Here is a 56,408-nt window from a genome sequence, read left to right on the forward strand (position 1 = left end):
GGTTGCCGTGCAGGTAGAAGACGTTGCCGGGGTGCGGGTCGGCGTGGAAGAAGCCGTCTTCCAGCATCATCTTCAGCACCGCTGACGCGCCGCGGCGGGCGAGGAGCTTGCGTTCGAGTCCCGCTGCATCGACGGCGGCCAGGTCGCGCCCGGCGATGCCGTCGATGTAGTCCTGCACGTTCAGGCGTTCGCCGCACCACTGCCAATGTACGCGCGGGATGACGATCTCGGGGCGGCCGATGAAGCTCGCCGCGATACGTTCGGCGTAGCGGCACTCGGCGGCGAAGTCGATCTCCCGGCGCAGCGACAGCGTGAATTCGCGCACGACCTCGCAGGGGCGGTAGCGGCGCAGGTCCGGCGCTTCGGCCTCGATGATCTCGGCGAGGCGGGCGAGCAGCCGGAGGTCCGCCTCGATGGTCGGGCGGATGCCGGGCCGGCGCACTTTCAGGATCACCGGGCGGCCGTCGTGCAGCCGGGCACGGTATACCTGCGCGAGCGAGGCCGCCGCGAGCGGCTGGGTGTCGAGTTCGGCGAATGCGGTTTCGGGCGTTTCGCCGAGATCCTCGGTGAGCTGTTCGCGCACCTGTTCGAAGGGCACGGCTGGGGCCGAATCCTGCAGGCGACCGAATTCGGCGATCCATTCCGGCGGAAACAGGTCGACGCGCGTGGCGAGGATCTGGCCGAGTTTGATGAAGGTCGGTCCGAGCTCTTCGAAGGCGCGGCGCACGCGCGCAGGCGGTTCGAGGCGGGCGAGTTCCTCGGGTTCGTTCCAGTGCAGCGCCTTGCCGGCGCGCTCGAGCGTGTCGGCAAGGCCTATGCGGCGTACGAGATCGCCGAAGCCGTAACGGATGAGGACGGCGGCGATGTCGTGGGCGCGCGTCAGCTCACGCGCCGCGCCGATCGCTTTCCACAGCATCAGGTCTGCGGATCGCGCGGTCCGCCCTTCCCGTTATCCGAACCCGCCGGGTGCAGGCGGTCGGCGATGCCCCTGAGCATCCCCGAGGCGAGTGCGGCGAGCAGGCCCGCCTCGTTGCGTAGCGTCTGGGCGCCGCTTTGCACCTGCTCGCGCGTGAGGTCCGCGACGGCACGCGCGAGGTCGGCTCCGGCGTTGGCGACGCGGCCGCCGACTGCGGTGCCGCTGTTGCGGGCGTGCTCGGCGAGTTCGTGCAGCGTCGCGCGCGCGAGGCCGGTTGCACCGCGTCCCGCGTCGGACAGCGTGCGCAGGAAGTTCGACTCCATGGCGCCCAACTGGTCGAGCGTGCCGCGAATTTCCTGGCGCGAGTACTCGCTGCCGCGCCCGACCGCCTCCTTCACTGCGAGCAGCGTGGCCTGGGCGGCGGTCGCAAGGGCCTCGTCCAGCCCGCGCACCGCTTCGCGGATGGCTTCGGTGCGTTCGCGATCGGGACGTTCGATGCCTTGCTGTGCCCCCTTGAGCACGGCGTCGGTGACCTGTTTGAGCGCGTCGGTGTCCAGCTTGCCGTGCGACAGCGCCCCCAGCGTGATCGTCCGCACACGTTCGGCGACCGCAGCCGGATCGCCATCGACTGCCGCACCCACGTCGCGTTCAATGCTTTCGAAGTCCTGACTCATGAGCGTTCCCCTGTTCGTCCGGCGTCCGGCGGGGCGCCGATGCTGTTGCCACACGTTTGAAGTATGGCCTCCGGAAAGGTGGATGGCGATGGAATTTTTGACGCTATCCAGCCTGCAACGATCCATTGCCGAGCGTGTCCTGCGCCCGGCGTGGCTTACCATTGCGCACTCGACTGTTCGACCGCATGTCCCCGCTCCCTGCCATGTCCGATTCCGTTTCGCCTGTCTTCGCCGGCCTCGAACCTGCCCCCGTGTGGGCGCATTTCTCCACGCTTTGCGGCATCCCGCGCCAGTCCAAGGCAGAGGGCGCACTGCGCGACCTGCTGCGTGACCGGGCACTGGCGCGCGGACTTACCGTATCGGTCGATGCTGCCGGAAACCTGCTGATCTGCAAACCCGCAAGCCCGGGCTGCGAGGGTGCACCGGGTGTCGTGCTGCAGGCGCATCTGGACATGGTGTGCCAGAAAACGGCCGGTTCGGCGCACGACTTTTCCCGCGACGCCATCTGCGTGGAGCGGGACGGCGACTGGCTCGCCGCCACGGAGACGACGCTCGGCGCTGACAACGGCATCGGCGTGGCGCTGATCCTCGCGGTGCTGGAAGACGATTCGCTCGCTCACGGGCCGGTCGAGGCCTTGCTGACCGTCGATGAGGAAGTCGGCATGGGCGGCGCGCAGGGGCTCGCTGCCGATGCGCTGCAAGGGCGGCTGATGCTGAACCTCGACACCGAGGAATGGGGCGAGTTCTTCATCGGCTGCGCCGGCGGGCTGGACGTGAACGTGCGGCGCGAGGGGCGGGCGGAGCCGCCCCCCGTCGGAACGCAACAGTGGCAGATCGAGCTGCACGGCCTGCGGGGCGGGCATTCGGGCGTGGATATCCACGAGGAGCGGGGCAACGCGATCAAGCTGCTGGTGCGCGTGCTGCGCGATCTGGAGCGCCGGTTCGACCTGCGCCTCGGCTCGCTCGAAGGCGGCTCGGCGCGCAATGCGCTGCCGCGCGACGCGCGGGCACGGGTGGCGCTGCGGGCTGGATGCGGCGACGAATTGACGCTTTTTCTCGCCGACTGGCAGGCGCAGCTGCGCGAGGAGTTGAAGGGCGTGGACGAGGGTGTGAGCCTGCGGGTGGCGCCCGTGACGGCCGCGGAAGTGGTGATGTCCGCGCCGGAGCAGGCAGTGTGGCTCGCGTCGCTGCACGCGGCGCCGCACGGGGTGCATCGCCGCAGCCTGAGCGTGCCGGGCGTCGTCGAAACGTCGAACAACCTCGGGATCGTCGCGCTGGGGCCGGAGGGCGGCTCGTGCAGCTTCATGGTGCGTTCGCTTCTCGACGGGGCGGCCCGCGCCCTCGGCGAGGAGATCGTCAGCCTCTTCGGGTTATCGGGAACGGCGGCCGAGGCGTCCGGTCATTACCCCGGCTGGGCGCCGAAGGCCGACTCGCCATTGCTGGCGCTGTGCCGCGACGTGTATCGGCGCGAGTACGGTGCCGAGTCGCGCGTGCAGGTCATCCATGCCGGGCTCGAATGCGGGCTCATCGCGGCGAAGTACCCCGATATGCAGATCGTGTCCTTCGGGCCGACGATACGCGGCGCCCACGCGCCGGGCGAGCGCGTCGAGATCGCGTCGGTGGGCCGTGTGTGGCACCTGCTGGGCGCGATCCTCGCGGCGATCGCCGAACGGCATGTGGAGGAAGCATGAATCCCGAGCACCTCGAAGCGCTCGTCACCACCGCGATGCCTTTCGGCAAGTACAAGGGGCGGCTGATCGCCGATCTTCCGGGGAACTACCTGAACTGGTTCGCCCGCGAAGGCTTTCCTCCGGGCACGTTGGGGCAGCTGCTCGCGCTGATGCACGAACTCGATCACAACGGCCTCTCCGGGCTGCTGACGCCGCTGCGGAAGTGATCGCGGCGTTGTCGAATTCGAAAGCAAGGACCGGAGTGTGTTCGGCGCCACGGATGCCTACAGTGAGGTTCACCGGATTCTGACGGGGCGATGAAGATGTCGAGGCGAATCGAGGTACGGGCCGCCGTGACGGCGGCCGATCCGCGCTGGGCGGCGGTGCAGGCGCGCGATGCGACGGCGGACGGGGCGTTCTGCTACGCGGTGCGGACCACCGGCGTGTATTGCCGGCCGTCGTGTGCGGCGCGTACGCCGCGGCCCGAGAACGTGGAGTTCTTCGCGACGGGCGAGGAGGCGGTCCGAGCCGGATATCGCGCATGCCGGCGCTGCTCGCCGGACGGGCCTTCACTCGCGCAGCAGCATGCGGAAGCGGTGGCCGCGCTGTGCCGGCAGATCGAGCAGGCGGAGACGCCGCCGATGCTGGAGGAACTGGCACATTCGGCGAACATGAGCCCCTTCCACCTGCACCGCGTCTTCAAGGCCGTCACGGGGACCACGCCGCGCGCGTATGCAAAGGCGTGCCGGGCGGAGCGGATGCGGACGAAGCTCGATCGCGGCGCAACCGTGACCGATGCACTCTACGCGGCGGGATACGGGTCGAGCGGGCGCTTCTATGCGGATGCAGGGCGGACATTGGGCATGACCGCCGGCAGCTACCGCGCGGGCGGCGTACGGCAGCAGATCCGCTTCGCGGTCGGCCAGTGTTCGCTCGGCGCGATCCTCGTCGCGAGCACTGCCCTGGGCGTATGCGCGATCCTCATCGGCGACGATCCCGACGCGCTCGTGCGCGACCTTCAGGACCGCTTCCCGCGAGCCGAACTGATCGGTGGCGACGCTGATTACGAGCGTGTCGTGGCGACCGTGGTCGGCTTCGTCGAGGTGCCGAAACTGGGCCTGGACCTGCCGCTGGACGTGCGCGGCACGGCTTTCCAGATGCGCGTGTGGCAGGCGTTGCAGGAAATTCCCGCGGGCGCGACCGCGAGCTATACGGAGATCGCACGGCGCATCGGCGCACCCGCGGCGGTGCGTGCGGTCGCCGGCGCCTGCGCGGCGAACCCGCTCGCGGTGGCGATTCCGTGCCATCGCGTGGTGCGCAGCGACGGCGGCATGTCCGGCTATCGCTGGGGCGTCGAGCGCAAGCGCCTCCTGCTCGCGCGCGAAGCGGCACAATGACGCGACAGGCGGCTGTTTCGCTCGCGTTGCCGGCCGGATTCCGCGCGGGCGACATCCTCGCGTTCCATCGGCGCGACGCGCACGAGCTGGCCGAACGCGTCACAGGGGATTCGCTCCACAAGGGCCTGTTGTGGGACGGGATTCCGGCCTGCCTGAACGTGCGCTTCGCGGCAGGGATGGCGTCCGCCGAAATCGCCCTCGACGCGGAGCCGGCGCGGGACATCGAGCCGCGCTTCGGGACGATGGTGCGGCGCATGCTGGGGCTGGAGCAGGCGGTCGAGGCATTCGAGGACCGCTTCCGCGACGATCCGGGCATCGGCCCGCTGATCGCGGCACAGAAGGGCCTGCGCGTTCCGGTCACGGCAATGCCTTTCGAGGCGCTGAGCTGGGCGGTGACCGGCCAGCAGATCAGCGTCGCGGCCGCGGTGTCGTTGCGGCGACGCTTGATCGCTGCCGCCGCTATCCGCCACACGTCCGGGCTGCTGTGCTATCCCGACGCGGCACGGCTCGCACACTTCGCCGAGGACGATCTCCGCGCCGCCGGCTTCTCGACCGCGAAGGCGCGCACGCTGCTGGCGCTGGCGCGGCAGGTGGCCGCCGGGGAGCTGCCGCTCGACGCCTGGGCCGAAACGGCATCCGTCGACGAGATCCGTTCCAGCCTGCTCGCGGTGCGCGGTGTCGGGCCGTGGACCGTCGATTACGTGCTGCTGCGGGGCTTCGGCTGGCTCGACGGCTCGCTGCACGGCGACGTCGCGGTGCGTCGGGGGGTGCAGGCGCTGCTGGGAGCGGAGGACAGGGTGGGCGAGGCCGAGGCGGAGGAGTGGCTCGCCCGCTATGCGCCGTGGCGTGCGCTGGTGGCGGCACACCTCTGGGCTGCGGGGACGACTGTGGCGTATTGAGCAGCGGCGTTCCCGGATTTGTCCGCAAGGACGGAAGCCGGCGGGCCGAGGTCCCGCGTGCACATCGCTGGTCGCCCGGCGACGCTCCGTGCGCGCGGAAGGCGCCTTTCGCATGCAAGCTCGATTAGGATGGTATGGCCCTGTACCTGGATATGGTGAAATTCTTGATTCGCGAGCACTTGGGCGGAGGAGCGCACGGCCGATGACGGAAGCGGCATTCATCGACATCGATGGCGGGCAGGTACGCCTGCGCGGCGACTGGACGATTGCGAACTACGCGGCGCTCGCGCCCGACGTCGCGCGTCAGCGGTCCCGCATCGCCGATGTCGCGGATGTCGACCTCGGCGCAGTCGGCGCACTCGACACCGCCGGCGTCAGCCTGCTGCATGACTTGCTGGGCAGGGACCGGCTGGCGGCGCTGGCCTCGGACGCGAGCGCGCTGCCGCCCGAACGCCGCGCGCTGCTGCAGGCCGTGGCCGGCGTGATCGACGCCGCCGCGCCCGCGCCGCGCGCCGCGGGCTATGCCTTCGGCGACATCATGGAGCGCGCGGGCATCGCCATGCTCGCCTTCTGGCGTCACGTGATCGACATCGCCGGCTTCATCGGCATCACGCTGGAGACGTCGTTCCACGTGCTGCTCCGCCCGCGGCGCTGGCGCATCACCTCGCTTGTCGCGAACCTCGAACGCACGGGCCTCGACGCCGTGCCCATCGTCGCGCTGCTGACCTTCCTCGTCGGCGCGGTGGTCGCCTTCCTCGGCGCCACGGTGCTGACCGGCTTCGGCGCCAGCATCTTCACGGTCGACCTCGTCGCGTTCTCCTTCCTGCGCGAATTCGGACCGATGCTCACCGCGATCATCGTCGCCGGCCGCACGGCGAGCGCCTTCACCGCGCAGATCGGGTCGATGCGCGCGAACGAGGAAATCGACGCGATCCGCGTGGGCGGGCTGAATCCCGTCGAGCTGCTCGTCGTGCCGCGCGTGGCCGCGCTGCTGCTGGCCCTGCCGATGCTGAGCTTCGTCGCGATGATCTCGGGCATCGTCGGCGGCATGCTGGTGTGCGCGCTGACGCTCGAGATCTCGCCGACGATGTTCGTGTCGGTGCTGGAAAGCCACGTCGGCCTGCGGCATTTCATCGTCGGCATCGCCAAGGCGCCGATCTTCGCCTTCCTGATCGCCGTCATCGGCTGCCTGGAAGGCTTCAGGGTGGAGGGCAGCGCGCAATCCGTCGGCGAGCACACGACCTCGTCCGTCGTGCAGTCGATCTTCATCGTGATCGTCGTCGACGCGGTGGCGGCGCTGTTCTGCATGGAGATGGGCTGGTGACGAACGTCATCGAAGTGCGCGGCGTACGCAACCAGTTCGGCCGACAGGTGGTGCACGACGGCCTCGATCTCGACGTGCGCCGCGGCGAGATCCTGAGCGTGGTCGGCGGCTCGGGCACCGGCAAGTCCGTCCTGCTGCGCACCATCGTCGGCCTCAACCGGCCCGCGGCGGGCAGCGTCAGCGTGTTCGGCGAGGATCTGCTCGGCCTGCCCGCGGCGCGGCGGGCCGCCATCGAACAGCGCTTCGGCGTGCTGTTCCAGAAGGGGGCGCTGTTCTCGTCGCTGACCGTCGCCGAGAACGTCGCGCTGCCGCTCGTCGAGCACGCCGGGCTCAAGGCCGCCGAGGCGGCGCGGCTCGCCGCGCTCAAGATCGCGCTCGCCGGGCTGCCGGCCAACGCGGGCGAAAAGTATCCAGCAGACCTCTCCGGCGGGATGATCAAGCGCGCGGCCCTGGCGCGCGCGCTTGCGCTCGACCCCGACATCCTGTTCCTCGACGAACCGACCGCAGGGCTCGACCCGATCGGCGCCGCCGCGTTCGACGAGCTGATCCTGACCCTGCGCGACGCGCTCGGCCTCACCGTCTTCATGGTCACGCACGATCTCGACACGATCTACACCATCACCGACCGGGTGGCCGTGCTCGCGCAGAAGCGCGTGCTCGTCAATGACCGTCTTGCCGTCGTCGCGGACTTCGACGACGCGTGGATCCGCGAATACTTCCACGGTCCGCGCGGCCGCGCCGCCGCGCAGGCCGTCCCGCCGGCGCAGCGCGCGCCGCATAATCTTTCCCACGGGGGACAAGCCTGAATGGAAACACGTGCCCATCACGTGCTGATCGGATTCTTCACCCTGCTGGTGGTCGGGGCGGCGCTGATGTTCGCGCTGTGGCTCGGCAAGACTGACAGCGACAAGCAGTTCCGCACCTACGACGTCGTTTTCCAGGAGGCAGTCACCGGCCTCTCCAAGGGCAGCACGGTCGAGTTCAACGGCATCAAGATCGGCGACGTGTCGAGCCTGCGCCTCGATCCGCAGGACCCCCGCCGCGTGTTCGCACGGGTGCGCGTCGACGCCGAGGCCCCGGTGCGCAGCGACACCCGGGCGCGCCTCGTGCCCGCCGGGATCACCGGCATCTCGATCATCCGCCTGAGCAGCGGCGACGATCCGGCGAGCACGCCGCTTGAGGGCGAAGCCGGACAGGTGCCGGTCATCGTCGCCACGCCGTCGCCGCTCAGCAAGCTGCTGGCCGACGGCGAGGATGCGATGCTCAACGCGAACCAGGTGCTGCTGCAGGCGCGCGAGCTCTTTTCCGCGGAAAACGTCGCAAGCGTCGGTCGTATGCTGCACAACCTCGAGCAGGCCACCGGCGCGATCGCGGCCCAGCGCAAGGATCTCGCCCGCGCGCTGAAGGAACTGGCCGGGGCGAGCGAGCAGGCCAACGCGACGCTGGCCGAGGCCGCGAAGCTGGCGAAGGCGACCAACCGGCTCGTCGACGAGCGCGGTGTGCAGACGCTGCAGAGCGCCGAGAACGCCATGGCCGCCTTCGAACGCGCGATGGCGAAAGTCGACACGCTGCTCGCCGAAAACCGCGCGCAGCTCGCCACCGGGGTGCGCGGCGCGGCCGAGATCGGACCGGCACTCACAGAATTGCAGGACACGCTCGTATCGGTGCGTACGATCGCCCGGCAGCTCGAAACCCGGCCCGCGGACTACCTGCTGGGCAATGAATCGATGAAGGAGTTCAAGCCATGACCATCGTTTGCCGGAGAGCCCGGCGCGGCATGGCCGGGTCGCGCTGCGCGGTCGCGCTGGCCGCGACGCTGCTCCTTTCCGCGTGTTCCGTGCTGCCCAAGGCGGCGCCGGTCGACACCTACCTCCTCCCCGGAGCGCCCGAGCGCACGACGACCGCCGGCACGCCGCTTGCCGTATCGCTACGGGTGGCCAAACCCGCAAGCGGCGTCCATCTCGCCGGACAGCGCATCGTGGTCATGCCGCAGAACAACCAGGTGAGCGTGTATCAAGGCGCAAGCTGGAGCGAGCCCGCGCCGGTGCTGGTGCGCGACCGCCTGATCGATGCCCTGCGGGCCGACGGCCGGATCGCGGCGCTGAGCAGCGACGAAGCCCGACTGCAGGCGGACTACGAAATCGTCAGCGATCTGCGCGCCTTCCAGAGCGAATATCGCGGAGGCGTCGCGCAGGCGGTCGTGCGGCTCGACGCCCGCCTGGTCGAGCGCGATGGGCGGCGCATCCTCGCCAGCCGGACCTTCGAGTCCGAAGCGCATGCATCGTCTGCCGACATTCCGGCCGTGGTGAATGCCTTCGGTGCGGCGTCGACGCGCCTGGCCTCCGAGCTTGCAACGTGGACAGTGGAGGAAATCCGGCGGGGCCCGCCGAGGCAATGATGCCGCCCGCGGGCGGGACAGCAATGCGAGGTGGCAGGCCGGCGCCCTACTTGCGGTGCGACTCCTGCCACTTGTCGAGCGAAACCAGCACCCTGTCCAGCAGGGTGTGAAGGTGCTCCCAGTCCTCGCCGCTGAGATCCGCGAACATCTCGCGTTCGAGCCCCCGGCCGATCAGTTCGCCCTCGCGCCACACGCGCATGCCGACATCGGTCAGCGCGAGGTGCTGCTGGCGATTGTCGTTGACGTTGGGGCTGCGCGTGATGAGGCCGCGTTCCTCGAGAAAGGCGATGTTCTTCGACAGCAGGGTCTTGTCGAGGACCAGCATGTTGCCGAGATCCTTCGCCGTGATGCCGGGGTGGTCGTGCACGAGACGCAGCACGCGCAACTCGCGGACACCGAGGCCGAAGGCCTTCTTGTAGTACGTGTTGCCCGCCTTGATCGAGATGGTCTTGATCAGGTCGAGCTTGTAGGTGAGGTAGGGCGCGTTGGTGTCGTTCATCACAATGCGTTGCCGGCACAATGTCGCCCGGAAAGCTCCGTTGGCGTGAAAAAGGACAACTCCATTATGACGGAGTTGCCCCGGCTGGAACAGCGGAAGCTGATGTTTGCCGACCTCAGCGCAGGAAGGACTCCGCAAGTGCGACCCAATATGCCGCGCCGACCGGCAGGTTGCGGTCGTCGAAGTCGTACTGCGGATGGTGCACCATCGGCGTGTCGCCGTTGCCGATGAAGCAGTAGGTACCCGGCTTGCGCTGCGCGAAGAAGGCGAAATCCTCGCTGCCCATGAAGCGGGGGCCATCGGTGACGACCTTGTCGGCACCGAGCAGGTCCTTCGCCACCGTGGCCGCGAACGCGGTCTGCGCGGCATCGTTCACCAGCACGGCGCCCGGCGTGCCTTCGCGGATCTCCCAGGCGACCCCGTAGCAATCGGCCTGCGCAGCGGTGATCGAGCGCACCTTGCCGAGCACCAGTTTGCGCGTCTCCGGCCGGCTCGAGCGGATGCTCAGGCGCAGCACCGCAGATTGCGGAATGACGTTGCCGGCGTCGCCGGCGAGGAAGGCGCCGACCGACACCACGGCGGAGTCGAGCGGCGCGACGTTGCGGGAAGTGATCGTCTGCAAGGCCATCACCAGCGATGCGCCAGCGACGACCGGATCGATGCTGCGTTCGGGCATCGATCCATGACTGCCCTTGCCGGTCAGTTCGATTTCCCAGTTGTCGACCGCCGCCATCACCGGGCCGCTCGTGAAGTAGAGCTTGCCCAGTTCGAGTCCGGGCATGTTGTGCATGCCGAACACCGCGTCCATCGGGAAGCGCTCAAGCAGGCCGTCACTGATCATCGCGAGGGCGCCGCCCATGACTTCCTCGGCCGGCTGAAAAATCAGGCGCACGGTGCCGTTGAAGTTGCGCGTGCGCGCGAGGTGCTGCGCCGCGCCGAGCAGCATTGCGCTGTGGCCGTCATGGCCGCAGGTGTGCGAACGGCCCTCGATGGTGCTGCGGTGGTCGCCGGCCGCCTGCTCGGTCACCGGCAGGGCGTCGATATCGGCACGCAGGCCGATCGCCTTGCTGCCGTCGCCCGCGGTCAGCGAGGCGACGATGCCGGTCTTGCCGATGCCGGTGGCGACTTCGTAACCCCAGGAGCGGAGCTGGCCCGTGATGTATTCGGCGGTGTGGCGCTCCTCGAATGCCAGTTCGGGATGGCGGTGCATGTGGTGGCGCCAGCCGGTGATCTGTTGCAGGTCATTGGAGAGTTCTTGCAGTAGCGTGTTCATGTCTTCACCTCTGTAGGAAGAAGGGGGTGGCCTTCCAGCTTCCGGATCGTGAGGTCGTGTCAGGCGGGGACCGGGGAGGGGTCGGGGGAGAAGTCCCCGCCTGCACGAAACCGGTGCGGTGCTCGGTTCTTCTCAGTTCTGCTCAGTTCTTCTTCGCGCCTGGTACGCAGACCAGTACCGAGACGATCGCGATCACGCAGGCGATGACGCCGGTCATGATTCCGCCGAAGGCCGCGCTTGCGAGTCCCGCGGGGTTGCCCGAGATCATCGTGCCGTACACCACCGTCGCGATCGCCAGGCCGAAGCTGCCGCCGAGGGAGCTCGCCATCTTGTAGATGCCCGAAGCCGAGCCGGCCTTTTCCGGGGGAGCTTCGCCGACCGCGATGTTGGTCGAAGGCGTGGCCGAGACACCGAAGCCGAGACCCATCAGCGCGAGGCCGACCGCGACCAGCACGAGATACAAGGTGCCGTCGATGAATGTCAGGGCCTGCATGGTGATGCCGACCGCAGCCAGCGTGCAACCGACGAGCATCGGACTGCGTGCGCCGAACTTGCGGCCGATCTTCTCGCCGACGCGGATCATCACCAGCGTTGCGGCGGTGTAGCCGAGGGTGAGCATGCCGGCATCGAAGGGGGTGAGGCCGCGGCCCTGCTGCAGGTAGGTCATCAGGATCATCAGGCTGCCGAGCGTCGAATTCAGCATGAAGTTCGAGATCACGGCACCGTTGTAGGAGCGGCGATTGAGCAGCGACAGATCCACCAGCGGCGACTTGCGACGCTTTTCGTACAGCGTGAAGGCGAGCAGCACGACGAAGGCGATGACGAAGCCGCTGACGATCACGATGTCGGTCCAGCCGAGCGAACGGCCCTTGGTGATGCTCAGGTTCAGCGTCAGGAGACCCACGACCAGCAGAACGAGACCGATGAAATCGAAGCGCTGGTCGCGCGGCCCATGTTCGTTCTTGCTTTCCGGCGTGGCAGACATCGCATACAGCGCGATCAGAGCGACCGGGATGACGAGCCAGAAGGCCCAGCGCCAGCCGAGATACGATGCGACCGCGCCGCCGAACAGGTTGCACAGGCCGCCGCCGCCCCACGACGAGATCGACCAGAAGCTCAGCGCGCGCAGACGCTCCGCGCCCGTGTAATAGGCATTCACCAGCGCGAGCGTGGAGGGCATGATCATCGCAGCGGCGATGCCCTGAAGGGCGCGGCCGACAGTCAGGATCGTGGTGTTTTCGGCAATGCCGCACACCGCGGCGCCGATCATCGCGACCATGAGGCCGGCGCGGGCGACCTTAACGCGTCCGATCTTGTCGGCGATACTGCCGGCGGGGACGATGAACACGCCGGACATCAGGGCGGTGATGCTGATCGGCAGGCCGAGTTCGTCGGCGCTGATGCCGAAGGCGGTGCTTATTGTCGGCACCAGGGCCGTGATTGCGAGTGCGAAGAGCCAATAAGTCGATACCCCGAGGCACATGCCGAGGATCAGGCGATTGGTACCCCGGTAACCCGATACCGCGGCATTGGCCGAAATCGGGGTTGTGGCTAGTGCAGTGGACATGATGCTCACCTGTAGTTTTTGCGGACTCGATTCGCCGCCGATGCTTCCGCCGGGAAACGCGGAGGCGCGGTCGGTGCTCTGGTGTCGAAGCATTGGTTGCTAACTTCAACAGTTGCAAAAATAAACAAACAAGTTGCGTAATGCAACTAAAAGAGAGCGGGTGTTGACGAATGTCAAAAGGTCGTCGGGGAGGGCTTGGGCGCTACGGCCGGGAGGCGCGATTGCGCTCCGCGCCACCCCTCGCCTCGGGCGCGGTGTGGCACGGTATTCGTTCGGACGGTGTCGCGGATGCGAGCTCGCATTCGCCTGGGAAGCGCCGCGAAGAATGAACGCGCGCGCGGGCGGGCAGGTGCCGGTCGGCGGGGGGCGTCGTCCGCTGCAGCGGACGCGGCTCAGGCTGCTTCGAAGTGCTCCAGCATCAGCTGCAGGCTGGTGACGCCGTTGTATTCGTTCGGTGCAAGGCGGAATGCCGCCCGGATCTGCTGCGGCGCACCCTCGGCAAAATTGAAGCGGATGCCGTCGAAGCGCACGTTGTTCTTCGACAGCTGCAGCTTGAGGTGCTTGTCCTTGAGCAGGCGCTGGTTGTCGACGCGGAACACGTCGTCGAACAGCGGTGCGGGGAAGCCCTGGCCCCAGATGTCCTGCTCGATCAGCCGCGCGGCCTCCAGGCTCATATAGCCGGTCTCGAGCGGGCCGTCGGTGTCCAGCGTGCGAGTCAGGTCCGCCGGTTCCACGAGAGAGCGGACGGTCTCCTCGAACACGCGCTGGAAGCGGTCGTAGTCGGCTTCGCGGATCGTCAGACCCGCCGCCATCGAATGCCCGCCGAAGCGCAGGATCAGATCGGGGTATTGCTTGCTCACCAGATCGAGGGCGTCGCGCAGATGCAGGTTCTGGATCGAGCGCCCGGAGCCCTTCAGCTGCCCCTCGTCGCCGCGGGCGAAGGCGATCACCGGGCGGTGCAGCCTTTCCTTGATCCGGCCGGCGACGATCCCGATCACGCCCTGGTGCCAGTCCGGTTCGAACAGGCTGACGGTGGCGCAATTGCCGGGATCGAAATCTGCCAGCCGCGCGAGGGCTCCCTCCTGCATGTCCTGCTCGATGCTGCGCCGTTCGCGATTCAGCCGGTCGAGTTCCTGCGCGATGTTGAGCGCCCGGCCCATGTCGTCGGTGACCAGGCATTCGATGCCGAGGCTCATGTCCGACAGGCGGCCGGCGGCGTTCAGGCGCGGGCCGAGTCCGAATCCCATGTCGAAGGTGCTCGCGCGCAAAGCGTCGCGTCCGGCGACGGAGAACAGCGCGCGGATGCCGGGCTGCATGCGGTCGGCGCGCATCCGCGCGAGGCCTTGCGAGACGAGGATGCGGTTGTTGTGGTCGAGCTTCACGACGTCGGCGACCGTGCCGAGGGCCACGAGATCGAGCAGCTCGCCTAGGTTCGGCTCCTGGCGCCCGGTAAACGCACCGCGCTCGCGCAGTTCTGCGCGCAGCGCGAGCATGGTGTAGAACATCACGCCGACGCCGGCGAGCGATTTGCTCGGGAAGTCGCAGCCGGGCTGGTTCGGGTTCACGATCACGTCGGCGTCGGGGAGCGTGTCGCCCGGCAGGTGGTGATCGGTGATCACCGTCGCCATTCCGTAGCTGCGCGCCGCGGCGACGCCTTCCACACTGGCGATGCCGTTGTCGACGGTGATCAGCACGTCGGGCTCCATGCGCGCAGCCAGTTCGACGATGGCGGGCGTCAGGCCGTAGCCGTACTCGAAGCGGTTCGGCACCAGGTAGCCGACATCCGCACCGAAGGCCCGCAGGGCGCGCACGCCCACCGCGCAAGCCGTGGCCCCGTCGCAGTCGTAGTCGGCGACGATCACCATGCGCGCGCCGGCCTCGATCGCATCGGCCAGCAGCACGGCGGCTTCATGCGCCCCCTTCAGGGCTGCGGGCGGAGTCAGGGCCTTGAGCGAGTAGTCGAGTTCTTCGCGCCGCGAGATGCCGCGCGCGGCATAGATGCGGGCGAGCAGCGGATGGGTGCCGGCGTCGATCAGGCGCTGCATGGAGCGGGGCGGAATCGCCCGCGGCTGGATTCGGGTCATCGTGTGCCTGAGTGGTGTTGGGGGGAGGCGACGGCAGGTGCGATCGACTTCAGCAGCATGTCCAATGGCAGGGGTTTGCGCCAGAACTTCCATGCATCGGCGGCGCGCACCTCGACTTCGAGCGTCCCGCGGTCGCCCGGCGCCGTAATCTTCAGCGCCCGCAGGCGCTTGCTGCGCACGGCCACCGCGAGCGGCGCGAACCAGGTGTGTTCGAGCTTCGCGAGCCGGGTTCTCCAGCTGTCGATGTCGAGATGGAGCGCAGGCAACAGCAGATCGTCGAGCACGACCAGCGAGTCACCGTCCAGGGCCTTGGCGCAATCGGGCGTCGTGACGGTGCAGCCCGCCGCGAGGGCGAAGCCGCGCATCAGCGGATCGTCCGCCTGGATGGTGCGAGCGACTGACCGCGCCGCGGGACGCGGCATGCCGGCCCCCCACAACCAGAGGCTGTTCGCCGGCCGGTGACCGGCGGCCTCGCGGGCCTGATTGACCGGATGGTTGTGCAGCGTGACCTGCAGCTCGTTCATCGTGCGCTGCCACAGACGGGCGTCCTCGCCTTCCGGAAGGAAGTCGCGCACCGGGCGGCCGACAACGTCATGCAGGGGAAAGAAACGTGCGCGGGCCGGGGCCGCCAGGCGCAGGTACCAGCGGTTCGGCGTGGCGGCCTCGAAGGTTCCGAGGTCGCTGAAGGTGTCGTTCAAGGCCGCGACGAGTGCCGCAACGTCCTCCGGTTGGAGTTCGTCGGCCGGAAATTCGTTGAGCAGCAGGTGTTCGCGCGCGAACGAGAGGCTGACCGGGTCCGCGCACAGCCAGTCCGAGCCGGCGCCAGGCGCGGGCAGGGCGGGTTCGCCGAGCCTGCGCAGGGCGGCGAGCGGAAGCGCTCCCGCATCGTCGGGGTAGCCCATCAGTCGCGCGAGTTGTGCATCGAGCGGTTCGAAGGGCGCAAAGCTGCGCCGTCCCTGGCCGATCAGCCACGCGAGCGAAGTCAGTTCGAGGCCCGAGGCGGGGCCGAGGGCGGAGACCGCCGGCCAGATCAGGCCGGGGACGACAAGATGAATCTGCATGGGGCGCCGGGTGAAATTCCGCGGCCGAGTCTAGCATACCGGCCCGCCCGGCCCGAGCGCGGAACGCCGGGCGCGGGCGGAATCGAGGCTAGTGCCGCCGGGTCGAGCCGCGAGACGAAACGGCCGGGGCCGTTTCGCCGGGCGGTCGCGGCGAGGGTGGACTTCGCCGCTGCAGCCCTTATGCCTTCTTCGCCCAGGCGATGCAGTAGCCGTTCGGCGAGATCTCGGTGTCGTTGGGGAAGACCTTACAGCCGCCCGGAGCGGTCGCCGAGGCGCCCGGAACGAACAGGTTGCAGTCGGCGCATTTCTTGTCGCCCTCGGGCGTGTCCTTGTATTTCATCGAGGCGCGGATGCCATCGTTTTTCGCAGCCAGGGCGACGATCGGAATCAATGCGAGGGTCATGCCACCCATTTTCAGCATGTTGCGGCGAGACGGATTCATCGGACTCTCCTGTTTTCCAGCCCAAGTCGGGCGACAGGTATTATCCATATGGAATTCTAATATTCCAATAGAATTTGATGGCGCATCCGTCGGCGGCGCGCAGTGCCTCGCTATTGTCCGGGTGAGTGGCCCCGGAAATGATCCGGGCGCCGCGGAACCATCACCGATGGCCCCGGGGCGCCCGTCCATGTTTGGAATCGCGGATGCCGTCCGGCATCCGGTCCGGCTTATTTCCCGCGCACGAGTACCAGCGAAGTCGTGGCGAGGCGAACCAGATCCTCGGCCACGTTGCCGACGAACAGCCGCGCGAAGCCGCGGCGTCCGTGCGTTCCGGCGACGATCACGTCCGCCTGCCAGGCGGTCGCGCCCTCGACGATCCACTCGGCGACGCGCCGATGTGCGAGTTCGATCTTGTCCTCGCTTTCGAGCAGGGCAGTGTCAGCCTGCACGCCGGCGTCGGTGGCCTTCTTCGCGGCCGCTTCGAGCAGGGCCGTGCCGGCCTTGCGCATGGCTTCTTCGACCTGGGTGACGTCCAGGATCGCCTCGAGCCCCACGGCGCTGCGCACCGGCGCCTCGTCAGCGACGTGCACGATGCGCAGGGTTGCGCCGAGAGCCTTGGCGAGCGTGATCGCTTCGTCCAGGGCGGCGTTGGAGGTCGCGCTGTCATCGACCGCGACCAGAATCCTCTTGTACATGTGATGCTCCGATGAATACGGGATGATTGGTTTTCGCGGAGGGGCCGGCACCGTCCGCGAACGGGTGCCGGCCACGGTCCCCGGTCTTTACGGCGTGGGCACCAGCAGGGTGAAGGGCGGCACGTATGCCTGCAGGGTCACCAGCAGGCCGACGAGGACGGCCAGCGCGATCGAGTGGAAGAACACGTAACGCAGGATGTCGCCTTCGTGTCCGAACCAGCGCGTGGCGGTACTCGCCACGACGATCGACTGGGCATCGATCATCTTGCCCATCACGCCCCCGGAGCTGTTCGCCGACGCCATTAGGATCGGGTTCAGCCCGAGTTGTTCCGCGGTGACCTTCTGCAGGCCGCCGAACAGCACGTTTGCGGCGGTGTCCGAACCGGTCAGCGCGACGCCCAGCCAGCCGAGCAGGGTGCCGAACAGCGGGTACAGCGCGCCGGTGTTCGCGAAGGCGAGGCCCAGCGTTGCGTCGAGGCCCGAGTAGCGGGTCAGGTAGCCGAGGCCCAGCATGATCACGATGGTCAGCAGGGACATCTTGACCAGCTTGATCGTGCGCCAGTAGACACCGAACAGGCGCCCCAGGCTGAACTTCATCAGCAGGCCGGAGACGATTGCGGCGATGAAAATGCCGCTACCGGTGGCCGACAGCCAGTTGAAGGTGTACACCGCCGCTTCCTTGTGCGGGGAGGCCACGACCGGCGGAACCTTCTCGATCAGGTTGTGCAGGCCGGTGAAGGGGATCTTGAAGACCGAGATCGTGTCCAGCCACTTCTTGAAGTCCGGGATGCCCCAGATGAACACGAACACGGTGAGAACGATCCAGGGCACCCACGCGGCAATCACCGCGCGGCGATCCGGGCGTACGTTCGAGGCGGCCTTGACCGGTTCCGGGGCCACCTGGCTTGCGGAGTCATCCTTGCGGCCCTGCAGCGCGGTCGAGGTCCACACTTTCTTCGGCTTCCACACCTTCAGGAAGAGGATCAGGGTGACCATCGACACGATCGCGGCAACGACGTCCACCAGCCACGGGCCGTGGAAGTTCGACACGAGGAACTGCGGGATCGCGAACGATACGCCGGTCACGAGGATCGCGGGCCAGATCTGGATCATGCCGCGGAAGCCGGCAAACGCCCAGATCAGCCAGAACGGCACCAGCACCGAGAAGAACGGCAGCTGACGGCCGATCATCGACGAAAGCTGGTGGAGGTCGAGGCCCGTCACTGCGGCCAGCGCGATCACCGGCGTGCCGAGCGCGCCGTAGGCCACCGGCGCGGTGTTCGCGATCAGGGCGAGGCCCGAAGCGGCCAGCGGCGAGAAGCCGAGGCCGATCAGGATCGCGCCGGTCACGGCGACAGGGGTGCCGAAGCCGGCCGCGCCTTCGAAGAACGCGCCGAAGCTGAACGCGATCAGCAACAGCTGCAGGCGGCGGTCATCGGTGATGCCGGTGAGGCTTTGCTGCAGCACCTTGAACGACCCGTTCTCGGTCGTGAGCTGATGCAGGAAGATGATGTTGAGCACGATCCAGCCGATCGGCAGCAGGCCGAACATGGCGCCGTACAGCGTGGCATTGCCTGCCATCGCGGCCGGCATCCCGAACACGAAGATCGCGATCAGGAGTGCGCTGCCCAGGCCCAGTGCAGCGGCGACGTGGGCTTTCATGTGCAGGAAACCGAGGCCCACGAGCATCACGACGACGGGAATCGCCGCGACTGCGCTGGAAAGCCAGATATTGTTGAATGGATCGTAAAGCTGTTGCCAGACCACGTCGTGTGCCCCCTTTGATTGTTTGAAGGACCGTGAACCGAATTCCCGGTGCGTAGCGAACGATACGAAGAAGTTGTCTGACAAACTACCGGGGTATTCCCTGTCCGGGGAAACCCGTACGTAGTGTCCATTCACGCCGGTCCGATCCCGGCAGGCGCGCGGGCCGCAGGATGCGCGAACTCCCAATTCGGCGGCGCAACGGGCACAATGCCGGGTTTTCCGACAATCGCCGGCAGGTCACGTCCGAAGCAATGCGATACGAACTACTGGTTGGACTGCGCTACACCCGATCGCGAAAACGCGCCCAGGGTCGTAATCGCTTCATTTCCTTCATCTCGCTCGTGTCGATGCTCGGCACCGGCTTGGGCGTCGCGGCGCTGATCGTCGTGCTGTCCGTGATGAACGGATTCCAGGATGAATTGCGCACACGCATTCTCGGCGTCGCCTCGCATATCCAGATCTCCGGTCCCGGCGGCGAGCTCGAGTCGTGGCAGCAGGTGGCCGACGAGGCGAGCCGCCATCCCGATGTCCTTGGGGCGGCCCCCTACGTTCAGGAGCAGGGCATGCTGTCCTTCGACCAGGCGGTGCGCGGCACGCTCGTGCGCGGCGTGCTGCCGGATGTCGAGGACAAGGTGGCGGACTTCGCGCGCTACATGCGTGCGGGCCGTTTCGACGCACTGCAGCCGGGGCGCTTCGGCATCATCCTCGGGCGCGACCTGGCCTTCGCGCTGCGCGTGCAGGTCGGTGACAAGGTGACCCTCATCGCCCCGCAGGGGCTCGTGACGCCGGCCGCCGTGCTGCCGCGGGTCAAGCAGTTCGAAGTGGTCGGCATCTTCGAGGCCGGCATGTACGAATACGATTCGGGACTGGCGCTGGTGCACATGCAGGACGCGCAGGTGCTGTACCGGCTGGACGAGCGCGTGAGCGGCGTGCGTCTCAAGCTCGATGATCTCTTCGCCGCACCGCGCGTGGGACGGGAACTGGCCGGATCGCTGGAATCCGACCTCGCGGTCAGCGACTGGACGCGCAGTCACGCCAACTTCTTCCGGGCGGTCGCGCTGGAGAAGACGATGATGACGATCATCCTCTTCCTGATCGTCGCGGTGGCGGCCTTCAACATCGTCTCGACGCTGGTGATGGCGGTGCAGGAAAAGTACGCGGACATCGCGATCCTGCGCACGCTGGGCGCGAGTCCCGGTTCGATCATGGCGATCTTCGTGCTGCAGGGCGCGATCATCGGATTCGTGGGCCTTGCGGGCGGCGTGATCGGCGGGCTGCTGCTGGCCAACAACCTCGACCTGATCATCCCGGCGCTCGAGACGCTCACCGGCGCGACGCTGTGGAACAAGGAGATCTATTACATCAGCGAGCTGCCGTCGAAAGTGCTGCCGTCGGACGTCGTCACCATCGTGTCGGTGTCCTTCGTCCTGACTCTGGTTGCGACCCTGTATCCGAGCTGGCGCGCGAGCCGCGTGAATCCTGCCGAGGCGCTGCGCTATGAGTGAGCCGATGAACGATACCGTACTGGCCTGCCGCGGCCTGTTCAAGAGCTTCCGCGAGGGCGCCGATGCCGTGCGGGTGCTGCACGACGTGACGCTGGAGGTGAAGCGCGGCGAGCGGCTGTCCATCGTGGGGGCGTCCGGTTCGGGCAAGAGCACCCTGCTGCACCTGCTGGGCGGGCTGGACGTGCCGGGCGCCGGTTCGGTGGAGCTGATGGGGCGCGAGTTCTCGCGCATGTCGGATGCCGAGCGGGGCGAGGCACGCAATGAAAGGCTGGGCTTCGTGTACCAGTTCCATCATCTGCTGCCGGAGTTCTCGGCCCTCGAGAACGTCGCCATGCCGCTCTACATCCGGCGTCTCGACCGGACCGAAGCGGAAGCGCGTGCCGAAGCCATGCTCAAGGAGGTCGGGCTCGGCCACCGTCTCGACCACGCACCGGGCGAACTCTCCGGGGGCGAGCGCCAGCGCGCCGCGATCGCACGGGCGCTGGTGACGCAGCCGGCCTGCGTGCTCGCGGACGAGCCGACCGGCAACCTCGACCGCAAGACCGCCGAGGTGATCTTCGACCTGATGCTGAGCCTCAACGAGCGACACGCCACCAGCTTCGTCATCGTCACGCACGACGAGGGGCTCGCGCGCCGCACGCAGCGCACCCTGCGCCTCGAGGACGGGCGCCTGCTCTGAAACGGCGCTGACGCCGGACTGCGCTCAGGCCGCGCCGTTGCGCCGCGCGCGGCGGCCATGCCACGCACGGATCAGCCAAAGCCGCCAGGCGGCCTTGACGCCGATGTAACCCGCCAGGGAGAAGATCGCCGCGAGCAGGATCAGCCCAAGCGCCAGCGGCTTGCCCAGTCCCACCATCCAGTCGGCCAGTTCGCCGAGCCACTGGGCAAACTGCAGCTCCCCCAGGTCCGGCGGCTTCACGAAGCCGTTGGTACTCATGCCCATCACGCGACTGCCGAGACCGTACGCGAGCACGTAGAGCGGGACGATGGTGAGCGGATTCGAATACAGCGTGGTCAGCACTGCGAGCGGCAGATTGACCCGGAACATCACGCATCCCGCGGCAGCGGCGAGCGCCTGGAAGGGGCCGGGAATCAGTCCGCAGAACAGGCCCAGCGCGATCGCGCCGGCCGCCGAGTGGCGGTTCAGGTGCCACAGGCGCGGGTGGAGCAGGGTGTTGGCGAACGGGCGCAGCCAGCGGTTGCTGTGCACCGATTCGTGATTCGGCAGGAAACGCTTGATCGTCTTGCGCATTCTGGCTGTCGGGTCGAAGTCCTGTTCTTGTCGCGCGTCGCAGCGGTTCGGGCTGCCATCCGCGCTTGTCCGCAATTCGTTCCGCGGGCATGATCACGGCGTATGCAAATTGCAATTTTTGTGTTCGCGGCGGGCGTCTGGGGCGGGCAGTACCAGACGCAGCTGCCCTCGCATGCATGGCTCGCCGTGCTGTCGAGCATTTTGACCATCGCCGGCGCCGTCGCGTTTCAATGGTACAAGTCGGGCGTGGTGCGTGCGAACCTGTTTCGTGCGCTGGTCCTCGCGATCGCGCTGGGAGCCGGGTTTGCGTGGTCGAGCTGGCGCGCCGCGTGGCGGCTCGCGGACGAACTGCCGAGGGCGCTCGAAGGGCGCGATGTCGAACTCACCGGCGTCGTCGCGGAACTGCCCGAAGCCGGCGAGCAGGGCGTGCGCTTCGTCTTTCACGTCGAAAAGGCTTCCGCCGCGGTGCCGCAGCGCGTGCTCCTGTCGTGGTACGCGGCCGAGCGGGGTGGTGCTGCTGGCGTCGTGCCGTCGCCGCACCCCGGCGAGCGCTGGCAGTTCACGGTCCGGCTCAAGCGGCCGCACGGCCTCGCGAATCCGGAACTCTTCGATTACGAGGCAGCACTGCTCGAGCGCGGCATTCGCGCCACCGGCAGCGTGCGTCCGTCTCCCCCGCCGGTCCGCATCGATGATTTCGTCGTGCGCCCGGCAACGCTCGTGCATCGCCTGCGCGACGCGATCCGCGCGCGTTTCCTCGCTGCGCTGCCGGGTGCCGAATTCGCCGGGGTGCTCGTCGCGCTCGCCGTAGGGGATCAGCGCGCCATTCCCGACGAGCAATGGACGGTGTTCCGCAACACCGGCGTCAGCCATCTCATCAGCATCTCCGGTCTGCACGTGTCGATGGTGGGGCTGCTTGTGGGCTGGCTTGCCGGCAAGGCGTGGCGCCGCTCGCAGCGGCGGATGTTGCGACTGCCGGCGATGAAGGTCGCCGCGGCGACCGGGCTCGCCGCGGCCGCCGTCTACGCGGTTCTCGCCGGCATGGGCATCCCGACGCAGCGTTCGCTGATCATGATCGCCGTGGTCGCGCTGGCGCTCCTCGGCGGGCGGGCGCCGTCCGGCGGCATCGTGCTCGCGCTCGCCTTGCTCTGTGTGCTGCTGTTCGATCCATGGGCGGTGCTGGCGGCGGGGTTCTGGCTGTCCTTCGGTGCGGTCGCGATCCTGATGTTCCTGCTCGGCGGCCGCGTGCGAGCAGCAAAGGGCTGGCGCGCGGCGGTGGCCAGCCAGCTCGGCATCACCCTCGCGATGATCCCGGGGCTGGTCGTCCTGTTCAACGGCTTCTCTCTGGTTTCCCCGCTCGCCAATGCGCTGGCGATTCCGCTCGTGAGCTTCGTGATCACGCCGCTGACGCTGCTCGCCATCGTCCTGCCTCTCACGGGGCTGCTCGAACTGGCGCATTGGTTCTTCGGGCTGCTGATGGTGTTCCTCGAGTGGCTGTCGGCCTTGCCCTTCGCGATGTGGACGCAGGCTGCGCCACCGGGGGTGCTGGCGGTCGCGGCGGTTGCCGGCGTTGCATGGCTGATGCTCCCGCGCGGCACGCCGGCGCGTGCGGCAGGGGCGCTGGCGATGCTGCCGATGCTCGCGTGGGTGCCCGATCGGCCCGCGTATGGCGCGTTCCGCATGGTCGTGCTGGATGTCGGGCAGGGTACCGCGGTACACGTCCGTACTGCCCGCCACGAACTCATCTACGACACCGGGCCGGCCTACCGCCAGGGCGGCGATGCGGGGGCGCGGGTGCTCGTCCCCTATCTTGGCGCTGCCGGTGTCCGACGGCTCGACCGTCTCGTCGTCTCGCACGACGACCTCGATCATTCGGGCGGCATGGCGTCCGTGCTCGCCGGTGTCGAAGTGGGCGAGGTCATGGCGAACTTCGCCGTTCCCGCGGACGCGCCCCCGCCGCGGGCAACGCGTCCGTGTCTCGCGGGCGACAGCTGGTCGTGGGATGGGGTGGAGTTCCGCATCCTGCATCCCGACGAAAGGGAGCTCGGCAAAACGTCGGACAATGACGCGTCCTGTGTGCTGCGGGTCGCTGCGCCCGGCGGATCGGTCCTGCTCGCGGGCGACATCGAGCGCGGTGCCGAGCAGCGCCTGGTCGCGCAGGCGAGCGGATCCCTGGCGAGTACCGTCGTCGTCGTGCCGCACCACGGGAGCCGCTCCTCGTCCGGCGATGCCTTCGTCTCCGGCGTGGCGCCGCGTGCGGCGATCCACTCGGCGGGCTACCTCAACCAGTTCCATCACCCGCACCCGGCCGTGCTGCAGCGCTGGTCGGAGGGAGGGGCGACGAACTGGCGCACCGACGAGCAGGGCGCAATCCTCGTCGATGCCGGTGCGCACGGCGTCGAAATCGCGTCCTGGCGCGATCTTGCGCGCCGTTACTGGTACGGGCGTTAGGCCGTCGTCCTGCTACACTTGGCCACTCACCCATCCTCCACGATCTCGAATCGATGAGCCTGTTCGACTCCCTGCGCCGGCTGTTGCGACCGGAACCGTATCCCGCGCCCGCTGCGGAGATCGTAGTCGATCGGCCATGGCACGGCGTGCGCGAACGGTCGGTGCAGTGCATCGGTCCGCACGGTTTTCACCGCATGGCGTACACGGAATGGGGTGAGCCGGCGAACCGCAAGGTGCTCGTGTGCGCGCACGGCCTCACGCGCAACGGGCGCGACTTCGATTTCCTCGCCCAGGCACTGGCGGACGATTACCGCGTGGTCTGCCCGGACGTCGTCGGACGCGGGCGCAGCGACTGGCTCGGGGTGAAGTCCGACTACGGCTTTCCCGTGTACGTCGCCGATATGGTCACGCTGCTCGCGCGGCTCGATGCCGATACGGTGCATTGGGTCGGCACCTCGATGGGCGGGATCATCGGCATGCTGATTGCCAGCAGGCCGCATACACCGATTTCGCGGCTGGTGCTCAATGACGTCGGGCCGGTGATCACCGCAGCTTCGCTGCGGCGCATCGGCGAATACGTCGGCAAGGCGCCGAAATTCGCCAGCATGGCGGAGGCCGAGGCCTGGATCCGTGCGGTGAGCGCGCCCTTCGGCCCGCTCACCGACGAACAGTGGCAACACCTCACGCGTTACTCGGTGCGTCCCGTCGAGGGGGGCTTCGCGATGGTGTACGACCCGGGGCTGGGCGACGTCTTCCGCGAGGCGCCCGTCGTGGTCGATGTCGACCTGTGGGACGTGTATAAGGCGATCCAGTGCCCGACGCTCGTGATCCGCGGCGCTGAATCCGACCTGCTCCCACCCGAAACCTTCCGCCAGATGGGCGAAACCGGGCCATGTGCGCGCCTTGCCGAGATTGCCGGCGTCGGTCACGCGCCGGTGCTGATGGACCGCGCCCAGATCGCGCTGGTGCGCGACTTCCTGCTGGAACGATGAAGCGCGCGTTGCAGGGGAGGGGGAACCGATGAGCGGCATCTCGACACTCGACTGGATTGCGCTCGGCTGGTTTCTCGCGGCCTGGGCGGGCTATGGCTGGCTCTCGGAAAACAGCCGCTGGTCGCAGCGCGGGCTGATGGGGGTGAGCCATCGCTTCCGGCTCGACTGGGCACGCGAGATGCTGGCACGCGAGCTGCGCGTCAGCGATGCGGCATTGGTGGGAAACCTGATGCAGAGCGTGTCCTTCTATGCGAACACGACGATCTACATCATCGCCGGCCTGCTTGCCGTCCTCGGGGCACTCGACCAGGCGATGCGCTTCACCGCCGACCTGCCGTTCGCGCGCGCGACCTCGCGCGAGCTGGGGGAACTGAAGCTGTTGCTGCTGCTGACCGTGTTCGTCGTCGCGTACTTCAAGTTCACGTGGTCGCTGCGCCAGTTCAACATGCTGTCGATCCTGATCGGCGCGAGTCCGACGAATCCGCACGGCGAAGGGCACGAGCGCATGGTGCAGCGGGTGGCGATGGTGAACTCGCTGGCCGGCGACGAGTTCAACCGCGGCATCCGTGCCTACTATTTCGGCCTGGCCGCAGTCGCCTGGTTCATCCAGCCGTGGCTCTTCCTGTTCCTGACCGCCCTGGTCGTCGTGGTGCTGTATCGCCGCGATTTCGCTTCGGCGGTGCTGGTGGCGCTCGACAGCGACCGCGCCTGAAGTCACCCCGAGATGGGTGACTCCGGGGGGCGTCAGTCCTCGCCCTCTGACGAGCGCTGCGGATCGAAGCGGATGGAGGCGGAGTTGATGCAGTAGCGCAGCCCCGTGGGGGGCGGTCCGTCCTCGAACACGTGTCCGAGATGGGCGCCGCACTGCCGGCACAGCACCTCGGTGCGATGCATGAGATGGGAGCGGTCTTCCGCCTCGTCGACGTTTTCGGGTGCGGCGGCGGTCCAGAAGCTGGGCCAGCCGCAACCGGCGTCGAACTTGTGCTCGGAGTCGAACAACGGCGCCCCGCAGCAGCTGCAGCGGTACTCGCCGTTTTCCCAGAAGTCCCAGTATTCGCCGGTAAAGGCGCGCTCGGTGCCTTTTTGCCGGGCGATCTGGTATTGCGTTGGCGAGAGTTGCGCGCGCCACTCGGCGTCGGTCTTTTCGATCTTGCGGCTCATTCGTCTTCCCTCCGTCGGAACCGCGCGCGCAAATTTCAGTGCAGGTGGCGCGGTGCCTGTTCGCCGTGTTCGTCAGGCATTTCCGCGTGCACGATTTCGCCCTCCGGCGAGGGGTAGAGCGGTGCGCCGCAGTCGTCGCAGTATTCGAGCGGGAAACGGTGCTCGAGGTTCACGATTTCGGTGACGCCGCAGTCGCGCAGCACCGCCTCGATCTCGCTGTGCGAATCGGCCGTTTCGTCTTCCGCGCCCAGCAGCGGCCAGACGACACCGTGAACGACCTCTTCCTTGCCGCGGAGCGTCAGGCCGACACGGTATTCCTCGAGTTCGCGGTCGTAGAACGGCGCGATCACGGCACGGACGTTCGCGGCGGGCATATCCAGCTCCGCGCCGAGGAAGGCCACGGACGCGCGGATCGCGTACGGGCGGCTGTCCTTGTCGGCCTGGCGGCTGGCGGCGAAATACGCTTCCGGCAGCACGACTTCCATCGCACAGCCCGGCAGCAGGGGCGTGAGGCATGCGCCGCCCTGCATGCGCCACTGCGTCATGCTCTGTTCGCGCGTGCGCTCGGATTGCTGCCAGGCGAACAGTGCCTCGCCCTTCGGCACCGCGATTGCTGCGAGCAGGTAACGGGTGTCGGACAGGAATTGCGCCGTTTCCGGCATGCCTTCGGTGTCGATGTGCAGGTCCTTGCCGGCGACGGCGGCACGCCCGAGTTCGGCCGCGAATGCGGCGGTCGCGCAGTAACCCTGCGGCAGTTGGTCGGGGCTGAAGAGGAAATCGGCGAGCGCCAGTTTCACCTTGTCGGCGAGCACGTGCGCCTGCATATGCACCCGCAGGTTCGCGAGCACCGCGGAGGAAATGGTGTTCGACGGAATGCGGTAGCGCGACCACGCCAGCACCGGCGCGGCGATGAGCAGGACGTCGTGATCCGGTGATACGCCCGAAGCGCTTTCCGCGCGCGACTCGATATAGTCCGCCAGTTCGTCGTACGCGCGTGGATCGGCGGCGTAGAGATGATCGAGTGCCGCGTTCAGGGTGTCCTCGCCGCCTTCCTCGAGGATGCGGTCAAGGCTGTCGCACAGCAGCCGGTCCCAGTAGCGATCTTCGGCACGGCTACCGGATTCGGCCAGGCCCGTTGCGAGCCAGATCAGGTTTTCGGCGTCGCGGCCCAAACCACCGCGGCGTTTTTGACGGGGTCTCTTCATGGAAATTCCTGTTTGGGGATGTTGCTGCGCCTGCGCAACTCAATACGCAGGCTTGTTGAGCCTCACGGCCTGGAGGATGGTAGCCGAAATCTCCTCGATCGATTTCGTCGTCGAGTCCAGCCACTGGATGTTCTCGCGACGCATCAGCTTCTGCGCCGCCTCGATCTCGAAGCGGCAATTCTCGATCGCCGCGTAGCGGCTGTTCGGGCGACGCTCCTGGCGAATCTGCGAAAGCCGCTCCGGTGCGATCGTAAGCCCGAACAGCTTGTTGCGGTGGCGGTGCAGTTCGCCGGGCAGCTTGTTGCGCTCGAAATCCTCGGGGATGAGGGGGTAGTTCGCGGCCTTCACGCCGAATTGCACAGCGAGATAGAGACTGGTCGGCGTCTTGCCGGAGCGCGACACGCCGACGAGGATCACGTCCGCGTCCGCGAGTTCGCCGTCCGACGAGATGCCGTCGTCGTGCGCCATGGCGAAGTTGATCGCCTCGATGCGGGACTTGTAGTCCTGGCTCTCGGCCATGCCGTGAAAGCGTCCGACCGTGTGGGTCGAGCGTTGGCCGAGTTCCGCTTCGAGCGGCACGATGAACTGGTCGAACAGGTCTACGAAAAGTGCATCCGTGTCACGCAGTCCGCTCTCGGGCTGCGCATTGACCAGGGTACTGAAGACGATGGGGCGCACGCCGTCGCTCGCGCGCGCCTCGCGGATCTGGCGGGCGGCGTCGAGTGCCTTGTCGAGGTCGTCGACGAAGGGTATGCGGACCTGTCGCAGGTTCGAATCCGGAAACTGCGCCAGCAGGCTGTGGCCCAGGGTCTCGGCCGTGATGCCGGTGCCGTCGGAGATGAAGAATACGGTCCGGGTGGGGTGTTCGCTCATGACTTGGGCCGAAGATCGTGATATAGGGGAAAACCTGCCGTGCGGCAAAGCAGCAAATTTCGTTAAAATTACATTTTGCTTTCTCCCCAACAAAACCGGAAGGCCATTCATGTCCCGTTATGTCATCCCTTTCACTGAACTGCGCATGTCGGACGTAGAGCAGGTCGGTGGCAAGAACGCCTCGCTTGGCGAGATGATCAGCCAGTTGCCCTCGAGCGTTCGGGTTCCTGGCGGTTTCGCTACCACAGCGTACGCGTTCCGCGAGTTCCTTGCCCACCAGGGTCTCGCGGAGAAAATCCGTGCGGCGCTGGATGCGCTGGATGTGGATGACGTCGAAAAGCTGGCGAAGACCGGCGCACAGGTCCGCCAGTGGGTCGTCGAAACCCCCTTCCCGGCAAAGCTGGAGGAAGAGATCCGCTCAGCGTACAACGCACTGACCGCGGAAGGCGAGGGTAGTTTCGCAGTTCGTTCGTCCGCGACCGCCGAGGACCTCCCGGATGCCTCGTTCGCCGGTCAGCAGGAAACCTTCCTGAACATTCACGGCTACGAGAACATCCTGCACGCGATGAAGGAAGTGTTCGCGTCGCTGTACAACGACCGCGCCATCGCCTACCGCGTGCACAAAGGCTTCGCCCACGCCGACGTCGCGCTGTCGGCCGGCGTGCAGCGCATGGTGCGCTCGGACACCGGTGCCTCGGGCGTGATGTTCACGATCGACACCGAATCGGGCTTCGACAACGTCGTCTTCATCACGGCTTCCTACGGCCTGGGCGAGACGGTCGTGCAGGGCGCAGTCAATCCGGACGAGTACTACGTGCACAAGCCCACGCTTGAACTGGGCAAGCCGGCGGTGATTCGCCGCAACCTCGGCTCCAAGCTCATCAAGATGGTCTTCGCCGACAAGAAGGAAGCCGGCAAGTCGGTGCGCACCGTCGATGTGCCCGAAGCCGACCGCGTGAAATTCTCGCTGACGAACGAGGACGTGCTCGAACTCGCACGTTACGCCGTCGTGATCGAGAAGCACTACGGCCGCCCGATGGACATCGAATGGGGCAAGGACGGCCAGGACGGCAAGCTCTACATCCTGCAGGCGCGTCCCGAGACGGTGAAGAGCCAGGCCAACGGCCTGGTGATGGAAAAGTACCGCCTCAAGCAGTACGGCAAGGCCCTGACGCACGGCCGCGCGATCGGCCAGAAAATCGGCGTCGGCACCGTGCGCGTCGTGGCCGATGCGTCCGAGATGAGCCGCGTGCTCGCGGGCGACATCCTCGTCACCGACATGACCGACCCGAACTGGGAGCCGGTGATGAAGCGCGCCAGCGCGATCGTGACGAACCGTGGCGGCCGTACCTGCCACGCCGCGATCATCGCGCGCGAGCTGGGCATCCCGGCGATCGTCGGCTGCGGCAACGCGACCGACGTGCTGTCCGAGGGCGATTCGGTGACCGTGTCGTGCGCGGAAGGCGACACCGGCTACGTCTATCGCGGCAAGCTCGACTACGAAGTGACGACCACGGACATGGGCAACTTGCCCGACATCCCGGTCAAGATCATGATGAACGTCGGCAACCCCGAACTCGCCTTCGAATTCGCGCAGATCCCGAACGGCGGCGTCGGCCTTGCGCGCCTCGAGTTCGTGATCAACAACATGATCGGCATCCACCCGAAGGCGATCCTCGACCTGAACCAGGTGCCCGCCAGCCTGCGCGACGAGATCCTGCGCCGTTCGCGCGGCTACGCAACGCCGAAGCAGTTCTTCATCGAGAAGCTCGTCGAGGGCGTGGCCACGATCGCCGCGGCCTTCTATCCGAAGCCCGTCATCGTGCGCATGTCCGACTTCAAGTCGAACGAGTACCGCAAGCTTCTCGGCGGCGAGATCTACGAGCCGGAGGAAGAGAACCCGATGCTGGGCTTCCGCGGCGCCTCGCGCTACATCGCCCACAGCTTCCGCGACTGCTTCGAGCTCGAGTGCGTCGCGATGAAGAAGGTGAGGAACGAGCTGGGCCTGACCAACGTGCAGATCATGATTCCGTTCGTGCGCAACGTCGAGGAGGCCAAGGGCGTCGTCGATCTCCTCGCCGCGAACGGCCTGAAGCGCGGCACGAACGATCTCAAGCTCATCATGATGTGCGAGATCCCGTCCAACGCGCTGCTCGCCGATGCCTTCCTGGAGCACTTCGACGGTTTCTCGATCGGCTCGAACGACCTCACCCAGCTCACGCTGGGCCTCGACCGCGACTCGGGCCTCGTCGCCCATGCGTTCGACGAACGCGATCCGGCCGTCAAGCAGCTGCTGTCGATGGCGATCAAGTCCGCCAACCGTCTCGGTAAGTACGTCGGCATCTGCGGCCAGGGGCCGTCGGATCACGCCGATTTTGCCGAATGGCTGATGGACGAGGGTATCCAGACCATCTCGCTCAACCCCGATACGGTCGTCGACACCTGGCTCAAGCTCTCCGAGCACGCCGGCAAGTAAGACCGCTGGCGAGTGAGGGTAGAACGGCGGCTGTGACCGCCGTTTTTTTTGGGCAGCAGGGCGGCGATTCGTGCGCCTTGAGCGTGATCATTTCCAGCCGACGCTAATCGTTGTCTATTGTCGTCCTCGGATACAACGTCAGGACAATCGATGGCCGGATCCAGCGCCGCCTTGCTGTCAGCACGTAGTTGATCGTTGCAGCACTCGTGCTTCTGGCACTGTTCACGAATGGTCTGGCGCTGAAATTCGTCCGTGCGCGCTGAGATGCGCGGCCATTACATATCGGAGGTGCAAAGCATGGGTGTGATCGACGGGGTGACCCGGGATCTTCTTGAAAAAACGGAATTTCTGGCGATTGTCACGGAAGGGCCGGACGGTCCGCATGTGGTCGGGAATTGGGGCGAGTATTTGCGGCGCCTGGGCCTCGAGGGCGACAGGATGGTCTTTCCCGCCGGGTACTACCGCAAGACCGAGGAAAATCTGGAGCGCAACGCGCGGGTCCAGGTGCTGGCTGCGTCGCGGTCGGTCGATGGCAGTCACGGACCGGGGCAGGGCTGCCTGCTGCATGGAAACGGCACCATCATCAATGACGGCGAGCTGGTCGCGCGCGTCAAGGCGGCGTTCCCTTGGGCGCGGGGCGCCCTGGTCATCGACGTTGACCGGGCAGAATTGCAGCTCTAGTGAGCAGGCGCCGTTACGGCGGCGCCTTCTTTCGTGATTGTCCGGCGGCGCAAACTCAGAGCGCTCAGAGCGCCGCCGCCACCCGGGTTCCCTGATCGATCGCGCGCTTGGCATCGAGCTCGGCAGCGACGTCCGCGCCGCCGATGAGCCGCACATCCATTCCGGCAGCCTGTAGCGGCGCGTGCAGGTCGCGCAGCGGATCCTGACCGGTGCACACGACGACCGTGTCGACGGGCAGGAGTTTTTCCTCGTCGCCCAGTCGCAGGTGCAGGCCGGCGTCGTCGATCTTCGCGTAGCTGACGCCGGCGAGCATCTTCACGCCGCGCCGTCCGAGCAGCGTGCGCCGGATCCAGCCGGTGGTCTTCGCGAGGCCGTCGCCGACCTTGCTCGGCTTGCGCTGCAGCAGCCACAGTTCGCGCGTACGCGCCTCCTCCATGGGCGGGCAAAGGCCGCCACCTGCCGCGAACGTGCTGTCGATTCCCCATTCGCGGCGGTAATGTTCGATCGGATCGTCGGCGAGATCGGCGTGCGTGAGCAGTTCGCTGACATCGAAGCCGATGCCGCCCGCGCCGATCACCGCGACCTTGCGGCCGACCGGTTTGCGGCCGGTGATCACGTCGATGTAGCTCGCGACCTTGGGGTGGTCGATGCCGGGGATGTCCGGGATGCGCGGCGTGATTCCGGTTGCAAGCACTACGCTGTCGAAGCGTCCGGCGAGTTCGTCGGTGGTGACGCGGTGGTTCAGCCGGATTTCCACGCCGGCCTTTTCCAGGCGCCGGCCGAAGTAGCGCAGCGTTTCGGCGAACTCCTCCTTGCCGGGAATCCGCTTGGCGAGGTTGAACTGGCCCCCGATCCGGTCCGCGGCCTCGAACAGCGTCACCGCGTGACCGCGCTCCGCCGCGGTGGCTGCCGCGGCCATGCCCGCGGGCCCGGCACCGACGACGGCGACGCGTTTCTTCTGTAGCGCCGGAGAAATCATCAGTTCCGTCTCGCGGCAGGCGACCGGGTTCACGAGGCAGGTGCAGGGTTTGGCCTCGAAAATGTGGTCCAGACAGGCCTGATTGCACGCGATGCAGGTGTTGATCTCGTCGCCGCGTCCGGCTGCGGCCTTGAGGACGAAATCTGGGTCGGCGAGGAAGGGGCGTGCCATCGAGACCATGTCGGCGTCGCCGCGGGCGAGGACCTGCTCCGCAATTTCCGGCGTGTTGATGCGGTTCGAGGTGATCAGCGGAATTCCGACCTCGCCTTTCATCCGGCGCGTGACCCAGCTGAAGGCTGCGCGCGGCACCATCGTCGCGATCGTCGGGATGCGCGCCTCGTGCCAGCCCACACCGGTGTTGATGAGGGTCGCCCCGGCGGCCTCGATGGCCTTCGCCAGCGCGACGATCTCCTGCCACGGAGCGCCGCCTTCGACCAGGTCGAGCATGGAGATGCGGTAGATGATGATGAAGTTCGGACCGACGCGTTCGCGCACGCGCCGCACGATCTCGATCGGGAAGCGGTGGCGGTTCTCCATGCTGCCGCCCCAGCGGTCGGTGCGGTGGTTGGTGTGCAGGACCGTGAATTCGTTGATCAGGTACCCCTCGGAGCCCATCACCTCGACGCCATCGTAGCCGGCGCGCTGCGCCAGCGCCGCGCAACAGGCGTACTCTTCGATGGTGCGCTCGATGTCCTCGTCGGTCATCTCGCGCGGCGTCACCGGGGAGATCGGCGCCTTCAGGGGCGAAGGCGCAACCGAGCCGCGGTGATAGGCGTATCGGCCCGTGTGCAGGATCTGCATGCAGATGCGCCCGCCCTCGGCGTGGACGGCGTCCGCGATCAGGCGATGCTCGACGACTTCCTCGTCGTTGGTCAGGGCACTTGCACCGGGAAAGACCAGGCCTTCCGAATTCGGCGAGATGCCTCCGGTCACGATCAGCCCGACGCCGCCGCGTGCGCGCGCCGCGTAGAAAGCGGCGAGTTTATGGAAACCGTTGCTGGATTCTTCCAGTCCGGTGTGCATCGAGCCCATCAGCACGCGATTCTTGAGCGTACAGAACCCCAGGTCTAACGGCTGGAGCAGGGTCGGATAGGCGTTCGCAGCGGTCATTCGGGTCTCCTCGGATTTGGTTTTTTCGGGGCAGGAACGTACGGGTCCGTATTGTGCCGTTTGCGTGATGATAGTGCCTGGAGTGGGGGCGGACCAGAGGTCTCGCGCGCGGCGCGGTGTGCCGCAAAGCCTGATGGATGGCGGCTGGGGCCGTTCCGGTGCGGATCGAGCGCGCGACGGTGAGTTCGTGGCTTGACGCATCGTATTGATTTGGTGATAGAATTCGCCGCCCTTGTTCCGGCGTTTTGAATTTGCACGAATGGATTTGGCCGGGATCCGTTTTCGCCCATCGCACAAGCTACGCGTGCGATGCCTGGTCAATGTCTCTGCTTGGAGGAGACGGATGGCTTTTGTCATTCTTTCCGCCGGAACGCTAACGCAGTCGAAAGTGCGCACGATCAGCGCACGTGCGTTCCTGGCAGGCGCCAGCCTCGCGGTGCTGGCTGCGCTTGGAGGCGGGTTCGCCCTCGGGTACGTTTTCAAGTCACCGGCGAACTCCGCCGCGGCACCTTCGGAAGGTGGCGCTGAAACTTCCGCTAGCCCTGAGGCACGTGTGCTGATCGGTCGTTTCGGAGAGCTTGCGGGCCGCATGGTGCAGCTCGAGGCGGAAGCCAAGGGTCTGGCGAATCGCATCGGCGTCCTCAAGGACTTCGAGGCCCGGCTCAACGACAGTGCCGACGCCGAAAGCAAGTCCGGGCGTGTCGCCAAGACGCCGCCGGCGTCTTCCGGTGGTCCGCTGCTCGATCCGACCGCGGCGTTCGCGCCCCGGATCGCCGATCCGGCAATGGCCCTGACGCGCTCGCCGCTCGTGCCGGACATGGACGATGCCGGCAAGCTTTCGGACGAACTCGAGCGCATGGAACGGGACATCGAACGGGTAAGCGAAACCTTCGCCCATCTCGACAACGTCGCGACCTCGTTCAGCCTCGCGCAGATGGCGTTTCCCGGGCGTGCCCCGGTTCCGGAGGTCGAGGTCAACTCGAATTTCGGCAACCGGCTCGATCCGTTCCGCAATCGGCCTGCCTTTCACAGCGGTGTCGACTACCCCGCCCCGCGTGGTACGACGATCGTCGCCAGCGGCGGGGGGCGTGTCGTGTACGCGGGTTTTCGCGTGGAGTATGGCAAGACCGTCGAAATCGACCACGGTGGCGGTCTCGTGACACGTTACGCGCATGCGTCCAGATTGCTGGTCACCCCGGGGCAGATCGTGATGCCGGGGCAAAAGATCGCCGAAGTGGGATCGACCGGACGCTCGACCGGTTCGCACCTGCATTTCGAGGTCATCAAGGACGGCCTGGTGGTCGATCCCGCTACCTATCTGGCGCGCTTCTGAGTGCCACCAGTGAGGGAACCGCGGCGTTCGCCGAACCATGACCTGACGCGCAATGAATACGCACTGAGCCCGGCGAACCGCGGCTTCGGCCGCATGGCGTTCGTGCTGGCGGCCGTGCTCGCGGTGGTGTTGCTTGCGGTGGCCGGACTGCGGTTCTTCGAGAATCATCTCGCGCCCGCGTCCTATCTTTCCGATGTGCGCGCGGAAAACCTCGAACTCAGGAAGGAGCTCGCCAAGGTCCGTCTCGAGCTGGAGGTGGAATTGGCGACGCGCAGCGAGCTCGAGCGTCAGGTCGCAACGCTCAACGAGCAACTCAAGCAGGTGGGCGACGAACTGGCATTCCTGAAGTCTGCCGGGGCGCGCAGGCCGGAGAAGTGATCCGCCGCGCCGGGCAGGCGCGGGAATTCAAACGGGAGGCAGGACAGATGTTCTTCGGACGCAAGGGCAAGCGCACGATCGAAATGACCAAGCTTTCGAGCCTGGTGGCGGACAATCTCGAGATCGTCGGAGACGTGATTTTCTCTGCCGGACTGAGGGTCGACGGCCGGATCCAGGGGAACGTCATCAACAAGGACGGCGAGCGCAGCCTGCTCGTGCTCAGCGAGAAAGGCTCGATCAACGGTCGCGTGCGCGCCTACGATGCAGTGATCAACGGCGTGATCGCGGGCGACCTCGAAGTCGAGCATTTCCTCGAACTGCAGGCGAACGCGAAAATCTCCGGCAATATCATCTATCGTCAGCTGCAGATGGAATGCGGCGCGGTGGTCGATGGCAAGCTGGAAAAGCTCGAGGATGCTGCATCAGGGGCCAACGTCATCGAGCTTGCCAGCTCCAACCCGGCCTCGGCCGCGCGCTAGAACGGCCACGGCGTCGGGGTGGGTCAGGCGGTACTGCCGCGCTGGTCGTCCTGCGTCGGCGCCTGGTCTGCGTCCCCGGCTGCGGTGTCGTCCTGCAACCAGCCCAGGCGCCGGAATATCATCCATGCCGCCCACGCCGCGAACCACGTTGCATAGAAGCTGAACACGATGTCGCTCAGGAAATGCCCTCCCTGGGCGATCCTGCCGAGACCGAAGACGGTTCCGACCGTCAGGCCGATCAGCGTCCAGCGTCGACGCGCGGCGACCCCTCCAAGAAAGCCGAGGCTCACGAGGTAATAGCCGGCCGAGGCGTGACCGCTGACGAAGGAGCAGTTGTTCTCGCACTGGTCAGACGGCCGCGTAGCCGGCGTGAAGGTCTTGGTGCCTCCGAATTCCGCCACCTTGTAGGGGCGTGCGCGCCCCCAGTAGTCCTTGAGGGCGACGTCGATCAGCAGGCCGGGCCCGATAATCAGCGCGGTGATCAGATAGGCAACCTGGATGCGACGTTTCTGCCCGGTCGCCCCGCGCTGCATCGAGTAGGCGAACAGGGCGATGAACAGGCCGATGATCGTCGCCTTCGACATGAGCGGGATGCCGCGATAGAGCGACTGGACGAGCGGGTTGTAATCGCCGGAGAAGCCGCGCGCGGAATCGTAGAACACGCCCGATACCGCGAGATCGAGCTCGGGCCACACCGTGAACACCAGCGCGCAGGCCGCCATTGTCACGGCCATCCACAAGGTCAGCCGGTTCATCGGCAGTTGCTCCTGCCGTGCAGGCGCGTTGTCGGCAGATACCGCAGTCGCGCACGAGATTGATGCATGTGGGGCTTCCTTCGTCGATGCCGGGTCGAGCATGGATCTCAATCGGGCAGCTTGCGGACGAGTGCGACGCCACCCTTGCGGTAGAGGATGTCGACGCCGGTCGCCGGAACGCGGTCGGTGCGCGTGAGCGCGAGTTCGCCTGCTGCGGGAGCGCGGTCGGGTGTGACGGCCTGCCGATAGACGCTGAAGCTCGGCGCATAGTAACGCCATGCGACGACGGGTTCGCCGGTCTTGCGCGCGAGCAGTCCGGCTTCCTTGACGGGGCCCTGCAATACCGCGCCCGCCCAGGGAACGACCACGCCCGCGAGGACGACGACCTGGATGACGGCGGCGGCGCCGACCTTCATCCACGCTGCGGCGTTCCAGCGCAAGGCCAGCCAGATCCATGCGAGGAGGCCGCCGATCGCGACGAGGTAGTATTCGGGCGTGGCCTCGGTCAGTGCGAGCGCCAGCTGGGCGCGGTAATACGCGTTGCCGGCCTCGCTTGCCGCGAGCGCGTCGAAGATCAGCGGCAGGAAGGGCGGCAGGGCCAGGAACAGCGTCGGGGCGAGCAGATGCAGGGGCGCCCGTCGTAGCGCGTTGCGGTGGACGGCGATCAGCAGGAACAGCGGCGTCGATCCGTAAAGGACGTAGTGCGGGAGCTTGGTGCCCGAGAGCGAAAAGAACGCGACGACGAAGCCGGCCCATATCCACAGGAAGCGGCGCACGCCAGTATCGAGGTCGCTGCGCACATGCCGCACCGCGGCGAACAGGGGGCCGGTCCACGGCAGCAGCAGCAGCGGCACGGCAATCACGTAGTAGAAGAGGCTGCCGGCGTGGCCTTCCAGCGTGCCCGTGAAACGTTCGACGTTGTGTTTGAGGATGAAGCCATCGATGAAGGCCTGTCCGTGTATCGCCAGGGCCGCGGCGTACCACGGCACGACGATCGCTGCGAGTATGGCGAGTCCGACGGGGTCGAACACGGCTCGCACCCAGCGTTTCCATTCCCCGCGGCTCGCACAGTACAGCAGGCTGACGGTGCCCGGCACGATCAGGGCAATCGGTCCCTTGGTCAGGGCGCCGAGTCCGATCCACACGAAGCACCGCAGCAGGGGGGCGCGGCGGCCGGACTCCAGGTGCCGCCAGGCATCGAACAGCGCCAGGGCGAGGAGCAGGTTGAGCAGCGCGTCGGCTGTCGCCGCGCGCGCGATGGCGAAGGGGCCCAGTGCGGTCGATGCGACCGCCAGCGCGGCCAGCGCAGTGCTCGCGCCAAAGCGCTCACGCGCGAAGTGCCAGGTCGCATAGCTCCACAGGGCGCCGGCAACCGCCGAGGGCAGGCGGAAGCCCCATTCGGTGGGACCGAACAGCAGGTAGCCGAGCGCCTGCAGCCAATACACGAGGATCGGCTTGTCGAAGCGGTGTTCGCCGTTGAGGTAGGTCGACAGGAAGTCGCCGCGCTCGAACATCTCCCGTGTCGCTTCGGAAAACGCCCCTTCATCGACGTCGAACAGCGGCGCCCCGCCCAGCCGCAGGAAGAACGCCACGAGCGGGAGCAGGAAGATCGCGAGCGCCAGCGACGCACGCGGCCGGGGCAGGGAGGCCGCGGGAGAATTCATCGGACGCCTTTCCGGTGCCATCCGTCAGCGTCTTCGAGCGCATTTCCCGGTCGTGCGAGATAGGCGCGCGAGCTGCCCGACTCGTAATACACGCGCGTCAGCAGTTCGGCGAGCACGCCGGAGGTGACCATCTGCACGCCCGCGATGACGAGGAAGAAACCGCCGAAGAGCAGCGGACGGGTGCCGATGTCTTCGCCGAGGAAGAGCTTCAGGGCGACGAGGTAGGTGAGGATGAGGCCGCCCAGTGCGCCGAGGCCGATGCCGATGCCGCCGAAGAAATGTCCCGGGCGGGTGCGGTAACGCATGAAGAAGTACACGAAGACGAGATCGAGGACGACGCGGAAGGTACGCGAGATGCCGTACTTCGACTGTCCGAAGACGCGCGCATGGTGCGTCACGACCTCCTGGGCGATGCGGCGCGGCGTCGTCACCGTCGCGAGCCAGGCCGGGATGAAGCGGTGCATCTCGCCGTACAGGCGCACGCTCTTGATCGCGCTGGCGCGGAAGACCTTGAGGCTGCAGCCGTAGTCCTTGAGGTGAACGCCGGTCATGCGCGCGATCAGGCGGTTGGCGATGCGCGAGGGGATCTTGCGCAGCAGCAGCCCGTCCTGACGATCCTTGCGCCAACCTGCCACGAGGTCGAGGTCCTCGGTCAGCAGGCGGTTGACCATGCGCGGGATGTCGATCGGGTCGTTCTGCAGGTCGCCGTCCATCGTGACGATGACGCTGCCGCGGGCGGCGTCCAGGCCGGCTTGCATCGCCGCGGTCTGCTTGAAGTTGCGCATCAGCTCGACGATGCGCACATGCGGTCCGTATTTGTCGGCGCAGCGGGCAAGCTCCTCAGGCGTCGCATCGGAGCTGCCGTCGTCGACGAGCACCACTTCCCAAGGGCAGGGATAGGGGCCCAGCGCGAGGTGGATGCGTTCGAGAAGCGGCTCGACGTTTTCCGCCTCGTTGTACATCGGCACGACGACGGACAGGGTGTGCTCGGGCATGTCCGCGGGAATCTGCGGTTCGGCCGGCGGCAAGGGCGATTTGTTCATTCGGATCAGTGTTTTCCGGAAAGATGCGAGCGATCTGGGGTTGCGGACGCAGAGGGTGGCGCCGGCATGAGCCAGGCGACGGCGCCGGATGCTACAGCACAGGCGATGACGAAAAGGTGAAGGGCGAGGGCGGCCTGAAGGCCGTTTTCGAACGGGACGCCGTGCGGCAGGATCGCCGCCGCCGCGCCCGCTTCATAGGTGCCGAATCCCGCGACACCCTGGACCGGGAGGATCGCGGCGAGTTCCGCGCCGAGCGCGCCGGCCGCGCCGACGGCGAGGCCGGCCGGGAGCAGTGACGACAGGAGCCAGGCCTGGGTGGCGAGCTTCACGGACCAGTTCGCGAGCGTCCATGCCCAGCCGAAGCGCGCGTGCCGCGTCGAGTCGGCGAAGGCGTCGCGCAGTTTGGCGAGCTTCGCCGCGGCGCCGCCGCGTTCGGCCCAGGCGTGCGGCGCGCGCGCCCAGCGCGGCAGGTACCAGGCGAAGGCGACGAGTCCGAAGATGCCCGCGAGTCGCAGGGGGGGCGGGAGGCCCGGCCAGACGGCAACGGCAAGCACGGCGACGACGAGCGCATCCTGCAGGCGGAACCAGAACAGCGATGCGATGGCGCGGGCCAGCGGCGTGCCGAAGTTGCGCCCGAGCAGGACCGGAAAGGCCGCTTCGCCGCCGCGGAACGGCACGACATTGACCATCGCGTTATGGATCAGCACGATGCGCAGGCAGGCTCCGAAACGGCCATGCGCGTCGCGACGGAATTCGTCGTAAACGCGGCCGGCGCGCAGCACATAGCTCGCCGCAAAGCCGATGAACGCGAGCATCAGGGTTAGCGGGTCCAAGCGCCGGAACGCATCGGCGAGACCCTGCCAGCGGCCGTCCCACGCCAGCCACACGAGCAGCGCAAGGCTCGCGGCAATCGCCAGCAGCCGCTTCATGTGCGTCGCCCTTGCGGCAGGGGCGCGCGCGCGAGCGCGAAAGCGATGCCGCCCAGCCCCCAGGCGCTCAACGCGTACTGGATCCAGCGTCCTTCCGGATAACCGAGCTCCTCGAAGAACACCGAGATCGAGAAGCCGGCCATCAGGACGGCGAGCACGCGCCAGCCGGTGCGCTTCTCCCAGAAGCGCCAGCGCGACGACCACCACACCCCGAATGCGCCGCAGAGCCAGCCGCCGGCCGCGCCGGCGAAGATGTCGAGCGGCCAGTGCGCGCCCACGGCCACGCGCGAGAAGGCGACCGCCGCGGCAATGGCGAGCGCGGCGACGGCGATCCACCGTTTGCCCGCCTGTACGGCACACAGAGCGGCGACCGCGGCAAAGCCGAAGGCCGTGGCGGAGTGGCCCGACGGGAAGGAACCCGTGCGCAGGATTTCCCCGATCACGTTGAAATGCTCCGCGCCGAGGACGGCCGCCGGCCGCGCTTCATCGAAGAATTCCTTGGCGCCATGCGTGTAGAGCGCGCCGACGGGAACCGCCAGCAGGGCGGATGCCGCCCATCGCGGGTGCCAGGCGAGGAAGCCGGCGAGCATCGCGAATGCGCCGGAGGTCGAACCGAGGTTGGTCAGGCCGGCCCACAGGAAGGCGGGGGCCGCCGCCGCCGCGGCATTCCAGCCCAGGAACCAGTCGGTGTTGCGCCCGCTTGCCAGGGCTGCCAGCGCACACAGCGCGAGGATTGCGGCGGGAACCGCGATCCAGCAGGCGCTTTCGCGCGAGCGACTGGGCGAAGACAGGGGGGCAGTGGTCATCAGGCTGCGTTGGCCAAAAACGCGTAATTCTACCCGATCTGCGCGTGCAAACCTTGAACCGGTCTGTCGTGTCACGCAGTGCGGCCCGCCACGCCGGTTGCGGACGCGGGAAACTACCAGCAGGAGCGGGCGCGACCGTCGGGTATAATTCCGGCCTTTCCGTACGACGAACTCCGTTCGCGTCCCTCCCGATCCTTCGCACCGACTCAAATGGCCGAAATTCTCAAGCTGCGCGGCGCTCCGGCGCTTTCTTCCTCCCGCCTGGAGCGGCTCTCGCGTACCGTTGCCGACGCGCTGCCCAAACTGAAGGGGCTCGCAGCCGAACATTGGTATCTCATCGAGATCAAGGCGCCGTTGAGCGCCGTGGAACTCGAGCGACTGGTGGATCTGCTGGGCGCGGTGCCCGCGACGCCACAGGCGCCGGCAGGCACGCCGCTGGTGGTGGTGCCGCGGCTCGGCACGATCTCGCCGTGGTCGTCGAAGGCGAGCGACATCGCCAGCCAGTGCGGTTTCGACAAGGTCGTGCGCATCGAGCGCGGTATCGCCTACTCGCTGGACGTGCGGGGCGGGCTCGACGATCGGCAGTTCGCCGCGGTGCTCCCGCTGCTCCACGACCGCATGACCGAATCGGTATTGCAGAACGTCGAGGCGGCCGAGGCGCTGTTCCATCACTACGAACCCAAGCCGCTGACGACCGTTGATGTCATCGGCGGCGGCCGCGCCGCGCTCGTCGCCGCGAACGGCGAGCTGGGCCTGGCGCTGTCGGAAGACGAGATCGACTACCTCGTCGACAACTTCACGCGCATGGGGCGCAATCCGACCGACGTCGAGCTGATGATGTTCGCGCAGGCGAACTCGGAACACTGCCGCCACAAGATCTTCAACGCGGACTGGGTCATCGACGCGCGCACGATGGACAAGACCCTGTTCGGCATGATCCGCGAGACGCACAAGGCCCATCCTGAAGGGACCGTCGTGGCCTATTCGGATAATGCGTCGGTCATCGAAGGTGCCGTGGTCGACCGCTTCTACGCGGACCCCGACGGCCAGTGGCGCTTCCGTGCGGAAGAGACCCACATCCTTGCGAAGGTCGAGACGCACAACCATCCGACGGCGATCTCGCCCTTCCCGGGCGCTTCGACCGGTGCGGGCGGCGAGATCCGCGACGAAGGGGCGACGGGCCGCGGCTCCAAGCCCAAGGCCGGCCTCACCGGCTTCTCGGTCTCCAACCTGAACATCCCCGAATTCGTCCAGCCGTGGGAAAAGCCCTATGGCAAGCCCGAGCGCATCGCATCGGCGCTCGACATCATGATCGAGGGGCCGATCGGCGGCGCGGCATTCAACAACGAGTTCGGACGTCCCAACCTCGCGGGCTACTTCCGTGCCTTCGAGCAGGAAGTGCAGAGCGAGGTGCGCGGCTACCACAAGCCGATCATGATCGCCGGCGGCGTCGGCAGCATCCAGGCACAGCAGTCGCACAAGGTGCAGTTCGCTCCCGGCACGCTGCTGATCCAGCTCGGCGGTCCGGGCATGCTGATCGGACTGGGCGGGGGCGCGGCGTCCAGCATGGCTACCGGGACCAACACGGCGGATCTCGACTTTGCGTCGGTGCAGCGGGGCAATCCGGAAATCGAACGCCGCTGCCAGGAAGTCATCGATGCCTGCTGGCAGCGCGGAGAGGCGAATCCTATCCTCGCGATTCACGACGTCGGCGCGGGCGGCCTGTCGAATGCGATGCCGGAGTTGGCTGATTCCGCCAGTCTCGGCGCACATTTCGAACTGCGCGAGGTGCACATCGAGGAACCGGGCATGAGCCCGCGCGAGATCTGGAGCAATGAGTCGCAGGAGCGGTACGTCCTCGCGATCGCGCCCGAAAGCCTCGACGAGTTCCGCGCCATCTGCGAACGCGAGCGCTGTCCGTTCGCGGTGCTCGGTGCGGCGACCGCCGACGGCCACCTCACCGTGAGCGACCGCCACTTCGACAACAAGCCGGTCGACATGGAGATGCAGGTGCTGCTCGGCAAGCCGCCGAAGATGACGCGCAACGTGTCGCGCCGTGCCGTGCATGTGCCGCCGTTCGACGTCACCGATGTCGATCTGAAGGAGGCGTGCCTGCGCGTGCTGCGCCTGCCGACGGTGGCCTCCAAGAACTTCCTCATCACGATCGGCGACCGCTCGGTCGGCGGCATGACGGCGCGCGACCAGATGGTCGGCCCGTGGCAGATTCCGGTCGCCGACGTGGCCGTCACCGCGATGAGCTTCCACGGCTACAAGGGCGAAGCCTTTGCGATGGGCGAGCGTACGCCGGTCGCGTGCCTGGACGCCCCGGCATCCGGCCGCATGGCGGTGGGCGAGGCGATCACGAACATCGCCGCGGCCGACATTTCCGACCTCGGCAAGGTGAAGCTGTCGGCGAACTGGATGGCGGCCGCGGGCCATCGCGGCGAGGACGCCAGGCTCTACGACACCGTCAGCGCCGTGTCGCAGTTCTGCCAGGCGGCGGGGATTTCGATCCCGGTCGGCAAGGATTCGCTGTCGATGAAAACGGCGTGGCAGGACGCGGGGCAGGATCGCCAGGTGGTCGCTCCGCTGTCGCTGATCGTCACTTCGTTCGCGCCGGTCGAGGACATCCGCCGCACGCTCACGCCGCAGCTGCAGTTTCCCGACGGTGTCGAAACCGAGCTCATGCTCATCGACCTCGGTAACGACCGCAACCGCCTCGGCGGCTCGGCGCTCGCCCAGGTGTTCGGTTCCGTCGGCGAGCACGCGCCGGACGTCGACGCGGCACAGCTGGCTAAGTTCTTCGCGTTGATCCAGCAGTTCCGCCGCGACGGACTGCTGCTCGCCTACCACGACCGCAGCGACGGCGGCCTGTTCGCGACGCTGTGCGAGATGGCCTTCGCGTCCAAGTGCGGCCTGTCCGTCGTGCTCGACACGGTGTGCTACGACCAGTACATGAACGACGTCGACGGCCTCGACAAGAAGCCGGACACGATCAAGGGTCGCCTCAACGACCGCCTGTTCGGCGGCCTGTTCGCCGAGGAGCTCGGCGCGGTGATCCAGATCCGCCGCGAGGACCGTGCGCGCGTCACGACGCCGCTGCGCGACGCCGGGCTCACTTACCACTTCCTCGGCGAACCGAACGAACGCGACGAACTCCGCTTCTGGCGCAACGCGAAGCTGGTGTTCAGCGCGCCGCGCGCCGAGCTGCTGCAGACCTGGTCGGAAACGAGCTATCGCATCGCCCGCCTGCGCGACGACGCAGACTGCGCGCGCGAGGAGTTCGAGGCCCTTGCGGACGTGTCGAATCCCGGCCTGAGCGTCGTCACGAGCTTCGACCCGGCAGAGGATATCGTCGCGCCGATGATTGCGACCGGTGCCCGTCCGAAGATCGCGATCCTGCGCGAGCAGGGCGTGAACTCGCAGGCCGAGATGGCTGCCGCGTTCGAGCGCGCGGGCTTCGCGCCGTTCGACGTGCACATGTCCGACCTGCAGGCGGGCCGCCGGCACCTGTCAGACTTCCACGGCCTGGCTGCCTGCGGCGGCTTCTCCTACGGCGACGTGCTCGGCGCCGGCCAGGGCTGGGCCAAGTCGATCCTCTTCAATGCCGCGCTGCGCGAGCAGTTCGAGGCCTTCTTCGGCCGCAGCGACACGTTCGCGCTGGGGGTGTGCAACGGCTGCCAGATGATGGCGAACCTCGCTGCCATCATCCCGGGGGCCGACCACTGGCCGACCTTCCATCGCAACCGCAGCGAGCAGTTCGAGGCGCGCTTCGTGATGGCGGAGATTCCGGAGAGCCCGTCCATCCTCTTCGCCGGCATGGCGGGCAGCCGCATGCCCATCGTGGTCAGCCACGGCGAGGGCAGGGCGGTGTTCGCGGAGGACGCAGATCGCGGCAGCGTGATCACCGCGGTGCGCTACGTCGACAACCACGGCAAGCCGGCCGCGAGCTACCCGTTCAACCCGAACGGTTCGCCCGACGGCCTGGCCGGCGTGACGACCGCTGACGGCCGGTTCACGATCATGATGCCGCACCCGGAACGCACCGCGCGTACCGTGCAGATGAGCTGGCATCCCGCGACGCTCGGCGAGGATTCGCCGTGGATGCGGATGTTCCGCAATGCGCGGCGCTGGCTCGGCTGATCGGCCTGACGAAAGGTCCGACTCAAGGGCTGCCGAAGCGTGAAGCAGTTGGCAGCCGACTTTTTCCTCCGCTTGACTGCAGTCAAGGGAAACGGGAGCCTCGTCGCTAGAATGCCAGCGTCCCGAGGCCTCTATCCGCTCATGCATCTCAAGCGCTCGACCCGCACCCTGACGGCATGGATCGCGTTGTTCGCGATCCTGCTCGGTGCCGTCATGCCGGCGATGAGCCATGCGCTGTCGCGGGTTGCCGGCGGCGAAACGCGCTGGGTCGAGGTCTGTACCGTGGCCGGCACCAAGCTGGTCGCGGTCGACGATTCCGCCGGCGACAGCAAGGGCGGCAACCCCGACCTGTTTCCCGCGGAACGCTGCGCCTTCTGCGCAACGCATGGGGGGGCACCGGCCCTGCCGGCGCCGCCCGTGGTGCCCTTTGCGCTGGAAGCCGGCAGTGACGAATTCCCCCGGTTGTACTTCCACTCCCCGCGCCCGCTGTTTGCGTGGATCAAGTCGCCTCCGCGCGCACCGCCACTCCTCGCCTGAACGTTCTTCGCCCCGACCCGCCTGACCGGTACAGGAAAGGCGCGGCGTGCACGGGGCTGATTCCCGATCTTCGTCAGATACGTTTGCGGCGCTTCGACCCCGATACCGGGTTCTTCGCCGTATCGCCATTCATCCGTGCCGGCGCCGGTTTGTCGCGCGGTTGCCGGGCGGATCGCCAGACATGCAGGAGTGGAAACATGAAGCATTACATTGCAGCAGCCCTGTCCCTGATCTCCTTCTCGCTGCCCGCGCAGGCAGACGTCAAAGTCGAGGAACCGTGGGTGCGCGCGACCGTGCCGCACCAGAAGGTCACCGGAGCCTTCATGCGGCTGACTGCATCGGAGGATGCCAGGCTGGTCGCGGTGGGCTCGCCGGTCGCCGGTACCGTCGAGATCCATGAGATGGTGATGGAGAAGGAAGTCATGAAGATGCGTCCCGTCGCGGGGGTGCAGCTTCCCGCCGGCCAGACCGTCGAACTGAAACCGGGAGCGCACCACGTGATGCTGCTGGACCTGCGCAAGCCGCTGCAGCCCGGCGATACCGTGCCGCTCGTGCTGACCGTGGAGGGGAGCAAGGGCAAGCGCGAGACGCTCGAGGTCAAGGCTGCGGTGCGCCCGCTCGGCACGATGGGAGGCGCGGGGCATGAGCGCTGAACGGATCCGCGCCCTCGTCGCGCTGTCCTGCGCCTGCGCGATCGGCGGGGCGTCGGCGGCCGAGGCCGAAACCATCCTCGAACAGGTGACGGTCACCGGTACGCGCGAGAAGGAACGGCTGGTCGAAACGCCCGCTTCGGTCGGAGCGGTGAAGGCAGAGGCGCTCGCGGCCGACAAGCCCGCCCATCCCGCCCAGGTCATGAGCCAGATTCCGGGCGCTGCGGTCGCAGTGACCAACGGCGAGGGGCACACCACCGCGATCCGCCAGCCCTTCACGACGAGCCCGGTGTACCTGTTCCTCGAGGACGGCATTCCCTCGCGTTCGCCCGGCTTCTTCAATCACAACGCGCTGTACGAGATCAACGTGCCGCAGGCCGGCGGCATCGAGGTGAACCGCGGGCCGTCGTCGGCGCTGTACGGTTCGGATGCCATCGGTGGCGTCGTGAACGTGCTGACGCGAGTGCCACCGACGAAGACGGAACTCGGCGGTTCCGTCGAGATCGGCGAACACGGCTGGCGGCGCGCGCTCCTGAGCGGCGGCTCGGGCTACGCGAGCGGCGGCTTCCGCGCCGACCTGAATCTCTCCGCGACCGACGGATGGCGCGACGACACCGCCTACGACCGCAAGAGCGGCACGCTGCGCTGGGACCACTTCATCGGCGACAGCACTTCGCTGAAGACGGTCCTCGGCTTCTCCGAGATCGATCAGGACACGGGCGCCAACTCGCCCCTCGTGCGCGAGGACTACAAGCACGATCCGACGCGCAACTACCTGCCAATCGCTTTCCGCAAGGTCAGCGCGCTGCGCCTGTCGACCAGTTTCGAGCACGAGACCGCGGATTCGCTGCTGTCGATCACGCCCTACGTGCGCGACAACAGCATGGACCTGCTGGCGAGCTTCGCACTGCGCTTCGATCCGAGTCTTGCCGAGACGCGGAACCAGTCCTACGGCCTGATGGCGAAGTGGCGACAGGATTTCGCGCCCATGCGTGCGCGCCTGATCGCGGGCGTCGATCTCGACATGAGCCCCGGATCGCGGCGCGAGAACCGGATCAATGCGACGATGCGCGGAAGCGGTGCGAGCCAGGAATTCATCGACTACACCCTAGGGCCGCGCATCTACGATTACGACGTCGAATATCGCGGCATCTCGCCCTACCTGCACGGCGAGATTTCGCCCACCGACAGGCTGCGCCTGACCGCCGGCCTGCGTTACGACGACATGCGCTACGCCTTCCGCAACGATTTCGCCGCCGGTGTTGTGCAGGCGGGAAGCAGCTTCTACGGCCAGGCGGCCGACAGCACGGTGAGTTTCCGTCGCGCGACACCGAAGTTCGGGGCAACGTACGCGCTCGATCGGGATACCCACCTGTTCGCCTCGTACAACCAGGGGTTCCGCGCGCCGTCCGAGTCCCAGCTCTTCCGTCCGTCGCGCGCCACGAGCCGCGCCTCGGCACTGGCGCTTGCGCAGTCGGCGGTCGAACTGGACGCCATCCGCGCCGAGCAGTTCGAATTCGGCATCCGTGGTGTGGTGGCCGGCGTGTCCTACGATCTGGTCGCCTATGACCTGACCAAGCGCGACGACATCGTGAGCCAGCGTGATCCGGAGACGACGCAGACGATCACGACCAATGCCGGCAAGACGCGTCACCGGGGGATCGAACTGGGGCTCGGTGCGCCGTTGCATCGCGCCGTCAGGCTCGATGTTGCGATGTCCTATGCGTGGCACGAGTTCGAGGACTGGGAGACTTCACAAGGCGACTTCGGCGGAAACGAGCAGGCCAGCGCGCCGCGCTTCATGTCCAACACCCGCCTGACCTGGGCGCCGACGGCCGCGATCCGGGCGCAGCTCGAGTGGTCGAGGATCGGCTCGTACTGGCTCGACGACGCGAACACAGTGAAGTACGGTGGCCACAACCTCTTCAACCTGCGCGGGAATTACGCGCTCAACCCGACCTGGTCGCTGTTCGGCAGCGTCCAGAACCTCACCGACAAGCGTTACGCCGAAAGCGCGCAGCTGTCGACGCGGAGCACCCCGGTGTATTCGCCGGGATTGCCGCGTACGGTGATCGCGGGTGTGGAGGCGAAATGGTGAGCGTCACCACGCCACGGAGTGCAACCCGACGGGCGATGCTGGCGGTGCTGGGGGCGTTCGTGATCGCGAACGCCGGCGCGGCCGACGCGCAGCGAGCTCAGCACATGCACGGCATGACCGCGGGGAAGCCTGCGCGTCCCGAACTGGGAACGAGCGCGGCCTTCGCACCCGATGGTGCGCTCTACGCGGTGACCAAGGATGGGCAGCATGTGCTTCTGCATCGCAGTGCGGACGAGGGGCGCAGCTGGGAGGCTGCCGTCGTCGTGAATGCCGAGCCGGAGCAGATCTCGGCCGACGGCGAAAATCGCCCCAAGCTCGCCTTCGATGCCGACGGTGCGGCGCTGGTGTCATGGACCCGGCCCTTGGCGAAGCGCTTCACCGGCGAGATCCGCTTCGCCCGTGCCGATGACCGGCGCCACTTCACAGCACCGGTCACGGTCCATCGCGACCGCCAGGAAATCACCCATCGCTTCGATTCGCTCGCCGTGACCGGCGCCGGCAAGGTCGTGCTGGCGTGGATCGACAAGCGCGACCTCGAGCTGGCGCAGGCGGCGAATCGCGATTACCGCGGTGCGGCGATCTACGCGGCCATCTCGGACGACGGCGGGCGCAGTTTCCGCACCGAGCGGAAGATCGCCGACCATTCCTGCGAATGCTGCCGCATCGCGATCACCGGGGATACGGACGGGCTCCCGCTGCTGATGTGGCGCCACGTCTTCGAACCCAACGAGCGCGACCATGCGGTGGTCAAGCTGGGCGCGGACGGAGCGCCCGGACCGGTTGCGCGCGCCACCTTCGACCGGTGGCGCATCGACGCCTGCCCGCATCACGGCCCCTCGCTCGCCGTCGCGCCTGACGGCACGCGTCACGCCGTGTGGTTCAACGAGAAGGAGGGCGAAGGGCGCGTGTTCTACGGGCGCCTGAAAGACGGGCGGGTGGACGGGCAGCGCGCGTTGGGCGGCGAGCGCGCCGCGCATGCCGACATCGCGACCGCCGGGCGGCGCGTCGCCGTTGTCTGGAAGGAATTCGACGGCGAGCGCACGCTTCTGCGGGCAGAGGTGTCGGCGGACGGCGGCGCGACCTTCAATGCGCGGGCACTGGCGGCGACCGGCGGCGCGTCGGACCAGCCGCGCGTGATCCGTCGCGGCGACGCGCTGTTCGCGTTCTGGCGGACGGAGAACGAGGGCATGCGGGGGTACTGGCTGGAATGAAGATCCGACACGTTGTTGCGAGCTTGTGCTGGTGCGTCGCCGCTGCCTGCGGTGCGACCGAATTCCAGGCCTTGGACCGGGCTGCGGCCACCCGGATCGTCGATCCGTCGCGCCATACGGTGCCGACGATCGTCGCCCTGTGGTCCTCGGAATGTGTCCACTGCAAGAAGAACCTGAAGCTCTTCGCCGAGATGGTCAAGGCCGACCGCAGGTTCAGGCTGGTGACGGTGGCAGTCGAGCCGCAGTTTGCCGGATTGGCCGAACCGCTGGACCTGCTTGCCGTGCCGGGGCAGAGATTCGCGTACGGGGCGGAATCGCCCGAAGCACTCGGGTATGCGCTCGATTCGAAGTGGCGCGGCGAGTTGCCGAGAACGATCTTTTTCGACGGGAAGGGCGGCAAGACGGCCTTGTCGGGCGTCGTCACCGAGGCGACGGTGCGCTCGTCCCTCGGTCTGCAGACGAACCCGTGAAACGGCTGGCGGGGCAGTAAAAAGGGCGGCCGAAGCCGCCCTTTGCTGTCGCAGGCCCTGCTGCCTCGTCGGCAGCCGGCCGGAGCTTACATCCCCTGGTAGATCGGTCCTTCACCACCCTGCGGCACGACCCAGTTGATGTTCTGCGTCGGGTCCTTGATATCGCAGGTCTTGCAGTGCACGCAGTTCTGCGCGTTGATCTGCAGGCGCGGGTTCTGGCCTGACTCGTCGCGCACGATCTCATACACGCCGGCCGGGCAGTAGCGCTGCTCAGGGGCGTCGTACTTCGCGAGGTTCACGGCGATCGGCACCGACGCATCCTTCAGCTGCAAGTGGCAGGGCTGGTCTTCCTCGTGGTTGGTGTTCGACAGGAACACCGAGGAGAGGCGGTCGAAGGTCAGCACGCCATCGGGCTTCGGGTAGTCGATCTTCGGGCATTCCGACGCGAGCTTGAGCTTGTCGTGGTCGGAGCTGTTGTGCAGCGTCCACGGCGCCTTGCCCTTGAGCACCTTCTGGTCGATGCCGAAGAGCAGCGAGCCCATCCACAGGCCCTTCTTCATGTAGGGCTTGAAGTTGCGCGTCTTGTGCAGTTCCTCATACAGCCAGCTGCTCTTGAACGCTTCCGGGAAGGCAGCGAGTTCGTCGCGCTGACGTTCAGCGGCCACCGCGTCGAACGCGGCTTCCGCTGCGAGCATGCCGCTCTTGATCGCGGCGTGGCTGCCCTTGATGCGCGCAGCGTTGAGGAAGCCCGCGTCGTCGCCGATCAGCGCGCCGCCCGGGAACACCAGCTTGGGCTGGCTCTGCAGGCCGCCCGCGGCGATCGCACGCGCACCGTAGGCCAGGCGCTTGCCGCCTTCGAGATACTTGCGGATCTCGGGATGCGTCTTGTAGCGCTGGAATTCCTCGAACGGGGAGAGGTGCGGATTGGTGTAGTTGAGGCCCACGACGTAGCCGATCGCCACGAGGTTGTCCTCGAGGTGATAGACGAAGCCGCCGCCGTAGGTGTCCGAGGGCAGTGGCCAGCCGGTGGTATGCACGACCACGCCCGGCTCATGACGCTCGGCGGGCACTTCCCACAGTTCCTTCAGGCCGATGCCGTAGGTCTGCGGGTCGACGCCGTTCCTGAGGTTGAACTTCGCCTCGAGCTGCTTGCCCAGATGCCCGCGGCAGCCTTCGGCAAACAGCGTGTATTTCGCGTGCAGCTCCATGCCCGGCTGGTAGGCGGGGCCCTGTTCGCCTTCGCGCGTGACGCCCATGTCGCCCGTGGCGACACCCTTCACGGCACCCGTCTCGTCGAACAGGATCTCGGCACCCGCAAAACCCGGATAGACCTCGACCCCCAGCGCTTCGGCCTGTTCGCCGAGCCACTTGGCGACGTTGCCGAGGCGCACGATGTAGTTGCCGTGGTTGAGGAAACAGTCCGGCAGCAGGCCGGTGGGCACCTTGCGGCCGCCCGTTTCGTTGAGGAAGATCACGCGATCTTCGGTGACCGCGGTGGTGACCGGCGCGCCCTGTTCCTTCCAGTCGGGGATCAGCTCGTTCAGCGCGCGCGGATCCATTACCGCGCCGGAGAGGATGTGGGCGCCGATCTCGGCGGCCTTCTCGATCAGGCAGACGGAGATGTCATTGCCTTTCTCGGCCGCCAGTTGCTTCAACCTGATCGCCGCGGCCAGCCCCGCAGGCCCGCCGCCGACGATCAGGACGTCGAATTCCATCGATTCGCGTTCCATTCAGTTCTCCATTTGAATACGCGCATATTGGTTTTGTGCATCGCGGGGATGCAGTTTAATACATGCATGCCCTTGGAGGCGCACGTCACCTGTCGCACCGGTGCATATCGAACATACGGTACCGTATGTTAGAGTGTCTTGTCGAGCCAAACCTGAGGAATCGATTGAATGAAACAGGAACGAAAGTTGGTTCATACCACCCGCATCCCGGTGCGCTGGGGCGACATGGACTACTACGGGCACGTCAATAACACCGTGTATTTCCGCTATTGCGAGCAGGCCCGCGTGGAATGGATCGAGCAGCTCGGTTTCGGGGTCGATCCGAACTGCGGCACGGGGCCGGTCGTGATCAACGCCAGCTGCACCTTCCTGCTGCCGGTGAATTATCCGGCGACCGTGATCGTCAAGATGTATGCAGGACAACCCGGCCGGAGCAGCGCGATGACCTGGTACGAGCTCTTCGTCGAGGGCGACGAGCGGCTGTATGCGGAAGGTGCGTCCAAGGTCGTATGGATGGACATGGGCACGAACAAGTCGGTGCCGCTGCCGGACGGATTGCGCGCTTTCCTCTGACGCATCATCGTCCGGCAGATGGGGTACAGTCCCGAGCGAAAATGACACATTCTTGCGCAATGGCGCATGTCCTCATCCTGTCCGGAGCAGAACGGGAACGTCGAAGCGCGGACGAGCCCCGACGCGCCGGGACGTTTTCGCGATCGCGCCGAGCCGGCCACCTGAACGCCGCGAATCCATAGGGAGATCCGATGATGCTGATGAACTGCGAGAAGTCCGTGCTGCTGATCGTGGATGTGCAGGAGCGCCTCGCGCCGGCGATCGACGAGGGCGAATCGGTCGTGCGCAACTGCGTCTGGCTTGCCGGCGTCGCCGCGCGCCTGGGGGTGCCGGTGGTCGTCACGGAGCACTTTCCGGGCAAGATCGGGGGGACCGTCGCCGAGGTGAAGGCTGCGGCCGTCGCGGCCGGGGCGCAGTTCGTGACCAAGGAGCATTTTTCGGCCGAGGCGGACGGATGCCTCCGGGGCACGGCCATCGACGACCGACGGCAGGTTGTCGTGTGCGGAACGGAAGCCCACGTGTGCGTCCAACAGACCGCGCTGGGGCTGCGCTGGGCGGGCCGCGACGTCTTCGTGGTGGCGGACGCCGCCGGCTCGCGTCGATCGAGCGATCGGGAACTGGCCTTCGCGCGCATGCGCGGTCACGGCATCGAGATCGTGTCGCGCGAAATGGTCGCCTTCGAGTGGTTGCGCCGGGGCGGCACCGAACTCTTCCGCGGAGTGAACCGCGACTTCATCCGCTGACCGTTTCGGGAAACAGCGGCTCGTCGTCCGGCGTGCGCCACTGGCACGGCACGCCGCACCAGGTATCCGTATAGTGCGCGGCCTTGTCGGCAGGGCTGCGTACGAGGCAGCGCGCAGGCACCCCGAACGCGTGTGCGACGATCCAGCCATGCAGGCTGGTGCCCACGCAGGCACACGCGCCGGCGAGCAGGGCGCAGATGTCGAACACGCGGGCAGATTCGAGGATCGCGACCGGACGTTGCGTCCCGAGTCGCTCCGCAAGGCGCCGAAGCGTATCGAGGTCGTCGTGCCACGGCGCCAGCCCCGCGCGGAACAGCACGATGCCTGTTCCGTGTGCTGCCGACGTGGCGAGCAGGAGCCGTGCGACGCGGTCGAGCGTCGCGTCGTCCCCCCATTCCGCGGCGAGTTGAACCGCAATCCATGATCGCATCCGGGAACGCAGCGCTGCGATTTCGCCGCCTTGTCCGTGTTGCCGTATCGTTGCGCCGAAAAGCGCGGGCGTTGCCGCGGCCGGGTCCGGCAGGAGCTCGGGATCGAGCCCGGCGCCGCGAAGTGCATCCAGGGTCGTCCGGTCGCGGACGCGGAGCGTGCTCGCGCTGCGCAGCGCCCGCAGGATCTCGTCGCGCTCCGCGGCCGGCAGGGTGTCGAATGCGACGCCACCCACAGGGCAGAAGTGCGTGCGCCAGCGGGCGGGCAGCTCGTCCCGCGCAATGACGTAGGGAATGAGGCGCGCGGTGCCGAGGACCGACCGTGCCCACGTCGTGCGCGCTTCCGGGCTGCGGTCGTGCAGGGCCACGATGCGTGCCGCCTCCGTCGGGGACTGCAGCATCACGGCGGCCTCCCAGGCGGTGGTCGTGAGCAGCTCGCCGCCGACGTGCACGAAGTCGGCGTCCTCTCTTCCGAAGGTTGCGATGACGTCTGCCAGCGCCAGGGCCTGGAAGCCCTCGAACTTGCGCAGGTCGCGTGCGGCGAGGCCGGCGAAGACGATTTCGGTGCGAGCGCCCGCCGCCGCACAACGGGCGAGCAGCAGGTCGCCGAAGTTGTGGCGGTCGAAGGCTCCGAAGAGTATCAGACGCCGCCCTTTCGCCGGCGCCGCTTCGCGTTTCGCGCTCGTCATGGCATTCACGATCGCACCGTTTTCGCCCGGGGAAAAGGGCAGGTGCCGCACATCGCTTCCGGCCTGCGGGGCTCTTCGGTTATCATCGCGCTTTCCCGCAGCAACGTTCCCATGACCAAATACGTCTTCGTTACCGGCGGTGTCGTGTCCTCTTTGGGCAAAGGCATTGCAGCGGCCTCGCTGGGGGCCATTCTCGAATCCCGCGGCATCAAGGTTACCCACCTCAAGCTGGATCCGTACATCAACGTCGATCCGGGCACGATGAGCCCGTTCCAGCACGGCGAGGTTTTCGTGACCGAGGACGGCGCCGAGACCGACCTCGATCTGGGCCACTACGAGCGCTTCACCAGCGCCCGCATGAGCAAGCGCAACAATTTCACCACCGGCCAGATCTACGAGTCGGTGATCAAGAAGGAGCGCCGCGGCGAGTATCTCGGCAAGACGGTGCAGGTCATCCCGCACATCACCGACGAGATCAAGCAGTACATCAAGCGCGGTGCCGAAGGTGCCGACGTGGCGATCGTCGAGGTCGGCGGCACCGTGGGCGACATCGAGTCGCTGCCTTTCCTCGAGGCGATCCGCCAGATGGGGATCGAGGAGGGCCGCAGCAGCACCTGCTTCATCCACCTGACGCTGGTTCCGTACATCCCGACCGCGGGCGAGCTGAAGACCAAGCCGACGCAGCATTCGGTGAAGGAGCTGCGCGAGATCGGCATCCAGCCCGACATCCTGCTGTGCCGCGCCGACCGTTCGATTCCCGCCGACGAGCGCCGCAAGATCGCGCTGTTCTGCAACGTGATGCCCGAAGCGGTCATCGAGTGCCTCGACGCGAACTCGATCTACAAGATCCCGGGGCAGCTGCACGACCAGATGCTCGACGAGATCGTCTGCCACAAGCTCAACATCCTCGCGCGCGCCGCGGACCTGAGCGTGTGGGAAAAGCTCGTCCATGCGCTCGAGAACCCGAAGCAGACCATCGACGTTGCCTTCGTGGGCAAGTACGTCGACCTCACCGAATCGTACAAGTCGCTCATCGAGGCGCTCAACCACGCCGGGATGCACACCGAGAGCAAGGTGAAGATCCACTACCTCGACTCCGAGGATATCGAGCGCGACGGCTGCAAGGCCCTCGAGAAGATGGATGCGATCCTGGTGCCGGGCGGTTTCGGCAAGCGCGGCACCGAGGGCAAGATCGCCGCGATCCGCTATGCACGCGAGAACAAGGTTCCCTATCTGGGCATCTGCCTCGGCATGCAGCTTGCGGTGGTTGAATTCGCCCGCGACGTCGCCGGCATGGCCGGGGCGCATTCGACCGAATTCGAGCGCGAAACCCCATACCCGGTGATCGGCCTGATCACCGAATGGCAGGATCGCACCGGCAAGGTCGAGAAGCGCAGCGAAAGTTCCGACCTGGGCGGCACGATGCGCCTCGGCGCGCAGTTGTGCCACCTTGCCGACAGCTCGCTGGCGCGGGAGGTCTACGGTTCGGCCGACGTCGTCGAGCGCCACCGCCACCGCTACGAAGTGAACAACAAGCTGCTCTCGCAACTCGAGGAGAAGGGCCTGGTCGTCTCCGGCCGTGCCCCGGGCACCGACCTGTGCGAGATGATCGAACTGCCGGCCGACGTGCACCCGTGGTTCGTCGGCTGCCAGTTCCACCCGGAATTCACTTCCAACCCGCGCAAGGGTCATCCGCTGTTCACGGCGTACGTGAAGGCGGCGCTGGCGCGCAAGGCAGCCGCCGAGGCGGCGTGAGGGAGTCGCGATGAAACTCTGCGGATTCGAGGCCGGCCTCGACAAGCCCTTCTTCCTGATTGCCGGGCCGTGCGTGATCGAGTCGCGCGACATGGCTTTCGAGACGGCCGGCGCGCTGAAGGAGATCTGCGCCGAGCTGGCGATCCCCTTCATCTACAAGTCGTCGTACGACAAGGCCAACCGCAGTTCCGGCAAGTCCTACCGCGGCATGGGAATGGAGAAGGGACTCGACATCCTCGCCGACGTGCGCAAGCAGCTCGGCGTGCCGGTGCTCACCGACGTGCATGCGATCGAGGAAATCCCGGCTGTCGCGGCTGTCGTCGACGTGTTGCAGACGCCGGCCTTCCTGTGCCGCCAGACCGACTTCATCCATGCGGTCGCCGCCAGCGGCAAGCCGGTGAACATCAAGAAGGGGCAGTTCCTCGCTCCGGGCGACATGAAGAACGTCGTCGACAAGGCGCGCGAGGCCAACGGCGGCGCGGACACCATCATGGTGTGCGAGCGCGGTGCATCGTTCGGTTACAACAATCTCGTGTCGGACATGCGCAGCCTTGCGATCATGCGCGAAACCGGTTGCCCGGTCGTGTTCGATGCGACGCACTCGGTGCAGCTCCCGGGCGGGCAGGGCACGGCCTCGGGCGGGCAG

50 protein-coding genes (2 of these 50 cut by a window edge) are annotated in these 56,408 nt (G+C 67.0%); 28 read left to right on the plus strand and 22 right to left on the minus strand.

The window, feature by feature from the left end; translation table 11 throughout:
* Positions 1–916, minus strand: the 5' portion of a protein-coding gene (locus BW991_RS09185; protein ID WP_076601800.1) for an ABC1 kinase family protein. The gene continues 773 nt to the left of window position 1, outside the view; only the first 916 of its 1,689 coding nucleotides appear in the window; the start codon lies at positions 914–916; the stop codon falls past the left edge of the window.
* A complete protein-coding gene (locus BW991_RS09190) occupies positions 916–1,590 on the minus strand; it encodes a DUF6781 family protein (protein WP_076601801.1) in 675 nt (224 codons plus the stop codon). The genes BW991_RS09185 and BW991_RS09190 overlap by 1 nt, the downstream gene beginning before the upstream one ends.
* A gap of 203 nt (positions 1,591–1,793) precedes the next feature.
* Between BW991_RS09190 and BW991_RS09195 the strand changes: the two genes are divergently transcribed.
* The 8 genes from BW991_RS09195 to BW991_RS09230 all read left to right on the plus strand — a co-directional run bounded on the left by BW991_RS09195 (position 1,794) and on the right by BW991_RS09230 (position 9,278).
* Positions 1,794–3,281: an aminoacyl-histidine dipeptidase gene (locus BW991_RS09195; RefSeq protein WP_076601802.1), complete on the plus strand. Its 1,488-nt coding sequence runs from the start codon at positions 1,794–1,796 to the stop codon at positions 3,279–3,281.
* Positions 3,278–3,487, plus strand: coding sequence for a DUF3820 family protein (locus BW991_RS09200; protein WP_076601803.1), 210 nt, complete (start codon positions 3,278–3,280; stop codon positions 3,485–3,487). The genes BW991_RS09195 and BW991_RS09200 overlap by 4 nt, the downstream gene beginning before the upstream one ends.
* A 96-nt stretch (positions 3,488–3,583) precedes the next feature.
* Complete coding sequence (gene ada / locus BW991_RS09205; RefSeq protein ID WP_076601992.1) at positions 3,584–4,657, plus strand: bifunctional DNA-binding transcriptional regulator/O6-methylguanine-DNA methyltransferase Ada; 1,074 nt, start codon at positions 3,584–3,586, stop codon at positions 4,655–4,657.
* The gene (locus BW991_RS09210) at positions 4,654–5,556 is read left to right on the plus strand and encodes a DNA-3-methyladenine glycosylase family protein (protein WP_076601804.1); all 903 of its coding nucleotides are present in this window, start codon (positions 4,654–4,656) and stop codon (positions 5,554–5,556) included. Before ada ends, BW991_RS09210 begins: the two co-directional genes overlap by 4 nt.
* A 202-nt stretch (positions 5,557–5,758) precedes the next feature.
* Entirely contained in the window at positions 5,759–6,880 is a 1,122-nt protein-coding gene (locus BW991_RS09215; RefSeq protein WP_076601805.1) for an ABC transporter permease, read from the plus strand.
* Positions 6,877–7,686, plus strand: a complete 810-nt coding sequence (locus BW991_RS09220; protein ID WP_084205025.1) for an ABC transporter ATP-binding protein — start codon at positions 6,877–6,879, stop codon at positions 7,684–7,686. The genes BW991_RS09215 and BW991_RS09220 overlap by 4 nt, the downstream gene beginning before the upstream one ends.
* A complete protein-coding gene (locus BW991_RS09225; RefSeq protein ID WP_076601806.1) occupies positions 7,687–8,628 on the plus strand; it encodes an MlaD family protein in 942 nt (313 codons plus the stop codon).
* On the plus strand, positions 8,625–9,278 hold the full coding sequence (locus BW991_RS09230; RefSeq protein ID WP_076601807.1) for an ABC-type transport auxiliary lipoprotein family protein: 654 nt from the start codon (positions 8,625–8,627) through the stop codon (positions 9,276–9,278). Before BW991_RS09225 ends, BW991_RS09230 begins: the two co-directional genes overlap by 4 nt.
* Positions 9,279–9,324: 46 nt before the next feature.
* On the opposite strand, the gene BW991_RS09235 is transcribed toward BW991_RS09230, so the two are convergent.
* The 8 genes from BW991_RS09235 to BW991_RS09270 all read right to left on the minus strand — a co-directional run bounded on the left by BW991_RS09235 (position 9,325) and on the right by BW991_RS09270 (position 18,666).
* Positions 9,325–9,777, minus strand: a complete 453-nt coding sequence (locus BW991_RS09235; RefSeq protein ID WP_076601808.1) for a MarR family winged helix-turn-helix transcriptional regulator — start codon at positions 9,775–9,777, stop codon at positions 9,325–9,327.
* Positions 9,778–9,892: 115 nt separating this feature from the next.
* Positions 9,893–11,050 (minus strand): M20 aminoacylase family protein, encoded by a 1,158-nt coding sequence (locus BW991_RS09240; RefSeq protein WP_076601809.1) that lies wholly within the window; start codon positions 11,048–11,050, stop codon positions 9,893–9,895.
* A 142-nt stretch (positions 11,051–11,192) separates the two neighbouring features.
* Positions 11,193–12,617, minus strand: a complete 1,425-nt coding sequence (locus BW991_RS09245; protein WP_076601994.1) for an MFS transporter — start codon at positions 12,615–12,617, stop codon at positions 11,193–11,195.
* A gap of 392 nt (positions 12,618–13,009) precedes the next feature.
* A complete protein-coding gene (recJ, locus tag BW991_RS09250) occupies positions 13,010–14,701 on the minus strand; it encodes a single-stranded-DNA-specific exonuclease RecJ (RefSeq protein WP_076601810.1) in 1,692 nt (563 codons plus the stop codon).
* Positions 14,698–15,762: a hypothetical protein gene (locus tag BW991_RS09255; protein ID WP_076601811.1), complete on the minus strand. Its 1,065-nt coding sequence runs from the start codon at positions 15,760–15,762 to the stop codon at positions 14,698–14,700. Before BW991_RS09255 ends, recJ begins: the two co-directional genes overlap by 4 nt.
* A gap of 178 nt (positions 15,763–15,940) precedes the next feature.
* Positions 15,941–16,204, minus strand: a complete 264-nt coding sequence (locus BW991_RS09260) for a high-potential iron-sulfur protein (RefSeq protein WP_076601812.1) — start codon at positions 16,202–16,204, stop codon at positions 15,941–15,943.
* 227 nt (positions 16,205–16,431) lie between these two features.
* Positions 16,432–16,899 carry a universal stress protein gene (locus tag BW991_RS09265; protein WP_076601813.1) on the minus strand — a complete coding sequence of 156 codons (468 nt, stop codon included), beginning with the start codon at positions 16,897–16,899 and terminating at the stop codon, positions 16,432–16,434.
* Positions 16,900–16,986: 87 nt separating this feature from the next.
* Positions 16,987–18,666: an L-lactate permease gene (locus tag BW991_RS09270; RefSeq protein WP_076601814.1), complete on the minus strand. Its 1,680-nt coding sequence runs from the start codon at positions 18,664–18,666 to the stop codon at positions 16,987–16,989.
* A gap of 251 nt (positions 18,667–18,917) precedes the next feature.
* On the opposite strand from BW991_RS09270, the gene BW991_RS09275 reads away from it, so the two are divergent.
* Positions 18,918–20,171 (plus strand): lipoprotein-releasing ABC transporter permease subunit, encoded by a 1,254-nt coding sequence (locus BW991_RS09275; RefSeq protein WP_076601815.1) that lies wholly within the window; start codon positions 18,918–18,920, stop codon positions 20,169–20,171.
* Positions 20,164–20,850 (plus strand): lipoprotein-releasing ABC transporter ATP-binding protein LolD, encoded by a 687-nt coding sequence (gene lolD, locus BW991_RS09280; RefSeq protein WP_088179587.1) that lies wholly within the window; start codon positions 20,164–20,166, stop codon positions 20,848–20,850. The genes BW991_RS09275 and lolD overlap by 8 nt, the downstream gene beginning before the upstream one ends.
* Before the next feature lie 24 nt (positions 20,851–20,874).
* Here the strand turns inward: lolD and BW991_RS09285 are convergent, their stop codons facing one another.
* Positions 20,875–21,423, minus strand: a complete 549-nt coding sequence (locus BW991_RS09285) for a DUF2062 domain-containing protein (protein WP_076601817.1) — start codon at positions 21,421–21,423, stop codon at positions 20,875–20,877.
* 102 nt (positions 21,424–21,525) lie between these two features.
* Here BW991_RS09285 and BW991_RS09290 point away from each other — a divergent pair, with 102 nt between their 5' ends.
* From BW991_RS09290 to BW991_RS09300, 3 genes are read left to right on the plus strand one after another with little or no spacing between them, the layout of a single operon-like run.
* Positions 21,526–23,871 (plus strand): DNA internalization-related competence protein ComEC/Rec2, encoded by a 2,346-nt coding sequence (locus tag BW991_RS09290; protein ID WP_076601818.1) that lies wholly within the window; start codon positions 21,526–21,528, stop codon positions 23,869–23,871.
* A 53-nt stretch (positions 23,872–23,924) separates the two neighbouring features.
* Complete coding sequence (locus BW991_RS09295; protein ID WP_076601819.1) at positions 23,925–24,863, plus strand: alpha/beta fold hydrolase; 939 nt, start codon at positions 23,925–23,927, stop codon at positions 24,861–24,863.
* A 28-nt stretch (positions 24,864–24,891) separates the two neighbouring features.
* Positions 24,892–25,575: a DUF599 domain-containing protein gene (locus tag BW991_RS09300; RefSeq protein WP_076601820.1), complete on the plus strand. Its 684-nt coding sequence runs from the start codon at positions 24,892–24,894 to the stop codon at positions 25,573–25,575.
* 32 nt (positions 25,576–25,607) lie between these two features.
* Here the strand turns inward: BW991_RS09300 and msrB are convergent, their stop codons facing one another.
* The 3 genes from msrB to ppsR are packed head-to-tail and all read right to left on the minus strand — an operon-like array spanning position 25,608 to position 28,102.
* Positions 25,608–26,024, minus strand: a complete 417-nt coding sequence (msrB, locus tag BW991_RS09305) for a peptide-methionine (R)-S-oxide reductase MsrB (RefSeq protein WP_076601821.1) — start codon at positions 26,022–26,024, stop codon at positions 25,608–25,610.
* 35 nt (positions 26,025–26,059) lie between these two features.
* On the minus strand, positions 26,060–27,229 hold the full coding sequence (locus tag BW991_RS09310; protein ID WP_076601822.1) for a DUF2863 family protein: 1,170 nt from the start codon (positions 27,227–27,229) through the stop codon (positions 26,060–26,062).
* 39 nt (positions 27,230–27,268) lie between these two features.
* Complete coding sequence (gene ppsR / locus BW991_RS09315; protein ID WP_076601823.1) at positions 27,269–28,102, minus strand: posphoenolpyruvate synthetase regulatory kinase/phosphorylase PpsR; 834 nt, start codon at positions 28,100–28,102, stop codon at positions 27,269–27,271.
* Positions 28,103–28,211: 109 nt separating this feature from the next.
* Between ppsR and ppsA the strand changes: the two genes are divergently transcribed.
* Complete coding sequence (gene ppsA / locus BW991_RS09320) at positions 28,212–30,578, plus strand: phosphoenolpyruvate synthase (RefSeq protein ID WP_076601824.1); 2,367 nt, start codon at positions 28,212–28,214, stop codon at positions 30,576–30,578.
* Between the two features lie 297 nt (positions 30,579–30,875).
* Positions 30,876–31,259: a pyridoxamine 5'-phosphate oxidase family protein gene (locus BW991_RS09325; protein ID WP_076601995.1), complete on the plus strand. Its 384-nt coding sequence runs from the start codon at positions 30,876–30,878 to the stop codon at positions 31,257–31,259.
* 64 nt (positions 31,260–31,323) lie between these two features.
* Here BW991_RS09325 and BW991_RS09330 read toward each other — a convergent pair whose 3' ends face one another.
* The gene (locus BW991_RS09330) at positions 31,324–33,348 is read right to left on the minus strand and encodes an NADPH-dependent 2,4-dienoyl-CoA reductase (protein WP_076601825.1); all 2,025 of its coding nucleotides are present in this window, start codon (positions 33,346–33,348) and stop codon (positions 31,324–31,326) included.
* Between the two features lie 232 nt (positions 33,349–33,580).
* Between BW991_RS09330 and BW991_RS09335 the strand changes: the two genes are divergently transcribed.
* From BW991_RS09335 to BW991_RS09345, 3 genes are read left to right on the plus strand one after another with little or no spacing between them, the layout of a single operon-like run.
* Positions 33,581–34,681 carry a M23 family metallopeptidase gene (locus tag BW991_RS09335; RefSeq protein WP_244551652.1) on the plus strand — a complete coding sequence of 367 codons (1,101 nt, stop codon included), beginning with the start codon at positions 33,581–33,583 and terminating at the stop codon, positions 34,679–34,681.
* A 9-nt stretch (positions 34,682–34,690) separates the two neighbouring features.
* A complete protein-coding gene (locus tag BW991_RS09340; RefSeq protein WP_076601827.1) occupies positions 34,691–35,059 on the plus strand; it encodes a hypothetical protein in 369 nt (122 codons plus the stop codon).
* Between the two features lie 47 nt (positions 35,060–35,106).
* Positions 35,107–35,538 carry a bactofilin family protein gene (locus tag BW991_RS09345; RefSeq protein ID WP_076601996.1) on the plus strand — a complete coding sequence of 144 codons (432 nt, stop codon included), beginning with the start codon at positions 35,107–35,109 and terminating at the stop codon, positions 35,536–35,538.
* 23 nt (positions 35,539–35,561) lie between these two features.
* Here the strand turns inward: BW991_RS09345 and BW991_RS09350 are convergent, their stop codons facing one another.
* The 5 genes from BW991_RS09350 to BW991_RS09370 form a co-directional block, all read right to left on the minus strand.
* Positions 35,562–36,293 (minus strand): phosphatase PAP2 family protein, encoded by a 732-nt coding sequence (locus BW991_RS09350; RefSeq protein WP_076601828.1) that lies wholly within the window; start codon positions 36,291–36,293, stop codon positions 35,562–35,564.
* 107 nt (positions 36,294–36,400) lie between these two features.
* Positions 36,401–37,957 carry an ArnT family glycosyltransferase gene (locus BW991_RS09355; protein ID WP_076601829.1) on the minus strand — a complete coding sequence of 519 codons (1,557 nt, stop codon included), beginning with the start codon at positions 37,955–37,957 and terminating at the stop codon, positions 36,401–36,403.
* Positions 37,954–39,000, minus strand: coding sequence for a glycosyltransferase family 2 protein (locus BW991_RS09360; RefSeq protein ID WP_076601830.1), 1,047 nt, complete (start codon positions 38,998–39,000; stop codon positions 37,954–37,956). The genes BW991_RS09355 and BW991_RS09360 overlap by 4 nt, the downstream gene beginning before the upstream one ends.
* Positions 39,001–39,005: 5 nt before the next feature.
* Positions 39,006–39,929 carry a lysylphosphatidylglycerol synthase transmembrane domain-containing protein gene (locus tag BW991_RS09365; protein ID WP_076601831.1) on the minus strand — a complete coding sequence of 308 codons (924 nt, stop codon included), beginning with the start codon at positions 39,927–39,929 and terminating at the stop codon, positions 39,006–39,008.
* Positions 39,926–40,735: a phosphatase PAP2 family protein gene (locus BW991_RS09370; protein ID WP_076601832.1), complete on the minus strand. Its 810-nt coding sequence runs from the start codon at positions 40,733–40,735 to the stop codon at positions 39,926–39,928. The genes BW991_RS09365 and BW991_RS09370 overlap by 4 nt, the downstream gene beginning before the upstream one ends.
* A 210-nt stretch (positions 40,736–40,945) precedes the next feature.
* On the opposite strand from BW991_RS09370, the gene purL reads away from it, so the two are divergent.
* The 6 genes from purL to BW991_RS09400 all read left to right on the plus strand — a co-directional run bounded on the left by purL (position 40,946) and on the right by BW991_RS09400 (position 49,844).
* Positions 40,946–44,878: a phosphoribosylformylglycinamidine synthase gene (purL, locus tag BW991_RS09375; protein WP_076601833.1), complete on the plus strand. Its 3,933-nt coding sequence runs from the start codon at positions 40,946–40,948 to the stop codon at positions 44,876–44,878.
* Between the two features lie 111 nt (positions 44,879–44,989).
* Complete coding sequence (locus BW991_RS09380; RefSeq protein ID WP_244551653.1) at positions 44,990–45,415, plus strand: DUF2946 domain-containing protein; 426 nt, start codon at positions 44,990–44,992, stop codon at positions 45,413–45,415.
* A 197-nt stretch (positions 45,416–45,612) separates the two neighbouring features.
* A complete protein-coding gene (locus tag BW991_RS09385) occupies positions 45,613–46,068 on the plus strand; it encodes a copper chaperone PCu(A)C (protein WP_076601835.1) in 456 nt (151 codons plus the stop codon).
* The gene (locus BW991_RS09390) at positions 46,058–48,163 is read left to right on the plus strand and encodes a TonB-dependent receptor (protein WP_076601836.1); all 2,106 of its coding nucleotides are present in this window, start codon (positions 46,058–46,060) and stop codon (positions 48,161–48,163) included. Before BW991_RS09385 ends, BW991_RS09390 begins: the two co-directional genes overlap by 11 nt.
* Positions 48,157–49,374, plus strand: coding sequence for an exo-alpha-sialidase (locus BW991_RS09395; RefSeq protein ID WP_244551654.1), 1,218 nt, complete (start codon positions 48,157–48,159; stop codon positions 49,372–49,374). The genes BW991_RS09390 and BW991_RS09395 overlap by 7 nt, the downstream gene beginning before the upstream one ends.
* Positions 49,371–49,844 carry a TlpA family protein disulfide reductase gene (locus tag BW991_RS09400; RefSeq protein WP_076601838.1) on the plus strand — a complete coding sequence of 158 codons (474 nt, stop codon included), beginning with the start codon at positions 49,371–49,373 and terminating at the stop codon, positions 49,842–49,844. Before BW991_RS09395 ends, BW991_RS09400 begins: the two co-directional genes overlap by 4 nt.
* A gap of 86 nt (positions 49,845–49,930) precedes the next feature.
* On the opposite strand, the gene BW991_RS09405 is transcribed toward BW991_RS09400, so the two are convergent.
* The gene (locus BW991_RS09405) at positions 49,931–51,574 is read right to left on the minus strand and encodes an electron transfer flavoprotein-ubiquinone oxidoreductase (RefSeq protein WP_076601839.1); all 1,644 of its coding nucleotides are present in this window, start codon (positions 51,572–51,574) and stop codon (positions 49,931–49,933) included.
* Positions 51,575–51,742: 168 nt separating this feature from the next.
* On the opposite strand from BW991_RS09405, the gene BW991_RS09410 reads away from it, so the two are divergent.
* Both BW991_RS09410 and BW991_RS09415 read left to right on the plus strand, forming a co-directional pair.
* Complete coding sequence (locus tag BW991_RS09410) at positions 51,743–52,147, plus strand: acyl-CoA thioesterase (RefSeq protein WP_076601840.1); 405 nt, start codon at positions 51,743–51,745, stop codon at positions 52,145–52,147.
* A 194-nt stretch (positions 52,148–52,341) separates the two neighbouring features.
* Positions 52,342–52,890: an isochorismatase family protein gene (locus BW991_RS09415; RefSeq protein WP_076601997.1), complete on the plus strand. Its 549-nt coding sequence runs from the start codon at positions 52,342–52,344 to the stop codon at positions 52,888–52,890.
* Here BW991_RS09415 and BW991_RS09420 read toward each other — a convergent pair.
* Entirely contained in the window at positions 52,880–54,007 is a 1,128-nt protein-coding gene (locus BW991_RS09420; RefSeq protein ID WP_076601841.1) for a polysaccharide pyruvyl transferase family protein, read from the minus strand. The two genes, BW991_RS09415 and BW991_RS09420, sit on opposite strands and share 11 nt — an antisense overlap.
* Positions 54,008–54,118: 111 nt before the next feature.
* On the opposite strand from BW991_RS09420, the gene BW991_RS09425 reads away from it, so the two are divergent.
* Together BW991_RS09425 and kdsA are read left to right on the plus strand one after the other, a co-directional pair.
* Positions 54,119–55,762 (plus strand): CTP synthase, encoded by a 1,644-nt coding sequence (locus BW991_RS09425; protein WP_076601998.1) that lies wholly within the window; start codon positions 54,119–54,121, stop codon positions 55,760–55,762.
* Between the two features lie 10 nt (positions 55,763–55,772).
* Positions 55,773–56,408, plus strand: the 5' portion of a protein-coding gene (kdsA, locus tag BW991_RS09430) for a 3-deoxy-8-phosphooctulonate synthase (RefSeq protein WP_076601842.1). Its footprint extends 204 nt past the window's final position; the window shows 636 of its 840 coding nt (coding positions 1–636); the start codon lies at positions 55,773–55,775; the stop codon falls past the right edge of the window.

The sequence above is a fragment of the Aromatoleum tolulyticum genome, assembly GCF_900156155.1.
Taxonomy (GTDB): Bacteria; Pseudomonadota; Gammaproteobacteria; order Burkholderiales; family Rhodocyclaceae; genus Aromatoleum; species Aromatoleum tolulyticum.

Bases quoted from the DNA above. Each gene is read 5' to 3' on its own strand.
- BW991_RS09190 (WP_076601801.1), bottom strand. From the start codon at position 1,590: ATGAGTCAGGACTTCGAAAGCATTGAACGCGACGTGGGTGCGGCAGTC.
- BW991_RS09195 (WP_076601802.1), top strand. From the start codon at position 1,794: ATGTCCGATTCCGTTTCGCCTGTCTTCGCCGGCCTCGAACCTGCCCCC.
- BW991_RS09200 (WP_076601803.1), top strand. From the start codon at position 3,278: ATGAATCCCGAGCACCTCGAAGCGCTCGTCACCACCGCGATGCCTTTC.
- ada (WP_076601992.1), top strand. From the start codon at position 3,584: ATGTCGAGGCGAATCGAGGTACGGGCCGCCGTGACGGCGGCCGATCCG.
- BW991_RS09210 (WP_076601804.1), top strand. From the start codon at position 4,654: ATGACGCGACAGGCGGCTGTTTCGCTCGCGTTGCCGGCCGGATTCCGC.
- BW991_RS09215 (WP_076601805.1), top strand. From the start codon at position 5,759: ATGACGGAAGCGGCATTCATCGACATCGATGGCGGGCAGGTACGCCTG.
- BW991_RS09225 (WP_076601806.1), top strand. From the start codon at position 7,687: ATGGAAACACGTGCCCATCACGTGCTGATCGGATTCTTCACCCTGCTG.
- BW991_RS09230 (WP_076601807.1), top strand. From the start codon at position 8,625: ATGACCATCGTTTGCCGGAGAGCCCGGCGCGGCATGGCCGGGTCGCGC.
- BW991_RS09235 (WP_076601808.1), bottom strand. From the start codon at position 9,777: ATGAACGACACCAACGCGCCCTACCTCACCTACAAGCTCGACCTGATC.
- BW991_RS09240 (WP_076601809.1), bottom strand. From the start codon at position 11,050: ATGAACACGCTACTGCAAGAACTCTCCAATGACCTGCAACAGATCACC.
- BW991_RS09245 (WP_076601994.1), bottom strand. From the start codon at position 12,617: ATGTCCACTGCACTAGCCACAACCCCGATTTCGGCCAATGCCGCGGTA.
- recJ (WP_076601810.1), bottom strand. From the start codon at position 14,701: ATGACCCGAATCCAGCCGCGGGCGATTCCGCCCCGCTCCATGCAGCGC.
- BW991_RS09255 (WP_076601811.1), bottom strand. From the start codon at position 15,762: ATGCAGATTCATCTTGTCGTCCCCGGCCTGATCTGGCCGGCGGTCTCC.
- BW991_RS09260 (WP_076601812.1), bottom strand. From the start codon at position 16,204: ATGAATCCGTCTCGCCGCAACATGCTGAAAATGGGTGGCATGACCCTC.
- BW991_RS09265 (WP_076601813.1), bottom strand. From the start codon at position 16,899: ATGTACAAGAGGATTCTGGTCGCGGTCGATGACAGCGCGACCTCCAAC.
- BW991_RS09275 (WP_076601815.1), top strand. From the start codon at position 18,918: ATGCGATACGAACTACTGGTTGGACTGCGCTACACCCGATCGCGAAAA.
- lolD (WP_088179587.1), top strand. From the start codon at position 20,164: ATGAGTGAGCCGATGAACGATACCGTACTGGCCTGCCGCGGCCTGTTC.
- BW991_RS09285 (WP_076601817.1), bottom strand. From the start codon at position 21,423: ATGCGCAAGACGATCAAGCGTTTCCTGCCGAATCACGAATCGGTGCAC.
- BW991_RS09290 (WP_076601818.1), top strand. From the start codon at position 21,526: ATGCAAATTGCAATTTTTGTGTTCGCGGCGGGCGTCTGGGGCGGGCAG.
- BW991_RS09295 (WP_076601819.1), top strand. From the start codon at position 23,925: ATGAGCCTGTTCGACTCCCTGCGCCGGCTGTTGCGACCGGAACCGTAT.
- BW991_RS09300 (WP_076601820.1), top strand. From the start codon at position 24,892: ATGAGCGGCATCTCGACACTCGACTGGATTGCGCTCGGCTGGTTTCTC.
- msrB (WP_076601821.1), bottom strand. From the start codon at position 26,024: ATGAGCCGCAAGATCGAAAAGACCGACGCCGAGTGGCGCGCGCAACTC.
- BW991_RS09310 (WP_076601822.1), bottom strand. From the start codon at position 27,229: ATGAAGAGACCCCGTCAAAAACGCCGCGGTGGTTTGGGCCGCGACGCC.
- ppsR (WP_076601823.1), bottom strand. From the start codon at position 28,102: ATGAGCGAACACCCCACCCGGACCGTATTCTTCATCTCCGACGGCACC.
- ppsA (WP_076601824.1), top strand. From the start codon at position 28,212: ATGTCCCGTTATGTCATCCCTTTCACTGAACTGCGCATGTCGGACGTA.
- BW991_RS09325 (WP_076601995.1), top strand. From the start codon at position 30,876: ATGGGTGTGATCGACGGGGTGACCCGGGATCTTCTTGAAAAAACGGAA.
- BW991_RS09330 (WP_076601825.1), bottom strand. From the start codon at position 33,348: ATGACCGCTGCGAACGCCTATCCGACCCTGCTCCAGCCGTTAGACCTG.
- BW991_RS09345 (WP_076601996.1), top strand. From the start codon at position 35,107: ATGTTCTTCGGACGCAAGGGCAAGCGCACGATCGAAATGACCAAGCTT.
- BW991_RS09350 (WP_076601828.1), bottom strand. From the start codon at position 36,293: ATGAACCGGCTGACCTTGTGGATGGCCGTGACAATGGCGGCCTGCGCG.
- BW991_RS09355 (WP_076601829.1), bottom strand. From the start codon at position 37,957: ATGAATTCTCCCGCGGCCTCCCTGCCCCGGCCGCGTGCGTCGCTGGCG.
- BW991_RS09360 (WP_076601830.1), bottom strand. From the start codon at position 39,000: ATGAACAAATCGCCCTTGCCGCCGGCCGAACCGCAGATTCCCGCGGAC.
- BW991_RS09365 (WP_076601831.1), bottom strand. From the start codon at position 39,929: ATGAAGCGGCTGCTGGCGATTGCCGCGAGCCTTGCGCTGCTCGTGTGG.
- BW991_RS09370 (WP_076601832.1), bottom strand. From the start codon at position 40,735: ATGACCACTGCCCCCCTGTCTTCGCCCAGTCGCTCGCGCGAAAGCGCC.
- purL (WP_076601833.1), top strand. From the start codon at position 40,946: ATGGCCGAAATTCTCAAGCTGCGCGGCGCTCCGGCGCTTTCTTCCTCC.
- BW991_RS09380 (WP_244551653.1), top strand. From the start codon at position 44,990: ATGCCAGCGTCCCGAGGCCTCTATCCGCTCATGCATCTCAAGCGCTCG.
- BW991_RS09385 (WP_076601835.1), top strand. From the start codon at position 45,613: ATGAAGCATTACATTGCAGCAGCCCTGTCCCTGATCTCCTTCTCGCTG.
- BW991_RS09390 (WP_076601836.1), top strand. From the start codon at position 46,058: ATGAGCGCTGAACGGATCCGCGCCCTCGTCGCGCTGTCCTGCGCCTGC.
- BW991_RS09395 (WP_244551654.1), top strand. From the start codon at position 48,157: ATGGTGAGCGTCACCACGCCACGGAGTGCAACCCGACGGGCGATGCTG.
- BW991_RS09400 (WP_076601838.1), top strand. From the start codon at position 49,371: ATGAAGATCCGACACGTTGTTGCGAGCTTGTGCTGGTGCGTCGCCGCT.
- BW991_RS09405 (WP_076601839.1), bottom strand. From the start codon at position 51,574: ATGGAACGCGAATCGATGGAATTCGACGTCCTGATCGTCGGCGGCGGG.
- BW991_RS09410 (WP_076601840.1), top strand. From the start codon at position 51,743: ATGAAACAGGAACGAAAGTTGGTTCATACCACCCGCATCCCGGTGCGC.
- BW991_RS09415 (WP_076601997.1), top strand. From the start codon at position 52,342: ATGCTGATGAACTGCGAGAAGTCCGTGCTGCTGATCGTGGATGTGCAG.
- BW991_RS09420 (WP_076601841.1), bottom strand. From the start codon at position 54,007: ATGACGAGCGCGAAACGCGAAGCGGCGCCGGCGAAAGGGCGGCGTCTG.
- BW991_RS09425 (WP_076601998.1), top strand. From the start codon at position 54,119: ATGACCAAATACGTCTTCGTTACCGGCGGTGTCGTGTCCTCTTTGGGC.